The organism is Metapseudomonas resinovorans, from assembly GCF_002003485.1.
GTDB classification, from domain to species: Bacteria; Pseudomonadota; Gammaproteobacteria; order Pseudomonadales; family Pseudomonadaceae; genus Metapseudomonas; species Metapseudomonas resinovorans_D.
Map to the genome: position 1 here is coordinate 1 of NZ_BDMA01000013.1, position 55,855 is coordinate 55,855.

52 protein-coding genes and 3 riboswitches (1 of these 55 cut by a window edge) are annotated in these 55,855 nt (G+C 65.3%); of the genes, 32 read left to right on the top strand and 20 right to left on the bottom strand.

The window, feature by feature from the left end; genetic code table 11:
• Positions 1 to 103: 103 nt before the first annotated feature.
• Positions 104 to 2,938, bottom strand: coding sequence for an excinuclease ABC subunit UvrA (gene uvrA, locus MnOB_RS03510; RefSeq protein WP_077522077.1), 2,835 nt, complete (start codon positions 2,936 to 2,938; stop codon positions 104 to 106).
• A 183-nt stretch (positions 2,939 to 3,121) separates the two neighbouring features.
• On the opposite strand from uvrA, the gene MnOB_RS03515 reads away from it, so the two are divergent.
• From MnOB_RS03515 to MnOB_RS03560, 10 genes are all read left to right on the top strand, one after another.
• Complete coding sequence (locus tag MnOB_RS03515) at positions 3,122 to 4,516, top strand: MFS transporter (RefSeq protein ID WP_077522079.1); 1,395 nt, start codon at positions 3,122 to 3,124, stop codon at positions 4,514 to 4,516.
• Between the two features lie 9 nt (positions 4,517 to 4,525).
• Positions 4,526 to 5,011, top strand: coding sequence for a single-stranded DNA-binding protein (locus MnOB_RS03520; protein ID WP_077522081.1), 486 nt, complete (start codon positions 4,526 to 4,528; stop codon positions 5,009 to 5,011).
• Positions 5,012 to 5,156: 145 nt separating this feature from the next.
• Positions 5,157 to 5,906 (top strand): FadR/GntR family transcriptional regulator, encoded by a 750-nt coding sequence (locus MnOB_RS03525; RefSeq protein WP_077522083.1) that lies wholly within the window; start codon positions 5,157 to 5,159, stop codon positions 5,904 to 5,906.
• Between the two features lie 523 nt (positions 5,907 to 6,429).
• The gene (kdgD, locus tag MnOB_RS03530) at positions 6,430 to 7,341 is read left to right on the top strand and encodes a 5-dehydro-4-deoxyglucarate dehydratase (protein WP_077522085.1); all 912 of its coding nucleotides are present in this window, start codon (positions 6,430 to 6,432) and stop codon (positions 7,339 to 7,341) included.
• 21 nt (positions 7,342 to 7,362) lie between these two features.
• On the top strand, positions 7,363 to 8,805 hold the full coding sequence (locus MnOB_RS03535; RefSeq protein ID WP_077522087.1) for an aldehyde dehydrogenase family protein: 1,443 nt from the start codon (positions 7,363 to 7,365) through the stop codon (positions 8,803 to 8,805).
• Positions 8,806 to 8,895: 90 nt separating this feature from the next.
• Entirely contained in the window at positions 8,896 to 10,167 is a 1,272-nt protein-coding gene (locus MnOB_RS03540) for a glucarate dehydratase family protein (RefSeq protein ID WP_077522089.1), read from the top strand.
• A gap of 89 nt (positions 10,168 to 10,256) precedes the next feature.
• Positions 10,257 to 11,633 carry an MFS transporter gene (locus MnOB_RS03545; protein ID WP_077522091.1) on the top strand — a complete coding sequence of 459 codons (1,377 nt, stop codon included), beginning with the start codon at positions 10,257 to 10,259 and terminating at the stop codon, positions 11,631 to 11,633.
• Positions 11,634 to 11,652: 19 nt separating this feature from the next.
• Positions 11,653 to 12,999: a glucarate dehydratase gene (gene gudD / locus MnOB_RS03550; RefSeq protein ID WP_077522093.1), complete on the top strand. Its 1,347-nt coding sequence runs from the start codon at positions 11,653 to 11,655 to the stop codon at positions 12,997 to 12,999.
• Between the two features lie 211 nt (positions 13,000 to 13,210).
• Positions 13,211 to 14,767, top strand: coding sequence for a galactarate dehydratase (garD, locus tag MnOB_RS03555; protein WP_077522095.1), 1,557 nt, complete (start codon positions 13,211 to 13,213; stop codon positions 14,765 to 14,767).
• 27 nt (positions 14,768 to 14,794) lie between these two features.
• A complete protein-coding gene (locus MnOB_RS03560) occupies positions 14,795 to 15,733 on the top strand; it encodes a 2-hydroxyacid dehydrogenase (RefSeq protein ID WP_077522097.1) in 939 nt (312 codons plus the stop codon).
• Positions 15,734 to 15,966: 233 nt separating this feature from the next.
• Here MnOB_RS03560 and MnOB_RS03565 read toward each other — a convergent pair whose 3' ends face one another.
• From MnOB_RS03565 to cobG, 7 genes are all read right to left on the bottom strand, one after another.
• Positions 15,967 to 18,381 (bottom strand): TonB-dependent siderophore receptor, encoded by a 2,415-nt coding sequence (locus tag MnOB_RS03565; protein ID WP_077522099.1) that lies wholly within the window; start codon positions 18,379 to 18,381, stop codon positions 15,967 to 15,969.
• Between the two features lie 237 nt (positions 18,382 to 18,618).
• Complete coding sequence (locus MnOB_RS03570) at positions 18,619 to 19,575, bottom strand: FecR domain-containing protein (protein WP_077522101.1); 957 nt, start codon at positions 19,573 to 19,575, stop codon at positions 18,619 to 18,621.
• Positions 19,572 to 20,072, bottom strand: coding sequence for a sigma-70 family RNA polymerase sigma factor (locus MnOB_RS03575; protein WP_077522103.1), 501 nt, complete (start codon positions 20,070 to 20,072; stop codon positions 19,572 to 19,574). Before MnOB_RS03575 ends, MnOB_RS03570 begins: the two co-directional genes overlap by 4 nt.
• A 199-nt stretch (positions 20,073 to 20,271) precedes the next feature.
• Positions 20,272 to 21,921: a precorrin-3B C(17)-methyltransferase gene (gene cobJ, locus MnOB_RS03580; protein ID WP_077522105.1), complete on the bottom strand. Its 1,650-nt coding sequence runs from the start codon at positions 21,919 to 21,921 to the stop codon at positions 20,272 to 20,274.
• A gap of 90 nt (positions 21,922 to 22,011) precedes the next feature.
• Entirely contained in the window at positions 22,012 to 22,758 is a 747-nt protein-coding gene (locus tag MnOB_RS03585) for a precorrin-2 C(20)-methyltransferase (RefSeq protein WP_077522107.1), read from the bottom strand.
• Entirely contained in the window at positions 22,758 to 23,384 is a 627-nt protein-coding gene (locus tag MnOB_RS03590) for a precorrin-8X methylmutase (protein ID WP_077522109.1), read from the bottom strand. The genes MnOB_RS03585 and MnOB_RS03590 overlap by 1 nt, the downstream gene beginning before the upstream one ends.
• A complete protein-coding gene (gene cobG, locus MnOB_RS03595) occupies positions 23,381 to 24,697 on the bottom strand; it encodes a precorrin-3B synthase (protein WP_077522111.1) in 1,317 nt (438 codons plus the stop codon). Before cobG ends, MnOB_RS03590 begins: the two co-directional genes overlap by 4 nt.
• Before the next feature lie 87 nt (positions 24,698 to 24,784).
• A riboswitch (cobalamin riboswitch) is annotated at positions 24,785 to 24,977 on the bottom strand.
• Positions 24,978 to 25,058: 81 nt separating this feature from the next.
• Between cobG and cbiE the strand changes: the two genes are divergently transcribed.
• From cbiE to MnOB_RS03615, 4 genes are read left to right on the top strand one after another with little or no spacing between them, the layout of a single operon-like run.
• Positions 25,059 to 26,282: a precorrin-6y C5,15-methyltransferase (decarboxylating) subunit CbiE gene (gene cbiE / locus MnOB_RS03600; protein ID WP_077522113.1), complete on the top strand. Its 1,224-nt coding sequence runs from the start codon at positions 25,059 to 25,061 to the stop codon at positions 26,280 to 26,282.
• Complete coding sequence (locus MnOB_RS03605; protein ID WP_077522115.1) at positions 26,279 to 27,010, top strand: cobalt-precorrin-6A reductase; 732 nt, start codon at positions 26,279 to 26,281, stop codon at positions 27,008 to 27,010. Before cbiE ends, MnOB_RS03605 begins: the two co-directional genes overlap by 4 nt.
• Entirely contained in the window at positions 27,007 to 27,729 is a 723-nt protein-coding gene (locus tag MnOB_RS03610) for a (2Fe-2S) ferredoxin domain-containing protein (RefSeq protein ID WP_077522117.1), read from the top strand. The genes MnOB_RS03605 and MnOB_RS03610 overlap by 4 nt, the downstream gene beginning before the upstream one ends.
• On the top strand, positions 27,726 to 27,902 hold the full coding sequence (locus tag MnOB_RS03615; RefSeq protein WP_077522119.1) for a type II toxin-antitoxin system CcdA family antitoxin: 177 nt from the start codon (positions 27,726 to 27,728) through the stop codon (positions 27,900 to 27,902). Before MnOB_RS03610 ends, MnOB_RS03615 begins: the two co-directional genes overlap by 4 nt.
• A 91-nt stretch (positions 27,903 to 27,993) precedes the next feature.
• Here the strand turns inward: MnOB_RS03615 and MnOB_RS03620 are convergent, their stop codons facing one another.
• Both MnOB_RS03620 and MnOB_RS03625 read right to left on the bottom strand, forming a co-directional pair.
• Complete coding sequence (locus MnOB_RS03620; RefSeq protein WP_077522199.1) at positions 27,994 to 28,668, bottom strand: vWA domain-containing protein; 675 nt, start codon at positions 28,666 to 28,668, stop codon at positions 27,994 to 27,996.
• Positions 28,650 to 29,651, bottom strand: a complete 1,002-nt coding sequence (locus MnOB_RS03625; RefSeq protein ID WP_077522121.1) for a magnesium chelatase ATPase subunit I — start codon at positions 29,649 to 29,651, stop codon at positions 28,650 to 28,652. The genes MnOB_RS03620 and MnOB_RS03625 overlap by 19 nt, the downstream gene beginning before the upstream one ends.
• A gap of 516 nt (positions 29,652 to 30,167) precedes the next feature.
• Here MnOB_RS03625 and MnOB_RS03630 point away from each other — a divergent pair.
• Positions 30,168 to 31,259: a 3-deoxy-7-phosphoheptulonate synthase gene (locus MnOB_RS03630; protein WP_077522123.1), complete on the top strand. Its 1,092-nt coding sequence runs from the start codon at positions 30,168 to 30,170 to the stop codon at positions 31,257 to 31,259.
• A 293-nt stretch (positions 31,260 to 31,552) separates the two neighbouring features.
• Here the strand turns inward: MnOB_RS03630 and cobN are convergent, their stop codons facing one another.
• Together cobN and cobW are read right to left on the bottom strand one after the other, a co-directional pair.
• Positions 31,553 to 35,287 (bottom strand): cobaltochelatase subunit CobN, encoded by a 3,735-nt coding sequence (cobN, locus tag MnOB_RS03635; protein ID WP_077522125.1) that lies wholly within the window; start codon positions 35,285 to 35,287, stop codon positions 31,553 to 31,555.
• A 115-nt stretch (positions 35,288 to 35,402) separates the two neighbouring features.
• On the bottom strand, positions 35,403 to 36,455 hold the full coding sequence (gene cobW / locus MnOB_RS03640) for a cobalamin biosynthesis protein CobW (protein WP_077522127.1): 1,053 nt from the start codon (positions 36,453 to 36,455) through the stop codon (positions 35,403 to 35,405).
• Positions 36,456 to 36,547: 92 nt separating this feature from the next.
• Positions 36,548 to 36,742, bottom strand: a riboswitch (cobalamin riboswitch).
• Positions 36,743 to 36,800: 58 nt separating this feature from the next.
• A riboswitch (cobalamin riboswitch) is annotated at positions 36,801 to 37,018 on the top strand.
• 103 nt (positions 37,019 to 37,121) lie between these two features.
• Between cobW and MnOB_RS03645 the strand changes: the two genes are divergently transcribed.
• The 6 genes from MnOB_RS03645 (at position 37,122) to MnOB_RS03670 (ending at position 41,175) form a co-directional block, all read left to right on the top strand.
• The gene (locus MnOB_RS03645; protein WP_077522129.1) at positions 37,122 to 37,307 is read left to right on the top strand and encodes a CbtB domain-containing protein; all 186 of its coding nucleotides are present in this window, start codon (positions 37,122 to 37,124) and stop codon (positions 37,305 to 37,307) included.
• Between the two features lie 11 nt (positions 37,308 to 37,318).
• Entirely contained in the window at positions 37,319 to 38,023 is a 705-nt protein-coding gene (locus MnOB_RS03650) for a CbtA family protein (RefSeq protein ID WP_077522131.1), read from the top strand.
• A 64-nt stretch (positions 38,024 to 38,087) separates the two neighbouring features.
• Positions 38,088 to 38,507: a cobalamin biosynthesis protein gene (locus MnOB_RS03655; protein ID WP_352230852.1), complete on the top strand. Its 420-nt coding sequence runs from the start codon at positions 38,088 to 38,090 to the stop codon at positions 38,505 to 38,507.
• Entirely contained in the window at positions 38,504 to 39,274 is a 771-nt protein-coding gene (cobM, locus tag MnOB_RS03660; RefSeq protein ID WP_077522133.1) for a precorrin-4 C(11)-methyltransferase, read from the top strand. Before MnOB_RS03655 ends, cobM begins: the two co-directional genes overlap by 4 nt.
• Positions 39,275 to 39,368: 94 nt before the next feature.
• Positions 39,369 to 40,253 carry a sugar nucleotide-binding protein gene (locus MnOB_RS03665; protein ID WP_077522135.1) on the top strand — a complete coding sequence of 295 codons (885 nt, stop codon included), beginning with the start codon at positions 39,369 to 39,371 and terminating at the stop codon, positions 40,251 to 40,253.
• The gene (locus tag MnOB_RS03670) at positions 40,246 to 41,175 is read left to right on the top strand and encodes an NAD-dependent epimerase/dehydratase family protein (protein WP_077522137.1); all 930 of its coding nucleotides are present in this window, start codon (positions 40,246 to 40,248) and stop codon (positions 41,173 to 41,175) included. Before MnOB_RS03665 ends, MnOB_RS03670 begins: the two co-directional genes overlap by 8 nt.
• Before the next feature lie 198 nt (positions 41,176 to 41,373).
• Here MnOB_RS03670 and MnOB_RS03675 read toward each other — a convergent pair whose 3' ends face one another.
• The 5 genes from MnOB_RS03675 to MnOB_RS03695 form a co-directional block, all read right to left on the bottom strand.
• Positions 41,374 to 42,066, bottom strand: a complete 693-nt coding sequence (locus MnOB_RS03675) for an OmpW/AlkL family protein (RefSeq protein WP_077522139.1) — start codon at positions 42,064 to 42,066, stop codon at positions 41,374 to 41,376.
• Positions 42,067 to 42,207: 141 nt separating this feature from the next.
• Positions 42,208 to 42,726, bottom strand: coding sequence for a DUF3299 domain-containing protein (locus tag MnOB_RS03680; protein ID WP_077522141.1), 519 nt, complete (start codon positions 42,724 to 42,726; stop codon positions 42,208 to 42,210).
• Positions 42,727 to 42,733: 7 nt separating this feature from the next.
• Complete coding sequence (locus tag MnOB_RS03685) at positions 42,734 to 43,996, bottom strand: ABC transporter permease (RefSeq protein ID WP_077522143.1); 1,263 nt, start codon at positions 43,994 to 43,996, stop codon at positions 42,734 to 42,736.
• 1 nt (position 43,997) lies between these two features.
• Entirely contained in the window at positions 43,998 to 44,705 is a 708-nt protein-coding gene (locus MnOB_RS03690; RefSeq protein WP_077522145.1) for an ABC transporter ATP-binding protein, read from the bottom strand.
• Positions 44,706 to 44,745: 40 nt separating this feature from the next.
• Positions 44,746 to 45,312 (bottom strand): DUF2796 domain-containing protein, encoded by a 567-nt coding sequence (locus MnOB_RS03695; RefSeq protein WP_077522147.1) that lies wholly within the window; start codon positions 45,310 to 45,312, stop codon positions 44,746 to 44,748.
• 106 nt (positions 45,313 to 45,418) lie between these two features.
• Here MnOB_RS03695 and MnOB_RS03700 point away from each other — a divergent pair, with 106 nt between their 5' ends.
• On the top strand, positions 45,419 to 45,766 hold the full coding sequence (locus MnOB_RS03700; RefSeq protein ID WP_077522149.1) for a hypothetical protein: 348 nt from the start codon (positions 45,419 to 45,421) through the stop codon (positions 45,764 to 45,766).
• Positions 45,767 to 45,823: 57 nt separating this feature from the next.
• Here the strand turns inward: MnOB_RS03700 and trxA are convergent, their stop codons facing one another.
• From trxA to MnOB_RS03715, 3 genes are all read right to left on the bottom strand, one after another.
• Positions 45,824 to 46,693: a thioredoxin gene (trxA, locus tag MnOB_RS03705; protein ID WP_077522151.1), complete on the bottom strand. Its 870-nt coding sequence runs from the start codon at positions 46,691 to 46,693 to the stop codon at positions 45,824 to 45,826.
• Between the two features lie 252 nt (positions 46,694 to 46,945).
• The gene (locus MnOB_RS03710; RefSeq protein ID WP_077522153.1) at positions 46,946 to 47,599 is read right to left on the bottom strand and encodes a class I SAM-dependent methyltransferase; all 654 of its coding nucleotides are present in this window, start codon (positions 47,597 to 47,599) and stop codon (positions 46,946 to 46,948) included.
• Positions 47,596 to 48,021, bottom strand: a complete 426-nt coding sequence (locus MnOB_RS03715; RefSeq protein ID WP_077522155.1) for a YbaY family lipoprotein — start codon at positions 48,019 to 48,021, stop codon at positions 47,596 to 47,598. Before MnOB_RS03715 ends, MnOB_RS03710 begins: the two co-directional genes overlap by 4 nt.
• 112 nt (positions 48,022 to 48,133) lie before the next feature.
• Here MnOB_RS03715 and nrdR point away from each other — a divergent pair, with 112 nt between their 5' ends.
• The 10 genes from nrdR to MnOB_RS03765 all read left to right on the top strand — a co-directional run.
• The gene (nrdR, locus tag MnOB_RS03720; RefSeq protein ID WP_069082018.1) at positions 48,134 to 48,598 is read left to right on the top strand and encodes a transcriptional regulator NrdR; all 465 of its coding nucleotides are present in this window, start codon (positions 48,134 to 48,136) and stop codon (positions 48,596 to 48,598) included.
• On the top strand, positions 48,598 to 49,707 hold the full coding sequence (gene ribD, locus MnOB_RS03725; protein WP_077522157.1) for a bifunctional diaminohydroxyphosphoribosylaminopyrimidine deaminase/5-amino-6-(5-phosphoribosylamino)uracil reductase RibD: 1,110 nt from the start codon (positions 48,598 to 48,600) through the stop codon (positions 49,705 to 49,707). The genes nrdR and ribD overlap by 1 nt, the downstream gene beginning before the upstream one ends.
• Before the next feature lie 590 nt (positions 49,708 to 50,297).
• Positions 50,298 to 50,960: a riboflavin synthase gene (locus MnOB_RS03730; protein WP_077522159.1), complete on the top strand. Its 663-nt coding sequence runs from the start codon at positions 50,298 to 50,300 to the stop codon at positions 50,958 to 50,960.
• Between the two features lie 17 nt (positions 50,961 to 50,977).
• On the top strand, positions 50,978 to 52,072 hold the full coding sequence (ribBA, locus tag MnOB_RS03735; RefSeq protein WP_077522161.1) for a bifunctional 3,4-dihydroxy-2-butanone-4-phosphate synthase/GTP cyclohydrolase II: 1,095 nt from the start codon (positions 50,978 to 50,980) through the stop codon (positions 52,070 to 52,072).
• Between the two features lie 62 nt (positions 52,073 to 52,134).
• Positions 52,135 to 52,611 carry a 6,7-dimethyl-8-ribityllumazine synthase gene (ribH, locus tag MnOB_RS03740; RefSeq protein WP_016490611.1) on the top strand — a complete coding sequence of 159 codons (477 nt, stop codon included), beginning with the start codon at positions 52,135 to 52,137 and terminating at the stop codon, positions 52,609 to 52,611.
• Entirely contained in the window at positions 52,608 to 53,081 is a 474-nt protein-coding gene (gene nusB, locus MnOB_RS03745) for a transcription antitermination factor NusB (protein WP_077522163.1), read from the top strand. The genes ribH and nusB overlap by 4 nt, the downstream gene beginning before the upstream one ends.
• A gap of 13 nt (positions 53,082 to 53,094) precedes the next feature.
• The gene (gene thiL / locus MnOB_RS03750) at positions 53,095 to 54,063 is read left to right on the top strand and encodes a thiamine-phosphate kinase (protein WP_077522165.1); all 969 of its coding nucleotides are present in this window, start codon (positions 53,095 to 53,097) and stop codon (positions 54,061 to 54,063) included.
• Positions 54,056 to 54,556: a phosphatidylglycerophosphatase A family protein gene (locus tag MnOB_RS03755; protein ID WP_077522167.1), complete on the top strand. Its 501-nt coding sequence runs from the start codon at positions 54,056 to 54,058 to the stop codon at positions 54,554 to 54,556. The genes thiL and MnOB_RS03755 overlap by 8 nt, the downstream gene beginning before the upstream one ends.
• A 45-nt stretch (positions 54,557 to 54,601) precedes the next feature.
• The gene (locus MnOB_RS03760; protein ID WP_077522169.1) at positions 54,602 to 55,357 is read left to right on the top strand and encodes a substrate-binding periplasmic protein; all 756 of its coding nucleotides are present in this window, start codon (positions 54,602 to 54,604) and stop codon (positions 55,355 to 55,357) included.
• Positions 55,344 to 55,855, top strand: the 5' portion of a protein-coding gene (locus MnOB_RS03765; protein WP_077522171.1) for a retropepsin-like aspartic protease family protein. The gene runs 163 nt beyond the window's last position; 512 of the gene's 675 nt are visible here — the first part of the coding sequence; it begins with the start codon at positions 55,344 to 55,346; the stop codon falls past the right edge of the window. The genes MnOB_RS03760 and MnOB_RS03765 overlap by 14 nt, the downstream gene beginning before the upstream one ends.

The following is a 55,855-nucleotide window of genomic DNA, read 5'->3' on the forward strand; positions in this document are numbered from 1 at the left end:
CCTGAAATACAAAACGCCCGATGCGGTGCATCGGGCGTTTTGAGGTCTGGAGGTTAGCCTGAAAGGTGTAAACCTATTTCAGGACTAGACAGTGCCTACGAAATCAGGCGCGATCGCGTTCCAGCAACGGCTTGAGGAACCGCCCGGTATGGGATTGGGTCATGTCGGCGACCTCCTCCGGGGTACCGGTCGCGATGATCTGGCCACCTTTGGAGCCGCCTTCGGGACCGAGGTCCACCAGCCAGTCGGCCGTCTTGATCACATCGAGGTTGTGCTCGATCACAACCACCGTATTGCCGTGGTCGCGCAGGCGGTGCAGGACGTCCAGCAGTTGCTGGATATCGGCAAAGTGCAGGCCGGTCGTAGGTTCATCGAGGATGTAGAGCGTCTTCCCTGTGTCGCGCTTGGAGAGCTCGCGCGACAGCTTCACCCGCTGTGCTTCACCGCCGGAAAGGGTTGTGGCGGACTGACCCAGGCGGATGTACGACAGACCGACATCCATCAGGGTCTGGAGCTTGCGGGCAATGGCCGGTACCGCGTCGAAGAACTCTCGAGCCTCTTCGATGGTCATCTCCAGCACTTCGTGGATGCTCTTGCCCTTGTAGCGGATCTCCAGGGTCTCGCGGTTGTAGCGTTTGCCCTTGCAGACGTCACAGGGCACGTAGATGTCCGGCAGGAAATGCATTTCCACCTTGATCACGCCATCGCCCTGGCAGGCCTCGCAGCGGCCACCTTTCACGTTAAAGGAGAAACGCCCCGGGCCGTAGCCACGGGAGCGGGACTCCGGCACGCCGGAAAACAGTTCGCGGATGGGCGTGAACAGGCCGGTGTAGGTTGCCGGATTGGAGCGGGGTGTGCGTCCAATCGGGCTTTGATCGATGTCCACCACCTTGTCCAGGTGCTGGAGGCCGTCGAAGCTCTCGTGCGCGGATGCTTCCAGCGAAGTGGCACCGTTGAGTGCGGTGGCGGTGATCGGGAACAGCGTGTTGTTGATCAGGGTTGATTTGCCCGAGCCGGACACGCCAGTGACGCACGTCAGCAAGCCCACCGGAATTTCCAGATTCACCTGCTGGAGGTTGTTGCCGCTGGCGCCCTTGAGCTTGAGGGACTTCTTCTTGTCGCGCGGGGTGCGTTCGGCCGGTACTTCGATCTTCACGCGGCCGGACAGGTACTTGCCGGTGAGCGAGTTCGGATGAGCCATGACCTCGTCCGGCGTACCTTCTGCGACGATCTGGCCGCCGTGCACGCCGGCGCCGGGCCCGATGTCCACGACATAGTCGGCAAGACGGATGGCGTCCTCGTCATGCTCGACCACTATCACCGTATTACCCAGGTTGCGCAGATGGGTGAGCGTCGCCAGCAGGCGTTCATTGTCGCGTTGGTGCAGGCCGATGGAGGGCTCGTCGAGGATGTACATCACCCCCACCAGGCCGGCGCCGATCTGGCTGGCCAGGCGGATGCGCTGGGCTTCGCCACCGGACAAGGTATCGGCGCTGCGGTCCAGGGTCAGGTAGTCGAGGCCGACGTTGACCAGGAACTGCAGGCGCTCGCGGATTTCCTTGAGGATTTTCTCGGCGATTTCGCCGCGCCGACCGGTCAGGCTGAGCCCGCCGAAGTAATCCGCTGCGTCGCCCACCGGGAGACCGGTCACTGCGGGCAGGGTCTTGTCGCCGACCCATACATGGCGCGCTTCACGGCGCAGTCGGGTGCCGCGACAGTCGGGGCAGGGCTGGGTGCTGAGAAACTTCGCCAGTTCCTCGCGCACGGTGGCCGATTCGGTTTCGCGGTAGCGGCGCTCCAGGTTGGGGATGATCCCTTCGAACGGATGCGAACGCTTGACGATGTCCCCGCGGTCGTTGAGGTAGCGGAAGTCCACATCCTCGCGGCCACTGCCAAACAGGATCGCCTTCTGGTGCTCGGCAGACAGGTCGTCGAACGGTTTTTCCAGGCTGAAGCCATAGTGCGAGGCCAGCGACCCGAGCATCTGGAAGTAATAGACGTTGCGCCGGTCCCATCCGCGTATTGCACCTTCGGCCAGGGTCAGCTCGCCATTCACCAGGCGCTTGGCGTCGAAGAACTGCTTGACCCCCAGGCCGTCGCAGGTCGGGCAGGCGCCTGCCGGATTGTTGAAGGAAAACAGCTTGGGTTCTAGCTCGCTGATGGAGTGGCCGCAATGGGGGCAGGCGAAGCGCGCAGAGAAGATGATCTCCTCGCCTTCTTCGTCATCCATGGGCGCAATCAGAGCGATGCCGTCGGCGAGGTTGATTGCTGTCTCGAACGACTCGGCAAGACGTTGCTGCAGGTCGCCGCGGACCTTGAAACGGTCCACCACCACGTCGACGGAGTGCTTCTTCTGCTTGTCCAGCTTGGGAAGTTCATCCAGTTCGTAGAGCCTGCCGTCCACCCGGGCACGAACGAAACCTTGGGCGCGCAGTTCCTCGAACACCGCCAGGTGCTCACCCTTGCGCTCGCGGATCACCGGCGCCAGGAGCATCAGCTTGCGGCCTTCGGGCAGGGCCAGCACCTGGTCGACCATCTGGCTGACGGTCTGGGCTTCCAGCGGTACATCGTGATCCGGGCAACGCGGCATGCCTACACGGGCGTAGAGCAGGCGCAGGTAATCGTAGATCTCGGTGATGGTGCCGACGGTGGAGCGCGGGTTGTGGGACGTGGACTTCTGCTCGATGGAAATCGCCGGCGAAAGGCCCTCGATGGTGTCCACATCGGGCTTTTCCATCATCGACAGGAATTGCCGGGCGTAGGCCGACAGGGACTCCACATAACGGCGCTGGCCTTCAGCGTAGAGCGTGTCGAAAGCCAGCGACGACTTGCCGGAGCCGGACAGGCCGGTAATCACGATCAGCTTGTCGCGGGGGAGGGTGAGGTCGACGTTCTTCAGGTTGTGGGTACGCGCCCCACGGATCAGGATCTTGTCCACAACGGCCTCACTTGGCGGTCGGAAACCGCCGATTATACGGCCCGCCACGGCTGAGCGGCAAAGCGTCACGACTGTCACGGAAACGGGCGGGACTGCTAGAATGCGCGTCATTTTTCGGGCTCCGGTCGCGGCCGGGCAAGGGGCGCATGACGCAGGCCCCGATCGTTCTCCCTTGAGGCACCTATGCACGATTCCCACTCTGAACGCATGAGCGGCAGCGAGACGCGCGCGGCCAGCGGCCTGGCCCTGGTGTTCGCCTTCCGCATGCTCGGCATGTTCATGGTATTGCCAGTGCTGGCCACCTACGGCCAGGACCTCCCCGGTGCGACCCCGGCCCTCATTGGCCTGGCCATTGGCGCCTACGGTCTGACCCAGGCCCTTCTGCAGATTCCCTTCGGCGTCGTCTCCGACCGTATCGGCCGTCTTCCGGTGATCTACATCGGCCTGCTGATCTTTGCCGCCGGCGCCGTCCTGGCAGCCAACGCGGACTCCATCTGGGGCGTTATTGCCGGTCGGGTGCTGCAGGGCGCTGGGGCCATCTCTGCAGCTGTCATGGCCTTGCTCTCCGACCTCACCCGCGAGCAGCACCGCACCAAGGCGATGGCCATGATCGGCATGAGCATCGGCGTGTCCTTCGCCGTCGCCATGGTGGTCGGCCCGCTGCTGACCCGCGCATTCGGACTTTCCGGCCTGTTCTGGGCGACCGCCATCATGGCGCTGTTCGGGATCGTGATCGTCGCCACCATGGTGCCGCGTGCCGCCCATCCGCTGCAGCATCGTGAATCAGGCGTGGCGCGCCAGGCGCTGCTACCGACCTTGAAACATCCCGACCTGCTGCGCCTGGACTTCGGCATCCTCGCCCTGCACGCCGTCCTCATGGCCAGCTTCGTCGCGCTGCCACTGGCATTGGTGGAGAAAGCCGGCCTGCCCAAGGAAGAGCACTGGTGGGTTTACCTCACCGCGCTCCTGGTAGGCTTCTTCGGCATGGTCCCCTTCATCATCTACGGCGAGAAAAAGCGCCAGATGAAACGTGTGCTGGTCGGTGCGGTCGCGGTGCTTTGTGCTTGCGAGCTGTTCTTCTGGCAGTTCGGCGAGAGCCTTCGTGCGCTGGTTTTCGGCACCATCATTTTCTTCACCGCATTCAACCTCCTAGAAGCCTCGCTGCCTTCGCTGATCAGCAAGGTCGCTCCGGCAGGCGGGAAGGGCACGGCGATGGGGGTTTACTCCACCAGTCAGTTCCTCGGCGCGGCCGTAGGCGGCATTCTCGGCGGCTGGCTGTTCCAGCATGGCGGCCTGTCTACCGTGTTCGTCGGTTGTGCGGTGGTCTGTGCGATTTGGCTGGCCATTGCTGTTACTATGCGTGAACCTCCGTACGTAACCAGCCTGCGCCTGCCGCTCAGTGCAGCGGCCGTGGCCGATACCGGGCTGGTTGCGCGTTTGCTGGCTCTGCCCGGAGTGGCAGATGCCGTCGTGGTGGCCGAAGAGGCGGCCATCTACATCAAAGTGGATTCTGAAAAACTGGACCGCACGTCCCTGGAGCGCCTGATCGAGTCGGCCCCGGAACGTGCTGAAGCCTAGGAGAACGTCATGGCCCGTGGGGTTAACAAAGTCATTCTGGTTGGTAACGTCGGTGGTGATCCGGAAACCCGCTACCTGCCCAACGGCAACGCGGTGACCAACGTCACCCTGGCCACCAGCGAGTCCTGGAAGGACAAGCAGACCGGCCAGCAGCAGGAACGTACCGAATGGCACCGCGTGGTGTTCTTCGGCCGTCTCGCCGAAATCGCCGGCGAATACCTGCGCAAGGGCTCGCAAGTCTACGTCGAAGGCGCCCTGCGCACCCGCGAATGGGAAAAAGACGGTGTGAAGCGTTACACCACCGAGATCGTGGTCGACATCAACGGCCAGATGCAACTGCTCGGCGGCCGTCCTGGCAGCGAAGGCGACGCCCCGCGTGCTCCGCGCCCGCAGCGCGAACCGCAGCAGTCCGCCCCGCAACAGCGCCCGGCTCCGCAGCCCGCCGCCCAGCCGGCTCCGGACTACGACAGCTTCGACGACGATATCCCGTTCTGAGTCGAATCGCGTAAGCGGAATGACAAAGGCGCAGCCCTCGGGCTGCGCCTTTTTCGTTTCTGGCCCTGCGAACGGCAGATGAGTGTCATCGTACAACTCGCTGGGCTATGATGGGCCCTCAGTTTTCACCGGACCAACCTTCGCAATGGACAACCCAAGCACCTTGCCACGTCCGCGCCGCAAGCACCGTAGCCTGGCGCAGGAGTTGGTGAACGAGCTCTCCCAACAGATCCAGAATGGCGTGATCAAGCGGGGCGAAAAGCTGCCCACCGAGTCCGCCATCATGGAAGCCCAGGGAGTCAGCCGCACCGTGGTGCGCGAGGCTATTTCGCGACTGCAGGCGTCGGGGCTGGTGGAGACCCGTCACGGCATCGGCACCTTCGTGCTGGATACGCCCAGCCCCATGGGGTTCCGCATCGACCCGGCGACCATCGTCACCCTGCGCGATGTCATGGCTATCCTCGAACTGCGCATCAGCCTGGAAGTGGAATCCGCCGGACTGGCCGCCCAGCGCCGTACTCCGGAGCAGTTGGTGGCGATGCGCGAAGCACTGGACACCTTCCTCAAGGCCGCCCACGGCACTGACGCGGTGGCCTCGGACTTCCAGTTCCACCTGCAGATCGCCCTGGCCACGGGGAATCGCTATTTCACCGACATCATGACCCACCTGGGCACCAGCATCATTCCGCGGACGCGGCTCAATTCGGCGCGTATCGCCCATGATGACCGGGAGCACTATCTCGCTCGCCTGAGTCGCGAGCACGAGGACATCTACGAAGCTATCGCCCGGCAGGACAGCGACGCGGCCCGAGCGGCCATGCGCTTGCACCTGACCAATAGCCGCGAGCGCCTCCGCCAGGCCCATGAAGAAGCGGAAAGGGCCCGGCAGGGCTGAGGACATCCCGCGCAGAGCAAGGGCCGCATCGAGCGGCCTTTTTTGTGGGCACGAGCAACTCCCGCTGCCTGCTAGGCCCAAGTAGGGTGCGCCGCGCGCAATTGGTTGGACGGTTCGCGGCGCTGATCCATCGGTTGGTGCGCACAGCGCACCCTACAGTCAGTCGAGTCTCCGGGAGAGTGGGGCAACTTTTTCCGCTCGGGGGAGTTGTCCTACAAGATTTGATGTTATATGTTGTCGTACAACTGATTCGGACAGCCGCAGAGTCGAATGGCTTGGCCACGGGATGGTCGTCTGTGCAGTCACTGGTTCATCCAAATCCATCTGGCTCAAGGTCAATCGCACTGATTTAGAGCGGTTACGTGGCATGGAAAGCGGGTAGGGCGCCTCATGCCGCGATAGCGGGCGATGAGCGCACAGGAGGATGAACGGCGATTGGCAGTATCTTTAGTTGTACGATAACGTATCTCTCAGGCCGGTTTACCCCGGTCTTACTCAAACCGCTTCGCAGGGTGCTCGAATAATGAATCCACAAGAACTCAAGTCCATCCTCTCCTCCGGGCTGCTGTCCTTCCCCGTCACCGACTTCGACGCTGCCGGCGACTTCAACGCCCCGAGCTACGTCCGTCGCCTGGAATGGCTGGCTCCCTACGGCGCCTCGGCGCTCTTCGCCGCGGGCGGTACCGGTGAATTCTTCTCCCTGGCGCCGGACGAGTACTCCTCCGTCATCAAGACCGCCGTCGACACCTGCGCCGGTAGCGTACCGATCCTTGCCGGCGTCGGTGGCCCCACCCGCCTCGCCATCCAGTACGCCCAGGAAGCCGAGCGCCTTGGCGCCAAGGGCCTGCTGCTGCTGCCCCATTACCTGACCGAAGCCAGCCAGGAAGGTGTAGCCGCCCATGTCGAGCAGGTCTGCAAATCGGTGAACATCGGCGTGGTGGTCTACAACCGCAACGTCTGCCGCCTGACCCCGGCCCTGCTGGAGCAACTGGCCGAGCGCTGCTCGAACCTGATCGGCTACAAGGACGGCCTGGGCGATATCGAGCTGATGGTTTCCATCCGCCGCCGCCTCGGTGATCGCTTCAGCTACCTGGGTGGTCTGCCTACTGCCGAGGTTTATGCCGCGGCCTACAAAGCGCTGGGCGTGCCGGTGTACTCCTCCGCCGTCTTCAACTTCATTCCGAAGACCGCGATGGATTTCTACAACGCCGTCGCCCGTGACGACCACGAAACCGTGGGCAAGCTGATCGACGACTTCTTCCTGCCCTACCTGGACATCCGCAACCGCCGCGCTGGCTATGCCGTCAGCATCGTCAAGGCCGGTGCGCGCATTGCTGGTTATGACGCCGGTCCGGTCCGCGCTCCGCTGACCGACCTGCTGCCCGATGAGTACGAGCGCCTCGCCGCGCTGATCGATGCCCAGGGCGCGCAGTGACCTGCAGCCAGGAGAAGACTCGTGACTGAGAAACGCTTCGACAATTACATAGGCGGGGAGTGGGTGGCCGGCAGCGGCTACTCGCGCAACATCAACCCCTCCGATCTGACCGACTGCCTGGGCGAGTACGCCCAGGCCGACGCCGCCCAGGTGGCCCAAGCCATCGAAGCGGCCCGGGTGGCCTTCCCATCCTGGTCGGTCTCCGGCATCCAGGCTCGCCACGATGCCCTCGACAAGGTCGGCAGCGAAATCCTCGCCCGTCGCGAGGAACTGGGGACCCTGCTGGCGCGGGAAGAGGGCAAGACCCTGCCCGAGGCCATCGGCGAGGTGACTCGCGCCGGCAATATATTCAAGTTCTTCGCTGGCGAATGCCTACGCTTGGCCGGGGAAGTCGTCCCCTCGGTGCGCCCCGGCGTTTCGGTGGAGGTCACCCGCGAGCCCCTGGGCGTGATCGGTTTGATCACCCCGTGGAACTTCCCCATTGCCATCCCGGCCTGGAAGATTGCGCCAGCGCTGGCCTACGGCAACTGCGTGGTGTTCAAACCGGCCGACCTGGTGCCAGGCAGCGCCTGGGCCCTGGCCGAGATCATTTCCCGCGCCGGCTTCCCCGCCGGGGTATTCAATCTGGTGATGGGCAGCGGCCGCGTGGTCGGCGAGGCCATGGTCAACGATAAGCGCGTCGATGGCATCAGCTTCACCGGCTCGGTGGGTGTGGGTCGCAGCATCGCCGCGGCCTGCGTTGCACGTGGCGCCAAGGTGCAGCTGGAGATGGGCGGCAAGAACCCGCAGGTAATCCTCGACGACGCCGACCTCAAGCTCGCCGTCGAACTCGCCGTGCAGAGCGCCTTCTACTCCACCGGCCAGCGCTGCACCGCCAGCAGCCGGCTGATCGTCACCGCCGGCATCCACGACCGCTTCGTCGAGGCGATGGCCGAACGCATGCGTGCCATTCGTGTGGGGCATGCCCTGCAGACCGGCATCGACGTCGGCCCGGTGGTGTCCCAGGCGCAACTGGAGCAGGACCTGAGCTACATCGACATCGGTCGTGCCGAAGGTGCGCGCCTGGTGGCCGGCGGCGAACGGGTGCGCTGCGAGACCGAGGGCTACTTCATGGCGCCGGCACTGTTCGCCGACAGCGAAGCGGGCATGCGTATCAGCCGCGAGGAGATCTTCGGCCCGGTGGCCAACGTCATCCGCGTGGCCAGCTACGAAGAGGCGCTGGCGCTGGCCAACGACACCGAGTTCGGCTTGTCCGCCGGCATCGCCACCACGTCGCTCAAGTACGCCAATCACTTCAAGCGCCACGCCCAGGCCGGCATGGTCATGGTCAACCTGCCCACTGCCGGGGTGGATTACCACGTGCCATTCGGTGGCCGCAAAGGCTCGTCCTACGGCCCGCGCGAGCAGGGTCGCTACGCCCAGGAGTTCTACACCACGGTGAAGACCACCTACATCGGGGGCTGATCCGACGCGTCAGATACACGCGGGGCAGGGCCTGCCCCGCGCTTGAACAGGGACTACCGGTACAACAACAAGCACAGGTAGGAAAAGCTCGTGAAGATCAAACGAGTCAGAGTTACCCCCATCGCCTTCCGCGATGCGCCACTGCTCAATGCCAGCGGCATCCATGAACCTTTCGCGCTGCGCTCGATCATCGAAGTCGAGAGCGACAACGGCTATGTCGGCCTGGGCGAAAGCTACGGCGACGCGCCAGTCCTGGCGGTGCTGCAGGCCATGCAGGACAGTCTGGTCGGGCTGGATGCGTTCGACCTCAACGGTCTGCGTGCGCGCGTCATTCAGACCGTGGCTCGCCTCGGACCGGCCGAAACCGGCGCCGAACTGGCTCCCGGCTCCCATCCCAGCAAGCAGGTGGCCAATGCCTATTCCGCTTTCGAGGTCGCTTTCCTCGATCTGCAGGCCCGCTCGCTGAACATGCCCCTGGTGGACCTGCTGGGCGGCGCCATTCGCACTGAAGTTCCCTTCAGCGCCTACCTCTTCTTCAAGTACGCCAAGCACATCGATGCGCCTTACGCGCCGGACTCCTGGGGCGAAGCCCTCAGCGAGGAGCAGATCGTTGCCCAGGCTGCACGGATGATCGAGGCCCACGGCTTCCAGAGCATCAAGCTGAAGGCCGGCGCCTTGCAGCCGGAGCACGAAGTGGCCTGCATCAAGGCGCTGAAGAAGGCCTTCCCCGACCACCCGCTGCGCATCGATCCCAATGGCAACTGGTCGCTGGAAACGGCGCTGCGCATGGCCGAGCTGCTGGGCGATGACCTGCAGTACTACGAAGACCCGACCCCCGGCCTCGATGGCATGGCCGAACTGCACGAGCGCACCGGCATGCAGCTGGCCACCAACATGGTGGTCACCGACTTCGATGAGTTCCGGCGCAGCGTCGCCCTGAACAGCGTGCAGATCGTCCTCGCCGACCACCACTACTGGGGCGGCCTGCGCGATACCCAGGTGCTGGCGCGGATGTGCGACACCTTTGGCCTCGGCCTGTCGATGCACTCCAACTCGCACCTCGGCATCAGCCTGATGGCCATGACCCACGTGGCGGCATCCGTGCCCAATCTCACCTACGCCTGCGATACGCATTACCCGTGGCAGGAGGAGGACGAGGAGGTCATCAAGGGCGGCAAGCTGCCGATCCAGGACGGTTGCGTGCGCATCACCCGTGCACCAGGCCTGGGCGTGGAACTGGACCAGGATCAGCTGGCCAAACTCCATGAGCAGTACCTCTCCATCGACATCCGAAGTCGCGACGACGCGCGGCAGATGCGCAAATACGACCCGGCCTGGAAAATCAGGAAGCCGAGGTTCTGACCCCGTCCGCTGCCTGCGGAATGCAACATGACACTCGCGCGGCAAGCCCGCGCGGGCTCTTCGACAAGAACAATTCAGAGAGAAGAACCATGGGCGAAGTACTGAAACAAACCCGTGTGCGTTACCTGATCCTGCTCATGCTGTTCCTGGTGACCACGATCAACTACGCCGACCGCGCGACCATCTCCATCGCCGGTTCCACCATGCAGAAAGAGCTCGGCATCGACGCCGTCATGCTCGGCTACATCTTCTCCGCATTCGGCTGGGCCTACGTGCTGGGGCAGATCCCGGGCGGCTGGCTGCTCGACCGCTTCGGCTCCAAACGCGTCTACGCCGTGAGCATCTTCACCTGGTCGCTGTTCACCTTGATGCAGGGTTTCGTGGACACCCTGCCGGTGGCCTGGACCGTCGTCACGCTGTTCATGTTGCGCTTCCTGGTGGGCTTCGCCGAAGCGCCGTCCTTCCCCGGCAACGCGCGCATCGTCGCGGCCTGGTTCCCCACTGCTGAACGCGGCACCGCGTCTGCCGTATTCAACTCCGCGCAGTACTTCGCCACGGTGCTCTTCGCTCCGCTGATGGGCTGGATCGTCCACAGCTTCGGCTGGGAACACGTGTTCATCGTCATGGGCGTGATCGGCATCCTGTTCTCCGCGGTGTGGCTGAAGTTCATCTTCAACCCGAAGGAACACCCGCTGGCCAACAAGGCCGAGATCGACCACATCGCCGCCAACGGCGCACTCGTGGACATGGACCAGAACCGCAAGCTGCCTGGCAACGGCCCGAAGTGGGAGCACATCAAGCAACTGGTGGGCAGCCGCATGATGGCCGGTATCTACCTGGGCCAGTTCTGCATCAACGCCATCACCTACTTCTTCCTCACCTGGTTCCCGGTGTACCTGGTGCAGGAACGCGGCATGACCATTCTCAAGGCCGGCATCATCGCCTCCTTGCCGGCCATCTGCGGCTTCATCGGCGGCGTGCTGGGTGGCGTGCTGTCCGACTGGATGCTGCGCCGCGGCCATTCCCTCAGCGTGGCGCGCAAGACGCCGATCGTCTGCGGCATGCTGCTGTCGATGAGCATGATCCTCTGCAACTACGTGGATGCTGACTGGATGGTGGTGGGCTTCATGGCCCTGGCCTTCTTCGGCAAAGGCATCGGCGCCCTCGGCTGGGCGGTGATGTCGGACACGTCGCCCAAGCAGATCGCCGGCCTCTCCGGTGGCATCTTCAACACCTGCGGCAACCTGTCTTCGATCACCACGCCCATCGTCATCGGCTACATCATCGCCGCCACCGGCTCCTTCAAGTGGGCCCTGGTGTTCGTCGGCGTCAACGCCTTCATGGCGGCGTTCAGCTACCTGTTCATCGTCGGCGAGATCAAGCGCGTAGAGCTCAAGGGTGCAAAGACTGACGCCGAGGCTCCGGCAGCCGCTTCCGAAGCGCCTGCCGCGACTCCGGCACGTTAATTCGCAGAAGGACAAGGCAATGACTCAACAGAATCTTCACCAGGGCGCACCGCGCATCACCGAACTGCAGGTGGTGCCGGTGGCCGGCCAGGACAGCATGCTGCTCAACCTCAGCGGCGCCCACGGCCCGTACTTCACCCGCAACGTGGTGATCCTCAAGGACAACGCCGGCCACGTCGGCGTTGGCGAGGTTCCCGGCGGCGAAGCCATTCGCCAGACCCTGGAGGACGCCCGCGCCTTGCTCGTGGGGCAGTCCATCGGCAACTACCAGAGCCTGCTCAACCAGGTGCGCCAGGCGTTCGCCGACCGCGACTCCGGCGGCCGCGGCCTGCAGACCTTCGACCTGCGCATCGCCATCCATGCGGTCACCGCACTGGAGTCCGCACTGCTCGACCTGCTCGGCCAGCACCTGGAAGTGCCGGTGGCGGCCTTGCTCGGTGAAGGCCAGCAGCGCGACGAAGTAGAGATGCTCGGCTACCTGTTCTACGTCGGCGACCGCAACAAGACCGACCTCGACTACCGCAGCGAAGCCGATGCCGACGACGCCTGGTTCCGCCTGCGCAACGAAGAAGCGCTGACCCCGGAGACCGTGGTGCGCCTGGCCGAGGCCGCCCATGCCCGCTATGGCTTCAACGACTTCAAACTCAAGGGCGGCGTCTTGCGCGGCGAAGAGGAAATCGAAGCGGTCACCGCGTTGGCCGAACGCTTCCCCGATGCCCGTATTACCCTCGATCCGAACGGCGCCTGGTCGCTGAAGCAGGCCATTGCCCTGTGCCGCGACCAGCACCACGTGCTGGCTTACGCCGAGGACCCGTGCGGCGCCGAGAACGGCTACTCCGGCCGCGAGGTGATGGCCGAGTTCCGCCGTGCCACCGGCCTCCCCACTGCCACCAACATGATCGCCACCGATTGGCGGCAGATGGGCCATGCCATCTCGCTGCAGTCTGTGGATATCCCCCTGGCCGACCCGCACTTCTGGACCATGCAGGGTTCGGTGCGGGTGGCGCAGATGTGCAACGACTGGGGCCTGACCTGGGGCTCGCATTCCAACAACCACTTCGACATCTCCCTGGCGATGTTCACCCATGTCGCCGCTGCGGCGCCGGGCAAAGTCACCGCCATCGACACCCACTGGATCTGGCAGGACGGCCAGCGCCTGACCAGGGAGCCCCTGCGCATCAAGGGCGGCAAGGTCGCGGTGCCACAAAAGCCGGGCCTGGGTGTCGAACTGGATATGGACGAACTGGCCAAGGCCCACGCGCTGTACAAGGCCAAAGGCCTGGGCGCGCGGGACGACGCCATTGCCATGCAGTACCTGGTGCCGAACTGGACCTTCGACAACAAGCGTCCCTGCCTGGTGCGCTAGCCGGGTTGTGGGAGCGATTTCAATCGCGAATGAATTCGCTCCCAAAAATGTAGGGTGGATATCGCTCTTCATATCCACCATCGCCGCCGATCCCACCTCCGATGGTGGATCGGTGAAGCGTGATCCACCCTACGCAGCGCCTTGGATCCAACCGTAGGGTGGACATCGCTTTTCATGTCCACCGAGCCACAGAACAACAACGGAGTCAGCCATGCAGTTGATCCAACACCAGGACTCTCCCCGCCATGTGCGCCTGCACCCGGATGACAACGTCGCCATCGTCATCAACGAGCAGGGCGTGGCCGAAGGCGGTCAGTTCCCCGATGGCCTGGTCACCCGTGAAGCCATTCCCCAGAGCCACAAGGTCACCCTGGTGGACATCCCAGCCGGCGGCGCCGTGCTGCGTTATGGCACCGTGATCGGCCATGCCTTGAAGGCCATTCCTCGTGGCAGCTGGGTACGCGAGGAACTGCTGAGCATTCCCGAAGCACCGGGGCTGGACAACCTGCCCATGGCCACCGCTGTACCGCCGCCCATGGCTGAGCTTCCCGGCTACACATTCGAAGGTTTCCGCAATCCGGACGGCAGTGTCGGCACCCGTAACATCCTCGGTGTGACGACCACTGTGCAGTGCGTCACCGGTGTGCTCGACCATTGCGTCGAGCGCGTGCGCAAGGAGCTCCTGCCGAAGTACCCGAATGTCGATGACGTGGTTGCCCTGACCCACAGTTACGGCTGCGGTGTGGCAATCAATGCACCGGATGCGGTGATCCCGATTCGCACTCTGCACAACATCGCCCGCAACCCGAACCTGGGTGGCCAGGCACTGGTGATCGGCCTTGGCTGCGAGAAGTTGCAGGCCGAACAACTCATGCCCGGCGATGAACTCACCGCCGGGCAGGATGAGGAAGCCTGGCTGTTCCGCCTGCAGGATTCCGCCAGCGGCTTTGCCGGCATGGTCGAGCAGATCATGGGAATGATCGAAGACCGCCTGAAGATTCTCGACCAGCGCCGCCGGGAAACCTGCCCGGCCTCGGAGCTGGTTCTGGGCATGCAGTGCGGCGGCAGCGATGCCTTCTCCGGTGTCACCGCCAACCCCGCTCTGGGCGTCGCTTCTGACCTGCTGGTGCGTGCCGGGGCCACCGTGATGTTTTCTGAGAACACGGAGGTACGTGATGGCATCCACCTTCTTACCCCACGTGCGGCGACTCCCGAAGTGGCCCAGGCGCTGGTGCGCGAGATGGAGTGGTACGACCGTTACCTCGCCCGCGGCATGGCTGATCGCAGCGCCAACACCACACCCGGCAACAAGAAGGGCGGCCTGAACAACATCGTCGAAAAGGCCATGGGCTCCATCGCCAAGTCCGGCAACAGCGCCATCGCCGGCGTCGTCGCGCCGGGTGAGCGCGTGCGTGGCAAGGGCCTGCAGTATTGCGCGACCCCGGCCAGCGATTTCGTCTGCGGCACCCTGCAACTGGCAGCGGGCATGAACCTGCATGTGTTCACCACGGGTCGCGGCACGCCTTATGGCCTGTCCATGGTGCCGGTGATCAAGGTCTCGACCCGTTCCCAACTGGCCGAACGCTGGCCCGACCTGATCGACGTCGATGCCGGGCGCATCACCTCCGGGCGCGTGACCCTGGAAGAAATGGGGTGGGAACTGTTCCGCTATTACCTGGATGTGGCCAGCGGCAAGGAGCACACCTGGGCGGAGAAGCATCGGCTGCACAACGATCTGACGCTGTTCAATCCAGCTCCGGTAACGTGATCAGCCGAATCGATTGAGAGACCCAGAATGGAACCCAAGATCCTCCACGTGGGCCCGCTGACCGAGCGCTTCAACCAGCGCCTGGCCGGCGAGCATGCTGTAACCCAGCTCTGGCAGCAGGGTGATGCGCTGACCTTCCTCGATGAGCACGGAGCCGGGTTCGACATCGTGGTCACCTCGGCCCGCTTCGGTTGTTCGGCCGCCATGCTCGAGCGTCTGCCCAACGTGCGTGCCATCTGCAGCTTCGGGGTCGGCTACGACGCCATCGCGGTCGACGTGGCGCGTCGCCGAGGCATTCAGGTCAGCTACACGCCGGACGTGCTCAACGATTGCGTCGCCGACCTGGCCATGGGGTTGCTCATCGATTGTTCGCGGCGCATCAGCGCATCGGATCGCTTCGTTCGCGCCGGAAGCTGGCCGGCCGGCAACTTCCCGCTGGCACGCAAGGTCAGCGGCAAGCGCCTGGGTATCGTCGGCCTCGGCCGCATCGGCAAGGATGTGGCGCGCCGCGCCGGCGGATTTGACATGCAGGTGCGCTACCACAACCGTCGGCAGGGAGCCGACAGCGCCTACGGCTTCGAACCGGACCTGCTGGCGCTGGCACGCTGGGCGGACTTCCTGGTGCTGACCTGTCCCGGTGGCGCGGCAACCCATCACCTGATCTCGGCGCCAGTGCTCGACGCGCTGGGGCCGGACGGTATTCTCATCAACGTCGCCCGTGGTTCGGTGGTGGATGAGCAGGCGCTGGTGGCAGCCCTAACTGAAGGCCGACTGGGCGGCGCCGGGTTGGATGTATTCGAGGCCGAGCCGCGTGTACCCGATGCCCTGTTCACCCTGGACAACGTGGTGCTGGCGCCGCACATCGGCAGCGGCACCGCAGAGACTCGTCTGCAGATGGAAGAGCAGGTGTTCGCCAATCTGCAGGCATTCCTCGACAAGGGCGAGGTGCTGACCCCGGTGGTCTGACACGCCCGATCCAATAGCGGTGGTCGCGTCGGCCGGCCCCACTATGCGAGGCATCGCCACAAGCGGTGCTTCGTTTCCTCCCCACGAATTTGAGCTGCGGAATGGCAGTGACGGCGCACCACGAGTGCGCCTTTTTTTGTGGGCGGGAATTCTGGTGCGCGCGGCGCACCCTACGCGGAGATCGTGCCGGGTAGGGTGCGCTGTGCGCACCGGGTATCGCGCGGGATTGGCCGTCAGAACTGATAACTCAGCGTCGCCGTGACGTTGCGCTTCTCGCCGAAGTAGCAGAAGTCGAGGCTGTAGCAGGACGCCACATAATCCTCGTCCAGCAGGTTGTTGGCGTTCAGGCTGAGGTCCAGCCCCTGCATGCCCAGCTTGCCGAGGTCGTAGCCGATGAGGGCATCGACCAGGGTGTAGGAGGGCACGTGCAGGGTGTTCTCCTTGTCCGCCCAGGTCTTGCCGACGTAGCGCACGCCGAGGCCGGTGCGCAGGCCATCCAGGGCGCCCGCATTGAAGTTGTAGTCACCCCAGATGGAGGCCATGTGCTTGGGCGCCTGGTTCGGGGTGTTGCCCTGGTTGCCGTCCAGTGCCTTGGCGTAGGTGATGTCGGTGTAGGTGTAGCTGGCCAGCACTTTGAAGTTCTCGGTGACCTGGGTGTGGGCCTCCAGCTCGACGCCTTTGGAGCGCACCTTGCCGACCGACGTGAAGAAGTTGTCCTGGGGCAGCTTGGAGGCAACGTTCTCCTGGGTGATATGGAACACCGAGGCGGTGTACATGCTGTTGCTGCCTTCGGGCTGGAACTTCAGGCCGGCTTCCCACTGCTTGCCCTCGGTAGGCTCCAGGGCCTTGCCGGATGCGTCGGAGTAGGCGTTCGGGTTGAACGACTCGGAGTAGCTGATGTAGGGCGCGATGCCGTTCTCGAAGAGGTAGAGCACGCCGGCGCGGCCGGTGAACTTGCTCCATTGCTCGTCGCTCTTGGTCTGCGTAGTGCGGTTTTCGTCGGAGACGTCCACCCAGTCCTGGCGCATGCCGAGGGAGATGCGCCACTGGTTCACATCGATCAGGTCCTGCATGTACAGGCCGGTCTGCTCCAGGCGGCGGGTGTGGTTGTCTTCGGAGAGGAAGCTCAGGCTCTCGTCGCCATAGATCGGATCGAAGGCGTTGAGCGGCGTGGAAACGCCGGAAGTCCAGTCCACATGGGTCTTGCGGCGCTGGTAGTCGAGGCCGGTGAGCAGGGTATGGCGGGTGCTGCCCCAGTCGAATTCAGCCTGCATCATGTTGTCGATGATGTAGGCCTCGAGCTCCTCGCTGGCGCCGCTGAAGTAGCGGTTCAGTTCGTTGCTGTCGGGGGCGGTCCACTGGTAGCCGTAGACCTGCGACAGGTCGACGTCCGAGCTCAGGTAGCGGAAGTTCTGCCGGGCGGTCCACACATCGTTGAAGCGGTGCTCCAACTGATAGCCGAACATGCGCTGGGTGCGGTCGAAGTCGTCCAGGCCCGGTTCGCCATCGAAGAACTCGCGGCTGATGCGATTGCCGTTGTGCTGGAACAGGCTGCCGTCGGCCGGCACGCCGCTGTGGTAACCGCCATTGGGGTCGTGCTGCAGGTAGCCTTGCAGGGTCAGGGTGGTGTCTTCGCTGAAGTCGATGGCGAGTGTCGGAGCGATGGCGTAGCGCTCCTCCTTGGTGTGGTCGAACTGGGTATCGCCACCCTTGCCCAGGCCCACCAGGCGGTAAGCGATGCGTTTCTCTTCATCCAGCGGACCGCTGAAGTCGAAGCCCACGCCTTTCTGGTTCATGTTGCCCACCGTGGCCTGCACCTGGTGGTAATCCTCGTACAGCGGTTTCTTGCTGGTCAGCGCCACCAGGCCGCCCGGCAGGCTACGACCGTAGAGCACGGAGGACGGGCCCTTGAGCACATCGATGCGCTCGAGGAAGTACGGGTCCACCTGCATCGAGCTGAAGGTACCGCTGTCGCCCATGGTCTTCAGTCCGTCGAGGTAGACGTTGTCGACGCTGTTGTCGGCGAAGCCGCGCATCACGATGTAGTCATAGCGGTTCGAAGCACCCACCTGGCCGGTGAAGATGCCGGGGGTGTAGCGCATGGATTGCTGGACGGTCTTGGAGCCCTGGTCGTCAATCTGCTCGCGGGTGATCACCGACACGCTCTGCGAAGTTTCCATCAGCGACTTGCTGGTCTTGGTGGCGATCTGGCTGTGGGTGGCCAGGTAGCCGTCCTCGCTGCCCAGGGCGTTACCCAGCGCGAACACCTGGGTGCTGGGCACTTCCAGCGCGCTACCGGCCGGAATCTCACGCAGTACGAAGCTGCCGCCACCGAGGTTTTCGGCCTGCAACGAGGTGCCTTCGAGCAGCCGCGCCAGACCGGCTTGCACCGACCAGGTGCCCGCCAGGCCGCTGGTTTTCAGGCCACGGGTCTGTTCCGGCGTGGCGGAGAGGTTGATGCCCGCCTCGCGGGCGAAGCGGTTCAGCGCCTCATCGAGGGCCCCGGCGGGAATCGCATAGCTGCGGCTAGCAACGGCGACGGCCTCGTCGGCGATGGCTGCGCAGGGCAACAGCGGGGCGGCCAGGGCGGCGGACAGCAGGGCGCCACGAATGGCGAGGGCAAGGTGGGAAGCGCGAGGTGCGGTCATGAAAACTTCCGTGGGGATCGTCAAAGGTTAATGGGATTCATTCCCTTTGCCGGGGCGGGCGGAAAAACCCGCCAAAAAAATCGAATTCGTTCGAAGGTGAGGGCGAGGCAAACCTGTAGGGGCGATTTCAATCGCCAAGGGCAGCGAAGCTGCCCCCAAAGGAACTCGACAGGGCAGGCCTTCGGCCTGCTTGGCGAATGAATTCGCCCCTACAACAGCCGTTCTTCGCCAGAACGATTAAACCCTCGCCTCCACCGTCACCCACCACCGCGTGCGGTAGTGCAGCTCCACCGGCAGCGTGCGCGGCAGCAACGTCAGCAGCCTGTCGGTGTCTTCCAGGCGGAACACGCCGGACAGGCGCAGGTCGGCGATCGCCTCGGTGCAGGCCAGGCGGCCAGGGCGATAGCGACCCACTTCCGCGAGGAAGTCCGCCAGGCGCATGTCGCGGGTGACAATCAGGCCGTCGACCCACGCACCCGCTTCCATGTCCAGTTGCTGGACCGGACGGATGACTTCGTGGGTGACGTCGAAGCTCTGGCCGGCTTCGATGACCTGCTTCGATAGCCCGCGGGATGGGGTCAGTGCCACGCTGCCCTGCAACACGCTGAGTCGCGAAGCCGTCTTGCCCTGGCGCAGCACGAAACGCGCGGCGTCGGTTTCCACCTCGGCATGGGCGGTGCGGACGCGCATCGGTGTGGGCTGGATAGCGCTGCTGAGGAGGATCTCGCCCCGGCGCAGCTCGATCAGCCGCTGCCGGGAGTCGAATCGGATATCCACAGCCGAATCGGTATTCAGTTGCAGCTGGCTGCCATCGTTGAGCGCCAGGCCGCGCCGTTCACCGGTCGCGGTGGTCAGGTCGGCGGTCAGGCGCTCCCAGGGGGTGATGTCGCGGGTCAGCCACAGGGCGGCGCCACCGACTGCTGCGCCGGACAGCAGCTTGAGTGCCTGGCGCCGGCGCAAACCGGCGCGGGCGTTGTCCAGCAGCAGGCCGGTTCCGGGCATGGCCATGCCGAGCTCATGGTCGAGTTGCTGCACCCGTTGCCAGGCGAGTTCGTGGTCAGCGTCCTGCCCGCGCCAGTGCTCGCAGGCTTTTTGCAATTCAGCATCGCCATTGCCGCGTAGTCGCATCATCCAGTGGATGGCCTGGCGCACGACCTGTTCGTTGAGACCGGCGGGCCGGCTCTGGGCGCTCATTCCTCGAACCTCAGCAGGTAGCAGTGGTACAGGGCATCAGCCACGTAGCGCTCCACCGAGCGCAGGGAAATGCCCATCTGCGCGGCGACTTCCTTGTGGGTGAGGCCTTCGCATTGCGCCAGCAGGAAAGCGGTGCGTGCCTTGGGTTTGAGACGGTCGAGCATCAGCGCGATGCGTTCCAGCAGTTCGAGGATCAGTTCGCGATCCTCGGGGGAGGGCGCCTTGGCCTCGGGCAGTTGCGCCAGCGCTTCCAGGTAGGCGCGCTCCAGTTCTTCGCGGCGCCAGTGGTCGATCACCAGCCCGCGCGCCACGGTACGTAGAAATGCGCGCGGGGTACGCAATTCGAAGCTCTCGCCCTTGCCCAGCAGGCGCAGGAAGGTGTCCTGGGCCAGGTCCGCGGCATCGGCGGCATTGCCCAGCTTGCTGCGCAGCCAGTTCTTCAGCCAGCCGTGATGCTCGCTGTACAGCGCCTGGAGGGTGATGTGGGGAGACGACATGAAGGGCACCGCGATATGCGATAACAAATGAAAATTAATCGCATTTTCATGATGCGCCTCGGGTTTTGCAACAGCGGTCGTAGGTCTTGCCTGATGCAGCCGTCGGAATCATTCAGCGGTGGAGGGGGGGCGGTAGGGTGTGCCATGCGCACCAGGGAGCGAGCGCAGGGAATCGGTGCGCGCGGCGCACCCTACGGTATCAGCGATACCAGCGCGGTGTGTACACCCAATCCTCGCCGTTGCCCTTCGGCACGCGGCGGGTCAGCGACGAGCCGATGATCACCAGGGTGCGCATGTCCACCTGCTCCGGCGTCAGCTCGCCGAGGCTGGTGAGGGTGAGCTTCTCCGCCGGGCGGCCGACATCGCGGCCGAGCACTACCACCGTTTCCGGGCGGCGATGGCGAGCGACGATTTCCAGCGCGCGGCCGAGCTGCCAGGGACGCGCGCGGGAAATGGGGTTGTAGAAGGCCATGGCCAGGTCGGCGGCGGCGGCGTGATCGAGACGGTCCTCGATCACCTCCCAGGGCTTGAGGTTGTCCGACAGGGAGATCAGGCAGAAGTCATGTCCCAGCGGCGCGCCAGCCTTGGCGGCGGTGGCCAGTGCGGCAGAAACGCCAGGGAACACCTGCAACTCGACGTGCAGCCACTCGGGATCGCGGGACTCATCCAGCGCCTCCAGCACGGCCGCGGCCATGGCGAAGACGCCGGGATCGCCGGACGACACCACCACCACGCGGCGACCGCTCGCCGCCAGCTCGAAGGCATGGCGGGCGCGCTGGAGCTCTTCGCGGTTGTCGGTGCAGTGCGCCACTTGGTCGGCGCGCAGTGGGCCGGCCATGCGGATGTAGGTTTCGTAGCCGAGCAGGTCCTCGGCTTCGTCCAGTGCCTGGCGCACGGCAGGCACCATGAAATCGGCGGCACCGGGGCCGAGGCCGACCACCGTGAGGCGGCCACGAGGCTGGCCGATCAGCGCTGGGTCCACAGGCTCGGCCGCGAGGTAGAGGCGGTTGCCATGCGCTTGCTGGCGCAAGGGAGGCAGCCCGGTTTCATCGCTGATGAAGCGCAGGGGCACGCGGAGTGTTGCGGCCGCCGTGGCCAGGTCGGTATCGATCATCCGTGAGCGGTCAGCCACCAGGCACGCCAGGGACAGCTCCGCCAACCCGGCATCGGCGAGCAGCAGGCGAACAGCCTCCGCGTCTGCCGTGCCGTCGATGCGGGCGATTGCCGTGCGAGGGTGGATCAACAATTCATGACGTTCGGCCGGGCGCGCCTCGGCGGTGACGTGAATGACCCGTTGCGCCTCATCTGCGAGGGGCAGGCGAACCTCCTCCAGCCAGGGCGCCGTGCCCTCTACGCGCACCGCTTCACCGCCCAGCAAGTCGGAAACGAAGCGCTTGCCCTGCTCGATATCGGCCAGCGCATAACCCGTTGGCGGGTCCAGCAGGCAGGTCCCGAAGCGCAGTTCGCCGCTGGTGGTGATGGCTGGTGCCACGTCCAGCGCCGTGGCGATTTCCCGCGCCATGCGATTCACGCCGCCCAGGCCGCCGAGCAGGGGAACCACGGCGCTGCCGTCCTCGGCTACTGCCAGTACCGGCGGCTCGGCGCCCTTGTTCGCCAGCAGTGGCGCCAGGGTGCGGATGACGATGCCGGCAGCGCAGAGGGCGATGATCGGTGTGTCGGTGCGGTAGAGCTCGCGCAGGGTGTCGCCGAACTCCGCGTAGGCGTCGTCGGCACCCTCGACACGCCCGGTCAGACCGAGGATGCGCGCCTGTGGATAAAGCGCCTGGATGCGTCTCGCGACGGGCAGGCCGCCATTGCCGAGGAGGACGATGGCCGGTGGGTTATGCATTGCAGAGTTCCACAGGTAGGGTGCGCCGTGCGCACCGGAAGTCATTGGTGTGCACGGCGCACCCTACGGGCACGGATATTTCGCGCGGCATTATCCCCTCCACTTCTGGCCGGGGATGACGATCATCGAGAAGTAGGGCGAGGCCATCGGGTCCACTTCATCCAGCGGCACGATGCGTTGGTTGGCCATGGTCGCGCGCTCCACGTAATGGGCGCGGCTGGCGATGCCGAGGTCCTGCAGCACCCGGCGCACCTTGTCGAAGTTGCGCCCGAGTTTCATCACCACGGCCGCTTCGGCGTCCTCCAGCCGTGCCTTGAGTTCGTCCTCCGGCAACACGCCGGAAAGCACGGAAAGACTCTGGTTGCGGTACACCAGCGGCACGCCGAGCACTGCTGCGCTGCCCAGCATGGAGCAGACGCCGGGCACCACTTCCACTTCGTAGCGATCGGCCAGGCGGTCGTGCAGGTACATGTAGGAACCGTAGAAGAAGGGATCGCCTTCGCAGATCACCGCGACGTCACGACCGGCTTCCAGGTGCTGGGCGACCTGTTCGGCAGCGGTGTCGTAGAAGTCGCTGATCACGGTCTCGTAGGACAGCGGCGGCTCCAGCTTTTCGGTGGTCACCGGGTACACCAGCGGCATGCGCTGCTGGGTGTCGGCAAGGTGCTGCTCGATGATGCCGAAGGCGTTGCCACCCTGGCCCTGATTGGCTTTCGCCTTGGCCACGAAGTAGCCCACGACGGGCGCCGATTGCAGCAGGCGCAGCGCCTTGAGGGTAATCAGTTCCGGGTCGCCGGGGCCTACGCCAAGGCCGATCAGCCGTCCTTTACCGGTCATCACTCCACCTCCGTGGCCAGTGCATTGACCGCCGCTGCCGCCATGGCGCTACCGCCGCGACGGCCACGCACGATCACATAGGGCACACCGCGGCTATCGGCGGCGAGCATGTCCTTGGACTCCGCCGCACCGACGAAGCCCACCGGGAAGCCGAGGATCAGCGCGGGCTTCGGTGCGCCTGCGTCGAGCATTTCCAGCAGGTAGAAGAGTGCGGTGGGGGCGTTGCCGATCACTACCACGCTGCCTTCAAGGTGTTCGCGCCAGTGTTCCAGCGCCACCGCCGAGCGGGTGTTACCCAGCTCGCGGGCCAGTTCCGGCACGCCGGGGTCATTGAGGGTGCAGACGACCTTGTTGTCTGCCGGCAGGCGTGCGCGGGTAATGCCCTCGGCAACCATGCGCGCATCGCAGAGAATCGGCGCGCCAGCGGCCAGGGCAGCGCGGCCGGCGGCTCCGGCACCGGGGGAGAACCGCAGGTCTTCCACCACGTCGACCATTCCGCAGGCATGAATCACGCGTACCGCGAGTTTCTCCAGGTCGGCGGGAATGCCGGCGAGGTTGGCCTCGGCGCGAATGATGGAAAAGGAGTTGCGATAGATCTTCTGACCATCGCGGATGTACTCGATCATGGGGTGGAACTCCAGGTGTCAGGAGAGGCGGCCAGGCGTTCGCCGGCCTCTTGGATGCTGATGTCACGCGACAGCACGCGGCCGAAGCCGGCGCCGCCGCGCTGGAAGAGGTCGTAACGGCCGGGGGCGACGGCCAGCAGGGTAAAGGGCGCCACATGAGCCGAGGCGCATGAGCGCGGGCAGCCGCTGAGATGAACCATCGCATCAGCCGGCAGCAGGGGCGTCAGGGCCAGTGCATCGGACTTGGTATCCGCCAGGCCCTTGGCACAGCCGGCCGACCCGGTACAGGCAACCAGCCGCGCCAGGGGCGCGCGTGCATCGGTGGCGAGGCCGAGGTCCCGCATCGCGCGCAGCGTCGCTTCGGGATCGCGGACATTGGGCAGCAGCACCGATTGCCAGGGCGTCAGGCGCAGGCTGCTGTCGCCCTGGCTGTCGGCGAGATCGGCCAGCGCCTTGAGTTGTGTGGCATCCAGTCGACCGAGGGCGGGCGCGCCACCCACGTGGCGACTATCGCGAATGCCGAGATGGGCGAAGGGCTGCGGGGCGGGGCGGTGCCAGTCACCCGCGGGCAGCAGGGGGACGTCCAGCCGCTGTTGCAGGCGCAGCAGCAGGTCGCCTTCCGGGTACACGGCGAGCAGGTGGCGCATGCGCGTCTGATCGGGTGTCGCCAGTTCGAGGAAAAGGTCCAGCAGGGCTTCCACCAGGGCGGGTACCTGTTCGCGCGTTACTGCGGCCAGGGCCGCGACGTCATCCTTCGATTGTGGCGGGCAGCCCCCCAGGCCGAAGGCGAATGGTGCGTGCTCGCCGGACCCCATCGCCGAGAGCCAGAGATCGTGGGGGTGCTCAAGCATCGCCATCGACTCGCCGCCATCCAGCAGCAGGGCGAACTTCGGCGACAGGGCATGGAAGTGCGGCTTGTCCTGCAGCAGCGCAAGAATCCGCTCGGCCAGGGGCGAGATATCCACAAGGGCGGATGGATCGAGGCCGGCGAGCGGACTGACCATCAGGTTGCGCACGTCGTCGGCACCGGGGGAATCGGCACCCAGGCGCGCAGCGAGCAAGACATCGATCAACGCCTGCTCGGCACCGGCCTTCACACCACGAATCTGCAGGTTGGCGCGATTGGTGGCCTCGATCACGCCGCCGGCATGCTGGCTTGCAGCGGTCGCCACCGCACGGACCTGCTCGGAATCCAGGCGGCCGCAAGGCAGTTTGATCCGGCAGATGCCGCCGTCCTTCGCCTGGACGATGCGCAGCAACCCCGGGCATGCCGAGGGACGGACGGATGGCGCTGTGGGCTGGGCGTGTTTCACTCAGGTCACCATGGTTGGCGTCGCGGCGACCCGGTTCCCTGATTCAGGGACAACGTTGCATCGATACACCCCGCTCGATGCGTACACACGCGACTGGTTTCACCGGCAGGTCTCCTGGCTGGCAGGTCGTCATCCACTGCGGCCTTCCCGGGTTTCCCCAGTGACCTCGATTGCATGGACTCGCTGCTTACAGTTGCGGGGGCAGCCACGGTTTGTCCGTGTTCCCTTTAAGCCGGAGCGACTGTGCGCCGCGCCGGCAACCGATGAAGGGCGCTATTATGCCCGCTTTGCCCGGACCTATGAAAAGGCTGCCTGTCGGGAGCCGAATGTCTGTGGCGTTTTTCGGAATCGAGGACAGCGAATGCAGCCCTGGCTGACAGTGGTGGGGATAGGTGAAGACGGCTACGCAGGCCTGGGCAAGGCTGCGCGCCATGCCTTGCTGGGGGCCGTTGAAGTGGTCGGCGGTCCGCGCCAACTCGACCTGCTGCCGCGTTGCATTCGCGCCCGCCGCAGTCCCTGGCCAAGCCCTTTCTCCCTGGCACCCGTCCTGGAAAAACGCGGCACGCCGATCTGCGTGCTGGCCAGCGGCGACCCCATGCTGTTCGGTGTCGGCGCCAGCCTGGCGCGGCAGCTCGCGGTGGAAGAAATGCAGGTGATTCCGGCGCCTTCGTCCTACTCCCTGGCGGCTGCCCGGCTGGGCTGGCCGTTGCAGGACGTGACCCTGCTTTCCGTCGTCGCCCGTCCACTGGCGGCGCTCAATGCCCATCTGCACGAGGGTGCCCGCCTGCTGGTGCTGAGCAACGATGGCCGTAGCCCGGCAGCCATTGCCAGCCTGTTGGTCGAGGCGGGCTACGGCCCCAGTCGCCTTGTGGTACTGGAGCATCTTGGTGGTGAACGGGAGCGTCGCATCGACGGCATCGCAGGCAACTGGTCCCTCGACGAGGCAGCCGCCCTCAACCTAGTCGCCATCGAGATTCAACCCGACCAAGGCACTCGCTCGCTGCCGCTGACCACCGGTTTACCGGACGACGCCTATCGCCACGACGGACAGCTCACCAAACGCGATGTCCGTGCCATCACCCTGGCGCGTCTGGCGCCACGCCCCGGTGAGCTGCTCTGGGACGTGGGCGCCGGTTGCGGCTCCATCGGCATCGAATGGATGCGCGCGCACCCGAGCTGCCGGGCGATCGCCATCGAAGCCAACGAAGGGCGTCAGGATCACATCCGCCACAACCGCGACGCCCTCGGCGTACCCGGCTTGCAATTGGTGGCGGGCCAGGCCCCGCTGGCGCTGGATGGGCTGCCGGTGCCAGATGCCATCTTCATTGGCGGTGGCGTCACTGAACCCGGCGTGCTCGACACCTGCTGGAACCAGCTCAAACCCGGTGGCCGCCTAGTTGCCAACGCCGTGACCCTGCAGAGCGAAGCCACGCTGGTCGCCTTCCGTGAAAACCACGGTGGCGAGCTCACCCGCATCGCCATTGCCCAGGCCCAGCCGCTGGGCGGCTTCGATACCTGGCGTTCAGCGCTGCCGATCACGCTGCTGGAGGTGGTGAAGCCTGGCGGTGACGTGGCACAACGATGAAACGCATCCTCCTGCTGGGCGGCGTCACCGAAGCGCTGGCCGTGGCGCGCCGCCTCGGCCCTGAGCATGTCTACAGCCTCGCTGGCCTCGGCAAGGTGCCGGATGACCTCGCCTGCCAGGTGCGTGTGGGTGGTTATGGTGGCGTGGATGGGCTGGCCCGCTACATCGCGGAAGAGGGCATCGATCTGCTGATCGATGCCACCCATCCCTACGCCGCGCAGATCAGCCGGAACGGCGCGGCCGCCGCCGAAACAGCCGGAGTTGCCTGTTGGGCGCTGCGGCGTCCAGGCTGGCAGGCAGGCCCTGAAGATGACTGGTGCGAAGTCGCCGACTGGGCCGGGCTGATCGATGCCCTGAAGGATTTTCGTCGCCCGTTCTTCACCCTCGGCCGCGAGCCGCTGGAACACCTGCACGAGATTCCAGCGCAGCAGCACTGGACCGTGCGCTGCCTGCAAGGGCAGCCGGCTGGACCGCGTTACGAGGTGATAGGCGCGCGCGGTCCGTTCAGCCTCGAAGGCGAGCGCGAGTTGTTCGCGCGGCTGCAAAGCGATGTGCTGATCAGCAAGAACAGCGGCAGCCAGTCCACCGAACCCAAGTTGCAGGTGGCCCGCGAGCTGGGGCTGCCGGTACTGATCCTCAAGCGCCCCGACCTGCCCGTCGTGGCCCGTGAGTTCGATTCCATCGAGGGTCTCTGGCAGGCCCTCGCCACCTACCTGGAAACACCATGACCGCAACACCCTACGCCCGCGTGCTGTTCGCCGGGCCGGACCTTGTCGAAGGTTCCTTTGCCGAACTCTTTCGCCGCCAGCTATTGGCCCTGCGTGGTGAGTCGGCACTGGCCGATATCGTCGACACCGCTTCCGGTTACGACGCCCTTTGGCAGGTGGCGCAGGAAAGCCCGCGCCCGTTGCTGGTGATCGACCTCGAACCGCAATCCTCGGCCCAGCACCTGGATTGGCTGCGCAGCGAGCTGGCCGCTCTGGAGGCGCCCGATCAACTCTTCGTCGCCAGCCTGCTCGGCCAGTTCGACAGCGACCCGGCCGGCGCCGCCTGTGCGCTGATCGAGCGCCGTGAACTGCATCTGGATTGCGTGGACGTGCCGGCGCTACCGGAGAGTCATTCCTGGTCTTGCATCCCGCCCCACGCCCGCCGCCTGCTGCTGTGCAACGGCCCGCGCTGCACCCGCCGGGGTGCCTTGCCCTTGTGGAAGAAGCTGCGCGAAACCCTCAAGGCTGCCGGCAAGCTGGAGTGCGAAGGTGGCGTGCACATCACCCGCACCCAGTGCCAGTTCCCTTGCGACGAGGGCCCCTCCGCCAGCCTCTATCCGGAAGGGGAGTGGTACCGCATTCGGGATGAAGAAGAGGTACTGCGCTGGGTGCAGGAGCGGATCGTGGAAGAGCGGCCGGTGCCGGAGATGTTGATGAAAGATGGAGGCAATCATCCATGAAGGATGAAATGAAGCTTGTTCTCGAAGAGCAGGAAAGTGATTCGGAGAACTCCCGGACGAGTGAAAAGCAAGTTCGGGCTGCATGGCTATCCGAGAATGCCAAGGCGATTGCCGCTTACAACCAGCATGTCGCTGAGTTCGGCGTGTTCAGCGATCACGTTCGGATGTTCTGAGTGGATGATTCGATTGCGCCACGTATATGTCTGCGACCGCTTCAGCTGTCCCGGGCCCGTTATGTGAGAAGTGGAGAGGGGAGGGGCCAGCCTAGAGATCGGAAATTGCTCGGTACTCCGCGCCCAACTCTTCCGCCAGCTTCTTCGCCCGCCCCAGCCGGATCGGCCCGCTTTCGATATCCACCAGCAGCGTCGGGCAACCCGGTGGCTGCAATGACGACCAGTCCTTCAATCGCCCATCGGTGAGCACCAGCAAACGCTGTTCTTCAGCCGGCTTTTGCCGCTGCCGCCGCGCCAACCAATGGGCGGATTGCTGTAGCGCATCGATCAACGGAGTGCCGCCCCCGGCGCCGAGTTCGGCGAGCCAGTGATGCAGGGCGGGAGAGGCTTTCTGGCCCTGCCAGAGCCACTGGGGTTGGCGGCCGGTGGCGTGGAGCACGGCGAGGCGCACACGTTGGCGGTAGGCGGCTTCGAACACACCGGCCAGCAGTCCCTTGGCTTGAGCGAGAGCGCCGTGGCGGCGAGTGGAGGCGGAGGCGTCCACTACCACCAGCCAGAGTTGCTCGGGGCGCTGGCTACGAGGAGCTCGAACCAGATCGGCGGCTTTGCGCGGGCGGCCACGCAGCAGGGTCGGCAGCCACTGGATGACGCCATTGGTACCCGCACGGCGAGCGCCGCTGCGGCCGTTGCCGAGAGTGCCGGGTCTGGGCCGGGCACCCGCCCCTGTGACCGTGCGCGGGCGGATGCTCAGGGCTTTTTTGGCCAGCGCGGCAGGTCGCGCCGCTCTCCCATGGGCATCGCCTGGGCAGGCAGTTCGCCCCACTGGCCTTCGCCGGTGGAAGACTCGGGCTGCGAGCCGGAGGACTGGGACTGCGGCGGCTGCTCGGCGGCTGGCGGCGTGTGGGTACGACGATGGGCCAGGGCGAAGTGTTCGACGGCGTCGATGTCTACTGCATCGATCTGATCAGCGCCGCGCCAGGCGGCATGGGCACGCGCGGCGCGCAGCCAGACCAGGTCGGCGCGCAGGCCGTCGACGCCTGCGGCGAAACAGCGCCGGGCGATTTCGTCGAGGGCGGTGTCGTCCAGCGGAATGCCGGGCAGGCGAGTGCGGGCATCCTTGCAGCGCTGGGCCAAGGCCTGTTGCTCGTTGCCCCAGCGGGTAATGAAGGCTTGCGGATCGGCATCGAAGGCCAGGCGACGACGGACGATTTCGGCGCGTTCGGCAGGCTGCGGCTGGCCGTTCTGCAGCACCTTGAGGCCGAAACGGTCCAGCAGTTGCGGGCGCAGCTCGCCTTCTTCGGGGTTCATGGTGCCGATCAGCACGAAGCGGGCGGGGTGACGGTGGGAAATGCCGTCACGCTCGATCTGGTTCACGCCGCTGGCGGCCACATCCAGCAGCAGGTCCACCAGGTGGTCGGGCAGCAGGTTCACTTCATCCACATAGAGCACGCCGCCGTGGGCTTTGGCCAGCACGCCGGGAGCGAAGCGCGCGCGGCCTTCGCCGAGGGCGGCGTCCAGGTCCAGGGTGCCGACGATGCGCTCCTCGCTGGCGCCCAGGGGCAGGGTGACGAAGTCGGCGTCCGGCAGCAGGTCGGCGATGCCCCGGGCCAGGGTGGACTTGGCCATGCCACGCGGGCCTTCGATCAGCACACCGCCAATGGCGGGGTCGATGGCGGCCAGGTAAAGCGCCAGCTTCAGTTCGTCGGAACCGACGACGGCGCTCAAGGGGAAGTGGGGGATCTCGGTCATGGCTGTGTCCTGCGGTGCCTGGCGGGCATGGTAGCGAAAGCCCGAACGCCCCGATAGAAATCAGTGATTGAACGGCACGCGGCGATGCAGTAGGTTAGCCAGCATTCGCTTTGGAGATTGTCATGCCGCACCTTGCTTCCACTTCGCTCATCGCTTGCCCGGCCAAGGCCCAGGCGCGTGTGCGTGTGGCCGCTGCGGTCAGCTATTTCTATGGGTATTGGTTTAGCCACGGGCTGGCCTGATACCCAATCAGGCGGCCCACTCCAGCAGGGTCGCCACCAAAGCTCCACGAAACCCCCGGTCGGCAACCCGACCGGGGGTTTTTGTTTTCCGGCCCACAAGGCCAAACACATGAAATTCGAGGATCGCACCATGATCAGCTATCGCACCTACCAGACCTATTACCGCAACTCCGACTGGCGATTTAGCCGCGCAGGCTCCGCACAGACACCGTTGAATCGAACACCCAGATAGCGCCGCGCGCGGATCGAGCCGCGCCGGCTGAGGACGCCAGTCATGAACTCTTCCGTTTCCGTTCTGCCCACCGCTGTACAGCCGCTCCATGCCATCGCGCTGGAAGCTGCGCTTCCCCCATCGCGCAGCACCCGACCGCTGCCCACCCCCGCCGAGTTGCGCCAGCGCCTGCCGCTGAGTCCAGCCATCGCCCGTCAGATCAACGCCCAGCGTGAGGCCGTGCGCGCCGTGCTGGATGGCGAGGATTCGCGTCTGTTGGTGGTGGTCGGCCCCTGTTCCATCCACGATCCGGAATCCGCCCTCGACTACGCCCGGCGTCTCGCCGCCCTGGCGCCTGAAGTCAGTGACCAGCTGCTGCTGGTGATGCGCGCCTACGTCGAGAAGCCGCGCACCACCGTGGGCTGGAAGGGCCTGGTCTACGATCCGCATCTGGACGGCAGTGGCGACATGGCGGAAGGGTTGGCGCTAAGCCGTCGGCTGATGCTGGAAATGGCCGAGCTGGGCCTTCCGGTCGCGACCGAGTTGCTGCAACCGCTGGTAGCCGGCTACCTGGACGATCTGCTGAGCTGGGCTGCCATCGGTGCGCGCACCAGCGAGTCGCAGATCCACCGCGAGATGGTCAGCGGCCTGGACCTGCCGGTTGGCTTCAAGAACGGAACCGATGGCAGCCTCGGCATCGCCACCGATGCCATGCGCTCGGCGGCCCACGCCCACCAGCATTTCGGCATCGACGCCGAGGGCCGTCCGGCGCTGGTGCAGACCGCTGGCAACGCAGATACCCATCTGGTACTGCGCGGCGGCCACAAGGGCCCCAACCATGACGCGGCCAGCGTGCAGGCGGCTCGCGAAGGGCTTGAGAAGCTCGGCATCGCGCCGCGCATCCTGGTCGATTGCAGCCACGCCAACAGTGGCAAGGACCCGCTGCGCCAGCCGGCAGTACTGGAAGACGTGATCGACCAGCGCCTGGCCGGACAGAACGCCCTGCGTGGGGTGATGATCGAGAGCCACCTGTTCGATGGTGCGCAGTCGTTGTCCTGCGACCTGCGCTACGGCGTGTCGATCACCGACGGCTGCCTGGGCTGGGCGGGGACCGAAGCGATCCTGCGGGAGGCGGCGCGTCGGTTGCGGGGGTGAATCGTGGGTCGCGTGGCGGAATGCTCTTGTAGGTTGGGTAGAGCTCGCGAAACCCAACATGCCGGCTCAACCCCGAAACGTTGGGCTTCGCTGCGCTCTGCACCAACCTACGCTGTGCACTGGGCGCGCAGAGATAGGTCGGGTGGATGTCGCTTTTCACATCCACCAACGAGGTCAGTCCAACCGACGATGGTGGATCGATGAAGCGTGATCCACCCTACGGACTGTGGGGCTGCTGCGCGGACCATCGCGATTGAAATCGCTCCCACAGGTTGCCTGGGCCCCAGTGCGAATCATTGCTCCTCAATATCCAGCATCAGATTCTCGATCGCCTCGCGGTATTCCCCGGGGTTCTCCCACAACCCGCGCTGCTGGGCTTCCACCAGTCGCTCAGCAATGTCGCGCAGGGCTTCGGGGTTGTGCTGGCGGATGAACTCGCGGGTGTCGTCGTCCAGCAGGTAGGCATCGGCCAGTAGCTGGTACTGGTGGTCGTCCACCAGTTCGCTGGTGGCGTCGAAGGCGAAGAGGTAGTCCACCGTCGCCGCCAGCTCGAAGGCGCCCTTGTAGCCGTGGCGCTTCATGCCCGCGATCCACTTCGGATTGGCCGCGCGGGAGCGGACCACGCGGCCCAGTTCTTCCTTGAGGGAGCGGATGCGCGGCAGGTCCGGCTGGCTGTGGTCGCCGTGGTAGCTGGCGACTTTCTCGCCGCGCAGGGTTTCGGCGGCGGCGAGCATGCCGCCCTGGAACTGGTAGTAGTCGTTCGAGTCGAGGATGTCGTGCTCGCGGTTGTCCTGGTTCTGCAGCACGGCTTGCAGTCCTTGCAGCCGCTGGGCGAAGCGTTCTCGCGCCGGCGTGCCGGCATCCTGGGCGCCGTAGGCGTAGCCGCCCCAGTTGAGGTAGACCTCGGCCAGTTCGGTGCGGTCCTGCCACTGGCGTTCCTCGATGGCGCCCTGCACCCCTGCACCGTAGGCGCCGGGCTGGGCACCGAACACTCGCCAGCCGGCTTGCAGGCGAGCGCTTTCGGGGCTGATGCCTTCGGCCGCGAGACGCGCGCTTTCCAGTTTCACGCGGGCGGCGAGGGGGTTCATGTCGTCGGGCTCGTCCAGTTCGGCCACCGCCTGCACCGCGGCGTCGAACAGGCGAATAAGGTTGGCGAAGGCATCGCGGAAGAAGCCGGACACACGCAGCGTCACATCCACCCGTGGGCGGTCGAGGAGGGACAGCGGCAGGATTTCGAAGTCTTCCACGCGTTGGCTGCCGGCCTGCCATACCGGGCGCACGCCCATCAGTGCCAGGGCCTGGGCGATGTCGTCGCCGCCGGTGCGCATGGTGGCGGTGCCCCAGACGGAAATACCGAGCTGGCGCAGGTAGTCGCCGTGGTCCTGCAGGTGGCGTTCCAGCAGCAGGTTGGCGGACTGGAAACCCAGGCGCCAGGCCGTGGGTGTGGGCAGGTTGCGGACGTCCACGGTGAAGAAGTTACGTCCCGTGGGCAGCACGTCGAGACGTCCGCGACTGGGTGCGCCGCTGGGACCGGGCGGAACGAAACGGCCTTCCAGGGCAGACAGCACACCGCCGATTTCGGCACTGCCGCAGGCATCCAGGCTGGGGGCGATCACTGCGCGCAGGTTGTGGATAACCGCATCGCTGGCGGGGCCGATGGAGCCGAAGTCCGTGGTTTCGATCAGGCCCAGCGCCAGCATTTCCAGGCGTTCGCGGGTGTCGCCGTTGCTGCGCCAGGGCTCATTGCTGACGGCCTCAAGCACCGCCGGACGCGGGCCATCCCAGGGCTCCGCCCAGTTGAGGTCGAGCGGGTCGCGACCCAGTTGCAGGTCGCTGGCCAGGGCGCGCAGCAGGCTGGCGTTGGCACCCTTGCCATCGCCGCGTGGAATGCGCACCAGGGACAGCAGGGTGTCGTCGCGCAGGCGTCCGGTTGGGGATTCGCCGAACACATGGAGGCCGTCGCGGATCTGCGATTCCTTGAGGTCGCAGAGGTAGGCATCCAGTTGCGGCAGCCAGCTTTCCGGGTCGTCGTTGATGACCAGGTTCAGCTCGCGATCCAGGGCGGTGGCCTTCACCAATTCGAGGATTTCCCCACGCAGCTGCACGGCGCGGCGCGGGTCCAGCAGGGAGGCGTCGTAGTACTCGTCGGCCAGGCGCTCCAGGTCGCGCAGGGGGCCGTAGTTCTCGGCGCGGGTCAACGGCGGCATCAGGTGGTCGATGATCACCGCCTGCGCGCGGCGCTTGGCCTGCGCACCTTCGCCGGGGTCGTTGACGATGAAGGGGTAGATGTTCGGCAGCGGGCCCATTACCGCGTCCGGCCAGCATTCAGCGGACAGGCCGACACCTTTGCCCGGCAGCCATTCCAGGTTGCCGTGCTTGCCGACGTGGATCAGTGCGTCGGCGGCGAACACCTCGCGCAACCAGAAGTAGAAGGCGAGATAACCGTGGGGCGGCACCAGGTCGGCGTCGTGGTAAATGGCGGCCGGGTCGAGCTGGTAACCGCGCGCCGGCTGGATGCCGACGAAGGCGAGGCCGAAGCGCAGACCGGCGACCATCATGCGGCCGCTGCGGAACATCGGGTCCTGCTGCGGCTCACCCCAGCGTTCGCGCACGGCACGCTGATTGGCTTCGGGCAGTCGGGCGAAACAGTCGAGGTAGTCGGGGAGGGCCAGGCTCTGGGCGCAGGGGCGCAGGTCGAGACTGTCCAGGTCGTTGCTGACGCCGCCCAGCAGGCTGTGGATAAGCGCGGTGCCATTCTCCGGCAGGCCGGTCAGCGGATAGCCTTCGGCTTCCAGCGCGCGAAGGATGTTCAATGCGGCAGCCGGGGTATCCAGCCCCACGCCATTGCCGACGCGGCCATCACGTGTGGGGTAGTTGGCGAGGATCAGCGCCACGCGCTTGTCGGCATTGGCTTTGCGCGAAAGTGCACACCAACGTCTACCCAGTTCGGCGACGAAGTCCATGCGCTCGGTATGCGGCAGATAGCAGACCACGTCGCTCTGGCTGCGCTCGCTGCGCCAGGCCATCCCCTTGAAGCTGATGGGCCGGGTGATGATGCGGCCGTCCAGTTCCGGCAGCGCGATGTGCATGGCCAGGTCGCGCGGGCCGAGGCCTTGCGGGTTTTCCCGCCAGAGCGGTTCGTTGTCCAGTGAGCAGATGGCCTGCAGCACCGGGATGTCACGGCGGAAGGGGCGCAGGCTGGGGGCGTCCGGATTGGACTGAGCGAACCCTGTGGTGTTGATGATCAGCCCGGCACCTGCGGCGTCCAGCCAGTTTTCCACGGCCTCCAGGCACTCGGCCTCTTTGAGGCTGGCGACGGCGATGGGCAGGGGATTCAGGCCCTGGGCGGCCAGGCGCTCGCAGAAGGCGTCGATAAAGGCGGTATTCGCCGCCTGCAGGTGGGTGCGGTAGAAGAGCAGGGCGGCCACCGGCCGGTCGCCTTGCCATTCGGCCTGCCAATCCGCCAATTGCGCCGGGCGAATGCGTGGGTGGTAGATGGCAACGCGTGGGAGGACCCTTGGTTCGGTCCAGGGATAATCCCGCTCAAGCCAACTGCTGGCCACGCAACTGAATAGTTGCCGCGCATTGTCCAGTCCGCCTTGGCGCAGGTATTGCCAAAGACGTTCGGCATCTTCGGCCGAAACCGTGCACAGGCTGGCCAGTTCCGGGTCAGGACGGTCGTCTCCGGGTACCAGAATCAACTTCGCGCCGCGCTCGGTCAGTGCCACCAGCTGCTCGATGCCGTAGCGCCAATAACCCACGCCGCCATGCACCGATATGAGGATGACCTTGGCGTGCTGCAGCACCTCGTCGACATAGAGGTCCACCGAGGCGTGATTCTGCAGCTGCATGGGGTTGGCCAGGCGCAGGCTCGGGTAGTCCGCGGGCAACTCGCGAGCGGCTTCGGCCAGCAGCGCCAGGTGCGAATCGCCGCTGCAGAGGATCACCAGCTCGGCAGGCGTCTGGGCCAGGTGGGCGATGCCGTCGTCGGGGACGAAGCCGCCGGGCTGGGTGCGTAGGAGGTGCATGGCTCTTACCCCCTCTCCCTTTGGGAGAGGGTTGGGGTGAGGGAAAGTCCCAGCGCGCGGAGGTTGCCCTCACCCCCGGCCCCTCTCCCGGAGGGAGAGGGGAGTTGAACGCGTTTCATGCCAGCGCCGTACGCAGTTCGTTGGCGATTACCGCCTGGTCCAGCTCCTGGCCGATCACCACCAGGCGGGTGCCACGGGGTTCGTCGGTCAGCCATTTGCGGTCGAAGTGCTTGTCGAAGCGCTTGCCGACGCCCTGGACCAGCAGGCGCATGGGTTTGCCGGGGATGGCGGCGAAGCCCTTGATACGCAGGACGGCATGGCGCTCCACAAGCTGGCCGAGGGCGGCGATCAGCGCGGCTTCTTCGACTTCCGGAAGGTCGACGTGGAAGGAGTCGAACTCGTCATGGTCGTGGTCTTCATGACCTTCGTGGTCGTGGTGAGTGGGGCGGCTGTCGATGTGCAATTCGGCCTCGGCGTTCAGGCCCAGCAGGACATCGAGCGGGATTTTGCCGGAGCTGGCTTCGACGATCTTCACTGCCGGCGGCAGCTCCTCGGCCACTTCTGCGCGCACGGCGGCGAGGGCTTCCGGGGTGAGCAGGTCGACCTTGTTCAGCACCACCAGGTCGGCGCTGGCGAGCTGGTCTTCGAACAGCTCATGCAGCGGGGATTCGTGGTCGAGGTTCGGGTCCTGCTTGCGCTGCTCGTCCACCTGCTCGGGGTGCGCAGCGAAGGTGCCAGCGGCCACGGCCGGACTGTCGACCACGGTGATCACGGCGTCGACGGTGCAGGCATTGCGGATTTCCGGCCACTGGAAGGCCTGGACCAGCGGCTTGGGCAGCGCCAGGCCGGAGGTTTCGATGAGGATCTGGTCGAGGTCACCACGACGCGCCACCAGCTCACGCATCACCGGGAAGAATTCTTCCTGCACGGTGCAGCAGAGGCAGCCGTTGGCCAACTCGAAGACGCGGCCCACGGCCTCTTCCTCGGTGCATCCGATGGAGCACTGCTTGAGGATTTCGCCGTCGATGCCCAGCTCGCCGAACTCGTTGACGATCACCGCGATACGGCGACCTTCCGCGTTGTCCAGCATGTGGCGCAGGAGGGTGGTCTTACCGGCGCCGAGAAAGCCGGTAACGATGGTGACGGGGAGCTTGGCCAGGGTTTTCATGCGCGCCTCTGCGTGGTCGGTCGGCGGGCATGACGAACGCAGCGGGACTCGCCCCGCGCAACGGATTCGCCACCGGATCACCCCGCCCGGTTGTCTGGAAATTCGTCGAGGCAGGTCTCCTGGCTCACAGCCTGGCGCGGTGCGCCGTCTCTCCGCCTTCCCGCCGTTGGGCAGTGGCTGTGGATAAGACTTCAGCTGTTCACAGTTGCGGGGGCAGCCGTGGCCTTGACCACGTTCGCTCTTAGCTCCGGCGCATCGACCGGAGAACCTCGAAAGGGCGAAGGCTACGCAGCAGGCGGGGGACGGTCAATCGCGGCAGTTGACGCTTGGTCGGACTCGTGATGTCCTAGCACGGTTTTTTCAGGTGCCTCGCGTCGCCGTACGCAAGGTGAAACGGGAAGTCGGTGCGTCCATTTTCGGACTAGTCCGACGCTGCCCCCGCAACGGTAAGCGATCGTAGGGTTAAGTACGCCACTGTGCCGACACGGCATGGGAAGGCATGCCCATCCAGCCTCATGGCTGGCGTCGTGAGCCCGGAGACCGGCCTGATCACGTTTTGGCAACCCGCGGTGGGCGGGCGCAAGCCGGAAATTTGGGTGCGCCTGCGCCCGCTTCCCTCGCGCGCGTTCCTCTGCCGGTATCGTTAGCAACGCAGAGGGAACCTCCATGTCCAGCCGCACCCTGTCCCATTCCGCCGCTTCCTCCTCGACCCTGGTCAAGCGCCTCGTGTTGGCCATTGGCACCAGCCTGGTTGGCGTGTCCCTGGTGTATTTCGCCGGGTTCTCGCATATCGAAGCCGTGCACAACGCCGCGCACGACACTCGCCACAGTGCCGCCTTCCCCTGCCATTGAGTGATTTCCGGATGATCAAGCGCATCGCCCAGACCGCCGGTTTCGCCGGCCTGATCGCCGCCCTGGTACTGACCCTGCTGCAGAGCCTGTGGGTAACCCCGCTGATCCTTCAGGCGGAAACCTATGAAAGCGCCGAACCTGCCGCACAGCTGGAGCACGGCCATGAGCATGGCGGCGCGGCCGTCGCGCACATCCATGAACACAGTGACGAGGCCTGGGCGCCGGAAGATGGTTGGCAGCGGACCCTGTCAACCGGTGGCAGCAACCTGGTGGTGGCCGTTGGCTTCGCCCTGATCCTCGCCGGACTGTTCAGCCTGCGCGGCCCGAGCCGTTCCTGGCAGGGCCTGCTCTGGGGCCTGGGCGGTTTCGCCACCTTCGCCCTCGCACCGTCCCTCGGCCTGCCACCGGAACTGCCCGGTACCGCAGCCGCCGATCTAGCCCAGCGCCAGACCTGGTGGATTGGCACCGCTGCCTCCACGGCCGCGGGGCTCGCCCTGATCGCCTTTGGCCGTCACTGGGCGCTGCGTGTGGTCGGCGTCGTTGTTCTGGTTATTCCGCACGTAATTGGCGCGCCACAGCCCGAAGTGCATTCCAGCCTGGCGCCTGAAGCGCTGAGCCACGAGTTCATCGCGGCTTCGCTGATCACCAATGCCGCGTTCTGGATGGTGCTCGGCTGGGCCGCTGCCTGGCTGTACCAGCGTCACTCCCAAGCATGACTTGTAGGAGCGAGCTTGCTCGCGAAGGAACTCCCGATTCGCGAGCAAGCTCGCTCCTACGATGATGCATCCCGTGAAACTGGTTGCCGGGCTGGGCTGCCGACGCGGCTGCCCCCCGGATGAGTTGCAGGTCCTGCTGATGCAGTGCCTTGCCGAGGCCAATGTCTCTCTCGATCAGTTGATCGCCCTGGCCACCCGCGAAGCTAAAGTCGCAGAGCCGGGGCTGGTTGGCCTGGCCGAGCGGCTGGGGCTGCCTCTGTATGGCCTGCCCGTGGATGTGCTTGCTTCCTTCGAGGACCGGCTGAGCCAGCCGTCCGAGCAGGTTCGCGAGGCCGTCGGCAGCGCGGGCGTGGCCGAGGCCGCTGCGCTGGCCCAGGCAGAGGCCCTCTTCGGTACTCGCGCCACCCTCCTCATCGACAAACGCCGCAGCGCCAGCGCCACTTGCGCGCTGGCCTGCATTCATCAGGAGGCCCAACGGCCATGACTGTCTACTTCATCGGCGCCGGCCCCGGCGATCCGGAACTCATCACAGTCAAGGGCCAGCGCCTGATTCGCACCTGTCCGGTGATTCTCTACGCGGGGTCGCTGGTGCCCGAAGCGGTGCTGGCGGGGCACAGCGCCGAGCTGGTGGTGAACACCGCCGAACTGCATCTGGATGAGATCGTCGCCCTGCTGACGCAAGCCCATGACAAGGGCCAGGATGTGGCGCGTGTGCATTCCGGCGATCCCTCGTTGTACGGGGCCATTGGCGAACAGATTCGTCACCTGCGTGAACGGGGCATTCCCTACGAAGTGGTGCCGGGGGTGACCGCCACTGCCGCCTGCGCCGCGCTGCTGGGGTGTGAGCTGACCTTGCCGGAGGTTTCCCAGACGCTGATTCTCACCCGCTACGCGAGCAAGACGCGGATGCCCAAGGGCGAAGAGCTGGGCGACTTGGCGCGGCACCGCGCGACCATGGCCATCCATCTCGGCGTGAGCCAGTTGGCGAAGATCGTCGAAGAACTGCTGCCGCACTATGGCGCCGACTGCCCGATCGCGGTGATCCATCGCGCCAGCTGGCCGGATCAGGAGCAGGTCACCGGCACCCTGGGAGATATCCTGCCCAAGGTGGCGGCGCGGGATTTCCGCCGCACCGCGTTGATCCTGGTAGGAGAGGTGCTGGCTGCCGAAGGCTTCGCCGACTCGTCCCTGTACCGGGCAGACCACGTCCATCTCTACCGGCCGGGCAAGGCGCAACCGCCACGCGGCTAGTGACGTACGCCGGTGAAACCCGCAGAATGCGGCTCTTATGCGGCGGGTCTGCCCGCCCACTCCCTATAACCGGCTTTAAGCGACCTCTTTCTCTATGCGAATGCGCTTGATGCTGTTGGGTGGCGGCAATTCACTCGGACAGGCGCTGATTCGCCTGGGGGCCGAGGAAGACATAGGTTTTCTCGCTCCGCGTCCGCCCGAACAGGGCTGGGATGCCGCCAGCCTGACCCAGTTGCTCGATGACACCCGGCCCGACGCCGTGATCAACCTCGCCTACTACTTCGACTGGTTCCAGGCCGATGAAGTCAGCGATGTGCGCCTGGCAGCCCAGGAACGTGGCGTGGAGCGGCTTGCCGAACTCTGCCAGCATCACGGGATGATTCTGCTGCAGCCCTCCAGCTATCGGGTGTTCGACGGTTCCCGTGCCACTGCTTACAGCGAAAAGGACGAAACCGTCCCGCTCAGCGAACGTGGCCAGGCCATCTGGCGGATGGAGCAGAGCGTCCGTGCCGCCTGTCCCAAGCATGTGCTGCTGCGCTTTGGCTGGTTGCTGGATGACAGCCGCGATGGCTCACTGGGGCGCTTCCTCAGTCGCGCCGAACAGGCCGATGAGATTTGCCTGGCTGACGACCGTCGCGGCAACCCGACCCCCGTTGACGACGCCGCCCGTGTGCTGCTGGCGGTGATCAAGCAATTGGATTGCCAGGCGCCGCTATGGGGCACCTATCACTACGGCGGCCACGAAGCCACCACGCCCCTGGCGCTCGGGCAGGCACTGCTCAGCGAGGCTCGCAGCCTGCATCAGTTGAAAGTGCAGGACATCACGCCGCAGGCCCACGCCGCTCGCCCGGACGCAGTGGACGAGCCGCAGAACGCGGTGCTGGCCTGCAAGAAAATCCTCCATACCTTTGGCATCAAGCCGCGCGCCTGGCGTGCTGCCCTGCCGACCCTACTGGACCGTTACTACCGTCATGGCTGACTCTCCCATCCTCATCACCGGCGGGGCCGGCTTCATCGGCTCCCATCTCGCAGATGTGCTGCTCGCCCGGGGCCATGCCGTGCGCGTGCTGGACAATCTATCCACCGGCAAGCGTGCCAACCTGCCGTTAAACAACTCGCACCTGGAACTGATCGAAGGCGATGTTGCCGACGCTGCGCTGGTAGCGCGGGCGATGGCCGGGTGCAAGGCGGTCGCCCACCTGGCGGCGGTCGCTTCGGTCCAGGCCTCGGTGGATGATCCGGTGGCGACGCATCAGAGCAATCTGATCGGCACCCTGAATGTCTGCGAAGCCATGCGGGCAGAGGGCGTGAAGCGGGTGATCTTTGCCTCCAGTGCGGCGGTGTACGGCCAGAACGGCGAAGGAACGGCCATCGATGAAGACACGCCAAAATCGCCGCTGACCCCCTATGCGGCAGACAAGCTGGCCAGCGAACATTACCTGGACTTCTACCGCCGCCAGCATGGGCTGGAGCCGGCGGTATTTCGCTTCTTCAATATCTTCGGTCCACGCCAGGACCCGTCTTCGCCCTACTCGGGGGTGATCAGCATCTTCACCGAGCGCGCCGTGGCCGGCTTGCCGATCACCGTGTTCGGTGACGGCGAGCAGACCCGTGACTTCGTCTATGTCGGCGACCTGGTGCAGGTGCTGGTGCAGGCGCTGGAAGCGGAGTGGCTGGAGGTCGGCCCGGTGAACGTGGGCCTGAACCGGGCGACCAGCCTCAAGGAGTTGCTCGCCGCCATCGGCGAAGTGCTGGGCGATCTACCGCCGGTGACCTATGCCGAAGCTCGCGCTGGGGATATCCGTCATTCCCGGGCCAGCAATGCCCGCCTGCTGCTGCGCTACGACTTCCCGCAGCCCACCCCGCTCAAGCAGGGCGTCGCACGCCTGCTGGGACGCTGAGCCCCGACTTCGGGACCCTGTAGGAGTCCGTGTACACCTGTGCTCTGCACTAATCCGGGAGCTAGGATCGGTGCGCGCGGCGCACCCTACGCTCGGCCCCAATGACGGAATCGGCCCTCGTTTTCTCATGAATTTTCAGGCACAAAAAAGGCGCCCGAAGGCGCCTTTGGCGGGAGTGTTCCCCCAGGATTATCCCGCTCAGAACTTATAACCGAGGCCGACCATGTAGACCCACGGGTCGACGTCCACATCCACCTTCGCTCGGACGTTTAGGAGGGTGTTGTCCACGTAGCCGCGGGTGTCGATGTCGATGTAGCGAACCTGGGCGTTGACCATCACGTTGTCGGTCAACATGTAGTCGGCGCCTACCTGCCAGGCCAGGCCCCAGGAGTTGTCCACGCGGAAGTTATCGAAGCCGGCAGCGGTCGCACTGCTGCCGACGTGCTCGTCAAAGATCCAGGTGTAGTTGATGCCCGCGCCGAGATAAGGCTGGAAGGCCGATTTGGGATCCAACGGATAGTACACGAGGCTGAGGGTCGGCGGCAAGTGTTTGAGGGAGCCGAGACTGCCGTTGGCAGAGTCGAGGCCGGTGCCCTTGAGTTTTACTTCATGCTCGAAAGGCGTTGCTGCGAGCAGTTCGAGGCCAATGTGATCGGTCAGCATGTAGGCGAAGTTCAGGCCTAGCTGAGTGTCGCTGTCCATGGTCGCCTTTCCACCGAGATCGGTACCGGCGAGGGCGCCACGATCTATCTTAACGCTAGAGCTGTCGGCTTCCGGGTTGACGGTGATAGCGCCGGCACGAACCAGGATGTCTCCAGCCTGGTGAGCCTGGGCCAGGGGGGCGGCAATGGCCAGGGCTAGCAGAGAAGCGGTGAGAAGATGCTTGCGCATGAAAGGCTCCAGTCAGTTCTAAATGTGTTGGGCTGGCGCCAGTGTCAGTAATTAGGAAGCTTTGTATCTTGATCCAGAGCAATGCCGCTGAACGCGCTAACAAAAAGGCCCGGTGAAAACCGGGCCTTGGTGCATCCAGGGTCAATTGGATGGGGATTCGTAGGGATAGATCTTGCTCGCATCCATCTGGTAACCCGCCTCGGCCAGCTCGCTGCTGCTGGCCTTTACCTGCAGCGGCCCTTCGATCCAGAAGGGCTGGTAGAGGGCATCCCTCAGTACGCCGAGCTCGCTCTTCACATGGACGATCTGGTTCGACGGCGGCGGCGGGACGTGGATGCAGGCGCCGAAGTAGGGCACCAGGAGGAACTCGGTCACGCGGCCTTCTTCCGTCACGTCCAGCGGCACGATGTAGCCCGGCAACTTCACGTCCTGGCCATCCAGCGCCTGGACCACCGGAGCGGCTGGCGATTGCTGCGAGGCCGCCGGGCCGGCTTCGGCCTGGAGCGCATCCGACAGCTGCGACAAATCGTGGATTGGGGCCGGCGGCGCAGGTGGCGGCGCACCTTCCGGAATCATTTCGGCCCAGGTGAGTTCGCGTACCTCGCTGGCCCAGAGCGGGGAGGAAAGCGTCAACAACAGGGCCAGCAGGATGCGCGTCATGGAAATCTCACAGGCGAATGGACAGACCGTCGGCCAGCGACTGCCGATAGGCACGCCATGCGGGCACTACACCCATCAGCAGGGCGGCGGCCAGAATAGCGCCGAGCAGCGTCCACTCATAGGGGCTGGGCAGGGCCAGTGGCAGATAGAGGCCATAGTTGGCCTGCACGTAGCCCTGGCTGAGCGCAATCCCCAGATAGAGAAGACCCAGTCCCAGCACTGCGCCTGCCAGGGCCAGGGCGAAGGCTTCCAGCACCAGCAGGCTGCCGATATGCCAAGGTCGTGCGCCGACCGAGCGGAGGATGGCCATCTCCCGGCGGCGCTCGTTGAGGCTGGTGAGGATGGCCGTGAGCATGCCGATCAGCCCGGTGAGCACGACGAACAATGACACCACGAAGAGCGCCTTCTCCGCCGTGCCCATCAGGCTCCAGAGCTCCTGCAGGGCGACGCCCGGGAGAATTGCCAGCAAGGGTTCGCCCCGGAACTCGTTGATCTGTCGTTGCATGGCGAACGTGGCGATCTTGCTGTTGAGGCCGAGGAGGAAGGCCGTTATGGCCTTGGGCTGCAGGTCCATGGCGCGTGCCTGATCGGCGCTGACCTTGCCCGCGCCCCGGGCGGGCACGCCGTTCTGCCAGTCGACGTGCAAGGCCTCCATGCCGGCCAGGGAAATGTGCAGGGTGCGGTCCACCGGAGTGCCCGTTCGCGCAAGGATGCCGACCACCGAGAAGGGCTTGTCGTCGTGCTGCACCAGGCTGACGGTGCTGACGCCATGGGCCAGCACCAGCTTGTCCCCCAGCTTGTAGTGCAGGGCCTCGGCCACTTCGGCGCCGAGCACCACCTCGAACATATCGGCGAATGGCTTGCCCTCGGCCGGTTGCAAGGGTTGGCCGCGGCCGTAGCGATAGTGTTCGAAATAGGCGGCGCTGGTGCCCATCACGCGGTAGCCGCGATGGGAATCGCCGAGGGAAATGGGAATGGCCCACTTCACCCGCTTGTCCTGGCTGATCGCTTCGAAACTGTCCCAGCGGATGTTGTTGGTGGCGTTGCCGATACGGAATACGGAATAGAGCAGCAGGTTCACCGAGCCGGAGCGGGCACCGACGATCAGATCGGTGCTGCTGATGGTGCTGGCGAAGCTGGCGCGGGCTTCGGTCCGAACGCGCTCGACCGCCAGCAGCAGGCAGACCGACAGGGCAATGGCGAAGACCGTGAGCAGCGCAGTGAAGCGGCGGTTGGCGAGGCTGGCCAGGGCCAGGCGCAGCAGATACATCTCAATCCTCCTCGATGCGCGCGGCTCGATTCAGTTCCGCCAGCGACAGGCTGTGGTCGAACAGCGGGGCCAGGCTCTGGTCATGGCTGACGAACAGCAGGCTGGAGCCGGCCTCACGGCATTCGGCGAACAGCAGTTGCAGGAAGGCTTCGCGGGCGTCGGCATCCAGGGCCGAGGTTGGTTCGTCGGCGATCACCAGTTCCGGCTGGCCGATCAGTGCGCGAGCGGCGGCTACGCGTTGTTGTTGGCCGATGGATAGCGCGTCGGCGCGGCGTTGCAGCAGTTCCTCCTTCAGGCCGAGATGGCGCAGGAGGGTCGCTGCCGCCCCATCGACGCTGCCGTGGCGCTGGCGCGCACGTTCGGCACGCAGGCGTGAGAAACGACAGGGAAGCTCGACGTTCTCCCGTACTGACAGGAACGGCAGCAGGTTGAATTGCTGGAAGATGTAGCCGGTGTGGTCCACGCGGAAGTGGTCGCGAGCGCTGGCCGATAGCGAGGCGAGGTCCTGGCCGAGCAGGCGAATGCTGCCACGGCCGGGCTTCTGCACGCCGCCGAGCAAGCCCAGCAAGGTGGTCTTGCCGCTGCCGCTGGGGCCTTTGAGGAAGAGACTTTCACCGCGTTGCAGGCGGAATTCGGGGATATCCAGCAGTTCCGGATGGCCGGGCCAGGCAAAGCCCAGTCCCTGGAGGTCAATCAGTGTCTGGCTCATGGGATTCCAGCCGGGTTGCCCCGGCTGTGTCTGCAAAAGGTTAGAAGCTCAGGCTGGCGTTGCTGGCGCTGAGTTCCGCGCCTTGCTGGCCGTTGGGGCCGATCAGTTGTACCTGAATTTTCAGGGTGGCGGGGAAGCGCTGGAACAGCCCGGCAAGATCCAGGGTTTTCAAGGCGCTGGGGTTCGCGCACTCGAACTGGTAATGGGCGTGGATTTCACTGTGATCGTGGTCATGACCTTTGGCATGTTCGTCATGCTGCTCGTCGGTGCCGAAGAGCGGGCTCGCCAGTTCCTGGGATGTGACCTTGCAGCCCGCCGTCCCGGGGAGGTCGAAGAGCGCCAGGGGCTTTTCCAGTTCTGCACGGACAGCCGCTACCTTGGCCTTGTCGGCATCGCTCCTGGCGTCGTGCTCGAAACCCACCAGGTTCATGGCCGGGCTTTCCAGCTCCAACTCCAGGGTCTTGCCGTCCAGTACGGCATTCAACTGCGCCACACCGTGCTCATGGGCACCGAGGCTGCCTTGTTCGTGATCATGGTCGTGCTCGTGGGCCTGGGCGACGGCCGGGGTCAGCAGGGCGAAGGGCAGGGCAAGCAGCAGGCGGCGCATGACGGGGCTCCGGGAGATTGGTAAATTTGCGTTACGTTATAACAAATGTAGGCAGCCCGCCAACACCATGGGAGCATTGCGCATTCGTTTCCTGGAGGAGTGGGACATGCTGCGAATTCGCGGACAGATCGGCGACTGGCCGGTAGACCTGACGGTTGAAATGGATGCCGAGGACTGGGACCGGTTGGCCAGCCGCCTGACGCCCGAGCTGGCGGCCAAGGCTCAGGCGGTGCCGAAGGCTCCGAGCGCGCCGCGCAGCGATGCGCTTTGGGAAACCGCCCAGCAGCTGTTGCGCGAGGCCGGGCAAATGGAAGGTCCTCGCCTGCTGGCGGAACTGGAAGGTCTGGCCGGTGGCATTGCAGCGGGCAAGCGCCTGCTGGTGCGTCTGCGCCACAGTGAGCAGGTGCATGTCGAAGTGCGGGAGGATGCGCCCCTTTATATCTGGAGGGGCTGAACCGCTGTGGGAGCGATTTCAATCGCGAATGAATTCGCTCCCACAGGCAGAGCCGGATCAGTAGATCGCGTTGTACAGCTTGCGGCGGTAGGTGGCGACCAGCGGATGGTCGTTACCCAGCAGGTCGAACACTTGCAGCAAGGTCTTGTGGGGCAGGCCGCTCTCATAGCCACGGTTGCGCACGAACAACTTGAGCAGGCTGTCCAGCGCCGGCTCGTACTGCTGACGGGAGAGTTGCTGGATCGCCAGCTGATAAACCGCTTCGTCGTCGCCGGCGTCCTGTGCAAGTCGGGACTTGAGGTCAGCCACTTCCGGCAGGCTGGCGGCCTGGCGGAGGAACGTCAGCTGGGCACGGGCGCCAGCCAGGGCCTGCTTGTGTTCGTCACTCTTTACCGCGTTGAGCACTGTTTCCGCTTCGCCCAGTTCACCGCGTTCGGCCAGGCAGCGGGCATAGAGGATCAGGCCGGCAGCGTTGGTGTTGTCTTCGGTGAGCAGTTGCTTGAGCAGGTTCTCGGCTTCGCTGATGCGGCCTTCGCTGAAGGCGGCCTGGGCAGCGTCCAGCAGGTTGCCCTGAGGCGTGGCGGGCATCTGTACATGGGGCTCGAGCATGGTGCGGATAGCCGACTCCGGCTGCGCGCCGGCAAAGCCGTCCACGGGTTGGCCGTCCTTGAACAGCACGACGGTGGGCAGGCTGCGGATGCCGAAGCGCATCACGATGTCCTGCTCGATATCGCAGTTCACCTTGGCCAGCAGGAGTTCGCCCTGGTAGGACTCGGTGATCTGCGCCAGCAGCGGCATCAACGCTTTGCAGGGCGCGCACCAGTCAGCCCAGAAATCCACCAGAACGGGCTTCTGGAAGGAATTCTGGATCACCGCCTGGTCGAAGTCGGCACCGGTGGTATCGAAGATGTAGGGAATGTCGCTCATCTGGGCACTCGAAGGCACGAAGGAATGGGCGAATCATACGGCCGGCGAACGGGGATGAATATGCCTGCACGAGCGCCGGGCTTCCCCGCCACTCGGTCTGCACTACCCGTAGGGGCGAATTCATTCGCCAAGCGCCCCCGCAGGGGCGCCCCAACGCCGAGCTGTACCGGGACGATTCCTTACCTGAGTGGAGCATCAAAAAGAGGGACCGCTGCGCGCTCCTTGGCGAATGAATTCGCCCCTACAAGATCCTCACCGAATCGCGTGATACAGGCTCACATGGCGAAACTCGGCCGGCTCTGCCAGGTCTGGCCAGGTGCAGGCGTCCAGCACGGCGAGGCGGGTATAGAGCGCGTGCTGGAAATCGCGTACCCGCGAGTCGGCCACCAGGGCCTGGCGGCCGCGAGTGAGGAAGTGGTCGAGCAGCGGCAGGTTGGCGCGGTCGTAGAGCACATCGGCGACGATGATCAGGTCGAAGCGGTCTTCTTCCTGGAAAAAGTCGGCCGAATAGCTCAGCTCCACACCGTTGAGTTCAGCATTGGCGCGGCAGGCCTCCAGTGCTAGTGGATCAAGGTCGCAGGCCACCACCTCGGCGGCACCGGCCTTGGCTGCGGCAATGGCGGCAACGCCTGAACCCGCGCCGAAGTCGAGCACGCGTTTGCCAGCGACCCACTCCGGCCTCTCGGCCAGCCAGCGGGCCAGTGCCAGGCCGCTGGCCCAGCAGAAGCACCAGTAGGGCGGCTCTTCGAGGATGCGCCGGGTTTCTTCGGGGCTGAATGCGCGGTCCATGTTGTTGGCATCGATCAGCCAGAGCTTGAGGTCAGTGTCCGGCAGGGTTTCCGCGCTGAGGCTGGCGTCGCCCAGCAATTGGACCAGTGCTTGTTGCAGGGCTGCAGGGGCGTTCATGGTGCCGGAACCATCAGCAGCGGGCCGAGGACCTGGTTCTCAGGCTGCAGGATCAGGCGCGGTTGCAGCTTCAGGATCAGCTGTCCCGACAAGCTCGCGCGCCCACGCAGCTCCACGCGCTCGCCGCGGGGGAACGATTCCGGGTTGAACAGCAGGCGGAAGGGCAGTGGGCCACCGTTACCGTTCAGCAACAGGCTGCCGAGCAGGCGCTGCGGGCGGTCGCGGGAATCGATCGACATCAGCGCCAGTTCGACCTCGCTGCCGGAAGGTGGCGCATTCAGCACGCCGCTCAGCTCGCGCATATGGGCGGGCGTGGCTTCCACCTTGACCTGCGGTGCCGGAGTCGGCAGTTCCGGGGCGGGTTCTTCGCTGGCGCAAGCTGCAAGCAGCGCGGTGAGGAACAGGGGAATGAGTGGGCGCATCTGGGCTTCCTGATACTGGTGCGCGGGGCTTATAGCGCAAAGCCGTCGGCTTGTCTTGCCCCGGGGATGCGCTACCATGGACCCCCTTTTCTGCAGATGCCCCTCGAACGCCATGCATTGTCCATTCTGCGGCGCCCACGACACCAAGGTCATCGATTCGCGGCTGGTCGCCGAGGGCGACCAGGTGCGCCGCCGCCGGGAATGCCTGGCCTGCGAAGAGCGCTTCACCACCTTCGAAACCGCCGAACTGGTCATGCCCCGGCTGATCAAGCAGGACGGCAGTCGCCAGCCCTTCGACGAGGACAAGTTGCGCGCCGGCATGCAACGCGCGCTGGAGAAGCGTCCCGTAAGCGTAGAGCGTCTGGAGGCAGCCATTGCCCATATCAAGCACAAGCTGCGCGCCACCGGTGAGCGCGAGGTGAAGTCGCGGGTGCTGGGTGAACTGGTGATGCTCGAACTGCAGAAGCTCGACGAAGTCGCCTATATCCGTTTCGCGTCGGTCTATCGCCGCTTCCAGGACCTCAACGAATTCCGCGAGGAAATCGAACGCCTGGCCCGCGAGCCCTCGAAAGACTGATGGCCGCCAGCGATCAGGCCTACATGGCCCGCGCCCTGGAACTGGCGCGCAAGGGTATCTACTCCACCCATCCCAATCCCCGCGTCGGTTGCGTCATCGTGCGTGATGGCCAGGTCGTTGGCGAAGGCTGGCACGTGCGCGCTGGTGAACCCCATGCGGAAGTCCATGCCCTGCGCCAGGCCGGCGAACTGGCCCGCGGTGCCACCGCCTACGTCACCCTCGAACCGTGCAGCCACCATGGCCGCACGCCGCCCTGTGCGGATGCGCTGGTGGCCGCCGGGGTCGGGCGCGTGGTTGCAGCCATGCAGGATCCCAATCCCCAGGTCGCCGGCCGTGGCCTGCTGCGCCTGGCCGATGCTGGCATCGCGGTGGAGAGCAGCGTGCTGGAGGCCGAGGCCCGTGCACTGAATGTCGGCTTCATCAAACGCATGGAACAGGGCTTGCCCTTCGTGCGGGTCAAGCTGGCCATGAGCCTCGATGGCCGCACGGCCATGGCCAGTGGCGAAAGCCAATGGATTACCGGCCCGGCGGCCCGCTCGGCGGTGCAGCGCCTGCGTGCTCGCGCCAGCGTCGTGCTGACCGGCGCCGACACCGTGCTTGCCGATGCCGCACGCCTGACCGTGCGCGCCGACGAGTTGGGGCTCGATTCCGAACTCACTGCGCTGGCGATCAGTCGCCCGCCGCTGCGGGTGCTGGTGGACGGGCGCCTGCGAGTGCCGTTGTCGGCACCGTTCTTCCAGGCGGGCCCGACGCTGGTGGCCACCGCCAACACGGCAGCACAGGTGGCCTATCCAGGCCACGAGCTGCTGGCGCTGCCGGCAGCAGATGGCCGCGTCGACCTGCACAAGCTGTTGCAAGAACTGGCCACTCGTGGCGTCAACGAGGTCCTGGTGGAAGCCGGCCCGAGCCTCGCCGGGGCCTTTGCCCGTGCCGGGCTGGTGGATGAGTACCAGATTTTCATCGCCGCCAAGTTCCTGGGCTCCAGTGCCCGCCCGCTGCTCGACTGGCCGCTGGCACGGATGGCCGAGGCCCAGGAATTGAAGATCCTGGAGATGCGCGCCGTGGGCGACGACTGGCGGGTCATCGCGGTGCCTCGCTCTACTGCCTGATTTTCCCGCTGCCAACATGGCCGAACAGGCCGATGCAAGTTCGCCACGACTGTGATAAAACGCCTGCCAGCCAGCTCAACGCTGGCTGGAACGTTCTCAGGGCGGGGTGCAAGTCCCCACCGGCGGTAATTGCACTGCTTGTGCATAGCCCGCGAGCGCTTACTGGAAATAGTCTGTTCAGGATTGAGCGAGCTAGAGCGAGGCAAGGCAAAAACAGCCGAGGAAGCGGAGTTTACGACTGTAAATGAGCATTCCGAGGCGGTTTTTAACGCCGTATCGCCGACGCGCAGCCAATCCATCCCAGTAAGGTCAGCAGACCTGGTGAGATTCCAGGGCCGACGGTAACAGTCCGGATGAAGAGAGAACGGGATTGCCTGCCTGTGCCAGGGTACGTCCGTGCCTGCCGCCTGCCAGATCCCATTCGATCCGATACGCCCTGTTTTTCACGAAACAGGAGTTACATCGATGTCACTAGCAACAGCCCAGATCCTTCCGGCGCCGGCGGCTTGCCTGCGCGCGGGCGAGGGGTGGGCGCCTATAATGCGTCTTTCGCCGGCTTCGGCCGGTGCGCTGCAAGCTCTGGAGGTCCCATGTTCACCGGCATAATCGAAGCCATCGGCACCATCCGTGCGATCACCCCCAAGGGTGGCGACGTTCGCGTCCTGGTGGAAACCGGCAAGCTGGATCTCGGTGACGTCAAACTGGGCGACAGCATTGCGGTCAATGGCGTCTGCCTCACCGCGGTGGAGCTGCCCGGCAATGGCTTCTGGGCCGACGTCAGCCGCGAAACCCTGGCGCGTACCGCCTTCGACGACCTCAAGCCCGGTAGCCCGGTGAACCTGGAAAAGGCCCTGACGCCCACCAGCCGCCTTGGCGGCCACCTGGTCAGCGGCCATGTCGACGGCATCGGCGAAGTCATCGCACGGGAAGACAATGCCCGCGCCGTGCAATTCAGGATTCGCTCACCGCGTGAACTGGCCAAATACATTGCCTTGAAGGGCTCGATCACCGTCGACGGCACCAGCCTGACGGTGAACTCGGTGAATGGCGCCGAGTTCGAGTTGACCATCGTCCCGCATACCCTGGCCGAGACCATCATGGTCGACTACCACCCGGGTCGCCGCGTGAACCTCGAGGTCGACCTGCTGGCCCGCTACCTGGAGCGCCTGCTGCTGGGCGACAAGGCGGCCGAGCCCCAGTCCTCTGGCCTGACCGAAAGCTTCCTCGCCGAACACGGCTACCTCAAACACTGAATTCAGAAGGAGGGCCCATGGCTCTCAACAGCATCGACGAACTGATCGAAGACATCCGCCAGGGCAAGATGGTCATCCTCATGGATGACGAAGATCGCGAGAACGAAGGCGACCTGATCATGGCCTCCGAATGCGTGCAGGCCGAGCACATCAACTTCATGGCCCGCTTCGCCCGCGGCCTGATCTGCATGCCCATGACCCGCGAGCGCTGCGAGCTGCTGAAGCTGCCGCTGATGGCCCCGCGCAACGGTTCCGGCTTCGGCACCAAGTTCACCGTCTCCATCGAGGCGGCCGAAGGCGTGACCACCGGCATTTCCGCTGCCGACCGCGCGCGCACCGTGCAGGTGGCTGCGGCCAAGGGTGCCAAGGCCGAAGACATCGTCAGCCCCGGCCACATCTTCCCGCTGATGGCCCAACCGGGCGGCGTGCTGGCCCGTGCCGGCCACACCGAGGCGGCCTGCGACCTGGCGCGCATGGCCGGCTTCGAGGCCAGCGGCGTGATCTGCGAGATCATGAACGACGACGGCACCATGTCCCGTCGCCCCGAGCTCGAGGCCTTTGCCGCCGAGCACGGAATCAAGATCGGCACCATCGCCGACCTCATCCACTACCGCCTGATTCACGAGCGCACCGTCGAGCGCATCGCCGAGCAGCCGCTGGACAGCGAACTGGGCCACTTCAACCTGGTGACCTACCGCGACGCCGTGGAAGGCGATGTGCACATGGCGCTGACCCTGGGCAAGATCTGCCCGGAAGAGCCCACCCTGGTGCGGGTGCACAACATGGACCCGCTGCGTGACCTGTTCATGGTCAACCAGGCCGGCCGCTGGAGCCTGCGCGCCGCCATGAAGGAAGTGGCCGCCGCCGGCAGCGGTGTGGTGCTGCTGCTCGGCACCCCGCTTACCGGTCCGCAGCTGCTGGCGCACCTGGAGCGCCAGTTGGGGGCCGAGACCCGGGTCACCAACCCGACGACCTACAGCACCGTCGGTGCCGGATCGCAGATTCTTCGCGACCTCGGAGTGCGCAAGATGCGCCTGATGAGCTCGCCGATGAAGTTCAACGCGATATCCGGTTTCGACCTGGAAGTTGTAGAATACCTGCCCGCTGAATGATCCCGCAGGGCTCCGACCGTCAAGGCCGGGGCCCTCGCTCTTTAATTGACGAGAACTCGCCCATGTCCCTGAAGACCATCGAAGGTACCTTCATCGCCCCCAAAGGCCGCTATGCCCTGGTGGTCGGCCGTTTCAACAGCTTCGTCGTGGAAAGCCTGGTGAGCGGCGCCGTAGACGCCCTGGTCCGCCACGGTGTCAGCGAAAGCGACATCACCCTCATCCGCGCTCCCGGTGCCTTTGAAATCCCGCTGGTAGCCCAGAAGGTCGCCCAGCAAGGCGAGTACTCCGCCATCATCGCCCTCGGCGCGGTCATTCGTGGCGGCACCCCGCACTTCGAATACGTTGCCGGCGAGTGCACCAAAGGCCTGGCCCAGGTTTCCATGGAATTCGGCGTTCCGGTTGCCTTCGGCGTGCTGACCGTCGATTCCATCGAGCAGGCCATCGAGCGTTCCGGCACCAAAGCCGGTAACAAAGGTGCCGAAGCTGCCCTGTCCGCCCTGGAGATGGTGAGCCTGCTGGCTGCCCTGGAGGCCAAGTGAGCAACGCAGACGGTTCGGCGCCCAAGGCACCGAAAGGCAAGATCGCAGCCCGTCGCCAGGCCCGCAGCCTGGCGATGCAGGCGCTCTACTCCTGGCACATCGCCGGTCAGCCGCTCAACGAAATCGAGGCGCAGTTCCGCGTCGACAACGATTTCAGCAGCGTCGATGGCGCCTACTTCCACGAGATCCTGCACGGCGTACCGCGCCAGAAGACCGAGATCGATGCGGCCTTCCTGCCTTGCCTGGACCGTGCCCTCGAAGAAGTGGACCCGGTAGAGCTGGCGATCCTGCGGCTGTCGACCTTCGAACTGATGAACCGCCAGGACGTGCCGTACCGCGTGGTCATCAACGAAGGCATCGAGCTGGCCAAAGTGTTTGGCGCCACCGACGGGCACAAGTTCGTCAACGGCGTGCTGGACAAGCTGGCGCCGCGCCTGCGTGCTGCGGAAGTCCGCGGCGGCAAGCGCTGATTGCAGCTAGCGCGTGGGAGAGTTCGAGCTGATCCGCCGTTTCTTCGCCTCCGCCGCCTGTGCGGCAGGAGGCGAGGGCATTGCCCTTGGCATTGGCGACGACTGCGCCCTGCTGCAACTGCCGGCTGGCGAGCAGCTGGCGATCTCCACCGACACCCTGGTGGCTGGCGTGCATTTTCCGGATGACGCCGATCCCTTCCTCCTTGGCCAGCGTGCCTTGGCCGTTTCCGCCAGCGACCTGGCGGCCATGGGCGCCAAGCCCGTCGCTTTCACCCTTGCCCTGACCCTGCCCGCCGCACGCGCCGACTGGCTCGACGGCTTCGCCCGTGGCCTCTGCGCCATGGCGAGCGGCTGCGGAATCGGCCTGGTTGGTGGCGATACCACTCGCGGGCCGCTGAGCCTTACCCTCACCGTCTTCGGTCGTGTGCCTGCCGGCCAGGCGCTGACCCGCGCCGGTGCGCGTCCGGGAGACCTGCTTTGCGTGGGTGGCAGCCTGGGCGATGGCGGCGGCGCGTTGCCGCTGGTGCTGGGCGAGCTGAAGCACAACGGGCCGGAAGCGGATTACCTGCTGCAACGCTACTGGGCGCCGCAGCCTCAACTGGCCCTCGGCCAGGCGCTGCGCGGACGCGCCACCGCCGCGCTGGACATATCCGACGGCCTGCTCGCGGACTGCGGGCACATCGCCGCCGCGTCGGGCGTCGCACTGTGGGTGGAAGCGGACAAGCTGCCGCTGTCTGCTGCCCTCGAAGGACTCTTTTCCAGGGAATTCGCGCGCAATTGTGCGCTGTCCGGTGGCGACGACTACCGGCTGGCCTTTACCCTGCCCGCCAGTGAGCTGGCCGCCATCCTGGCGGATTGGCCGGAAGTGGCAGTGATCGGTCGCGTGGAAGTCGGGCAGGGCGTGCACCTGCTGGACGCCGCCGGTATCGAATTGCAGCCGCCGGCCCTGGGCTATCAACATTTCGGGAGTCAAGGTGACTGATCGCGAATCGGCCACGCCGCAACCCATTCCCCACTCGGTGTGGAGCAATCCCTGGCATTTCATCGCCTTCGGCTTTGGCTCGGGTACCTTGCCCAAAGCGCCGGGCACCTGGGGTTCGCTGGTGGCGCTGCCTTTCATTCCGCTCTGGCAGCTGCTGCCGGATTGGGGCTACTGGCTGATGCTGGGGCTGACCATGCTGTTCGGCTTCTGGCTGTGCGGCAAGGTCGCCGATGACCTGCGTGTACACGACCATGAAGGGATCGTGTGGGACGAAATGGTCGGCATGTGGATCACCCTCTGGCTGGTGCCAGAAGGCTGGCACTGGCTTTTGTTGGGTTTCCTGGTGTTCCGCGTGATGGACATCCTCAAGCCCTGGCCGATCCGCTGGATCGACCGGCACGTCCACGGCGGCGTGGGCATCATGCTCGACGATGTGCTGGCCGGCGTCTTCGCCTGGCTGGCCATGCAGCTCATTGTCTGGGGTGTGGCCTAGTCTTGTAAGGACCCGTGGTCACGATGAGCTGGTAGAGGACGAGTCATGCGGAGTTGGTTCCTGGCGCTTCTGATCGGTTGCCTGCTGCTCCCCGCAGCGCGAGCCGACGAGCTCCCGTCCAACGAAATCCACCTCGCCAGCGAGGTCTGGCCCGAGCACACAGAAGCGGACGGCAAGGGGCTTGGGTGGGACATCCTGCGCAAGGTCTATGAGCCCGAGGGCATCCAGCTCAAGATTCACTCCGTACCCTATACCCGCTCCATTGGCCTGGTGGAGCGCGGCGAGGCTGACGCCTGGATGGGCTCCTACCGCGATGAAGTGCAGAGCGCCTATTACCCGCGCTGGCACTACGATGCCGACCAGGTCACTGCACTCTCGCTGCGTTCCACCCCGGTGCCTACCCTCGCTACCCTCGGCCAGTACCGCCTGGCCTGGATTCGTGGTTACGACTACCAGGACTACCTGCCCGACCTGAAGCACTTCAAGGAAATCCAGCGGCGCAGCGGCATCCTCTCGATGCTCGAACTCGGACACGTGGATTTCTACATCGATGCCCGCACCGAAGTCGACGATGTGCTGGAGGGTTCCGCCGAGCCCGACAAGTACCGCATCACGCCGCTGATGCGCCTGCCGCTTTACCTGGGCTTCGCCGACACGCCGCGTGGTCGCCGGCTGGCGGACATGTTCGACCGCCGTATGGACGCACTGGTTGCCAGTGGCGAGCTTCGCCCGCTGTTCGTGCGCTGGAAGCAACCCTATGCCTTCGACAAGGAACTGGAGAAACCCCATGTCGCGCCCTGAGTTGTGTATCGCCGCCGTCGTGCTGGCGCTCGCCCCGCTGCTTGCCGACGCTACCCAGGTGCAGGTGGTCGGGCTGTTTCCCGGCGCCGCAGTGCTCAACGTCGATGGCCAGCGCAAGCTGGTGAAAGTCGGGCAGACCGGCCCGGGCGGCGTCCAGGTGATCAGCGCCGACAGCAAGGGCGCGGTGTTGCGGGTCGATGGGGTCGAGCGCAGCTATGGCCTCTCACGCGAATACAATCCGTCCGGCGCTGGCTCCGCAGGTTCCGGCAGCCCGCCGGCACCGCAGAAAGCCCAGCTGAGCATTGCTCGCGGCAATAACGGTCACTACCAGGTGGCCGGCTCCATCGAGGGGCATCCGGTGCAGTTCCTGGTGGACACCGGCGCCACCAGTGTTGCCATGAACGAAAACCAGGCGCGCCGCCTGGGCGTCGACTACCGGGTCAAGGGCCTGCCGATGAAGGCCAGCACCGCCGGTGGCACGGTCAACGCCTGGCGAGT

What these genes read in the sequence shown, in the direction of transcription:
- MnOB_RS03515 (WP_077522079.1), top strand. Translation starts at nt 3,122, where the DNA reads ATGCACGATTCCCACTCTGAACGCATGAGCGGCAGCGAGACGCGCGCG.
- MnOB_RS03565 (WP_077522099.1), bottom strand. Translation starts at nt 18,381, where the DNA reads ATGACCGCACCTCGCGCTTCCCACCTTGCCCTCGCCATTCGTGGCGCC.
- MnOB_RS03610 (WP_077522117.1), top strand. Translation starts at nt 27,007, where the DNA reads ATGACCGCAACACCCTACGCCCGCGTGCTGTTCGCCGGGCCGGACCTT.
- MnOB_RS03525 (WP_077522083.1), top strand. Translation starts at nt 5,157, where the DNA reads ATGGACAACCCAAGCACCTTGCCACGTCCGCGCCGCAAGCACCGTAGC.
- MnOB_RS03650 (WP_077522131.1), top strand. Translation starts at nt 37,319, where the DNA reads ATGATCAAGCGCATCGCCCAGACCGCCGGTTTCGCCGGCCTGATCGCC.
- MnOB_RS03545 (WP_077522091.1), top strand. Translation starts at nt 10,257, where the DNA reads ATGGGCGAAGTACTGAAACAAACCCGTGTGCGTTACCTGATCCTGCTC.
- MnOB_RS03700 (WP_077522149.1), top strand. Translation starts at nt 45,419, where the DNA reads ATGCTGCGAATTCGCGGACAGATCGGCGACTGGCCGGTAGACCTGACG.
- MnOB_RS03570 (WP_077522101.1), bottom strand. Translation starts at nt 19,575, where the DNA reads ATGAGCGCCCAGAGCCGGCCCGCCGGTCTCAACGAACAGGTCGTGCGC.
- MnOB_RS03560 (WP_077522097.1), top strand. Translation starts at nt 14,795, where the DNA reads ATGGAACCCAAGATCCTCCACGTGGGCCCGCTGACCGAGCGCTTCAAC.
- MnOB_RS03575 (WP_077522103.1), bottom strand. Translation starts at nt 20,072, where the DNA reads ATGTCGTCTCCCCACATCACCCTCCAGGCGCTGTACAGCGAGCATCAC.
- cbiE (WP_077522113.1), top strand. Translation starts at nt 25,059, where the DNA reads ATGCAGCCCTGGCTGACAGTGGTGGGGATAGGTGAAGACGGCTACGCA.
- trxA (WP_077522151.1), bottom strand. Translation starts at nt 46,693, where the DNA reads ATGAGCGACATTCCCTACATCTTCGATACCACCGGTGCCGACTTCGAC.
- cobN (WP_077522125.1), bottom strand. Translation starts at nt 35,287, where the DNA reads ATGCACCTCCTACGCACCCAGCCCGGCGGCTTCGTCCCCGACGACGGC.
- MnOB_RS03730 (WP_077522159.1), top strand. Translation starts at nt 50,298, where the DNA reads ATGTTCACCGGCATAATCGAAGCCATCGGCACCATCCGTGCGATCACC.
- MnOB_RS03590 (WP_077522109.1), bottom strand. Translation starts at nt 23,384, where the DNA reads ATGATCGAGTACATCCGCGATGGTCAGAAGATCTATCGCAACTCCTTT.
- MnOB_RS03710 (WP_077522153.1), bottom strand. Translation starts at nt 47,599, where the DNA reads ATGAACGCCCCTGCAGCCCTGCAACAAGCACTGGTCCAATTGCTGGGC.
- ribH (WP_016490611.1), top strand. Translation starts at nt 52,135, where the DNA reads ATGTCCCTGAAGACCATCGAAGGTACCTTCATCGCCCCCAAAGGCCGC.
- MnOB_RS03685 (WP_077522143.1), bottom strand. Translation starts at nt 43,996, where the DNA reads ATGTATCTGCTGCGCCTGGCCCTGGCCAGCCTCGCCAACCGCCGCTTC.
- MnOB_RS03760 (WP_077522169.1), top strand. Translation starts at nt 54,602, where the DNA reads ATGCGGAGTTGGTTCCTGGCGCTTCTGATCGGTTGCCTGCTGCTCCCC.
- gudD (WP_077522093.1), top strand. Translation starts at nt 11,653, where the DNA reads ATGACTCAACAGAATCTTCACCAGGGCGCACCGCGCATCACCGAACTG.
- nrdR (WP_069082018.1), top strand. Translation starts at nt 48,134, where the DNA reads ATGCATTGTCCATTCTGCGGCGCCCACGACACCAAGGTCATCGATTCG.
- MnOB_RS03665 (WP_077522135.1), top strand. Translation starts at nt 39,369, where the DNA reads ATGCGAATGCGCTTGATGCTGTTGGGTGGCGGCAATTCACTCGGACAG.
- MnOB_RS03630 (WP_077522123.1), top strand. Translation starts at nt 30,168, where the DNA reads ATGAACTCTTCCGTTTCCGTTCTGCCCACCGCTGTACAGCCGCTCCAT.
- cobM (WP_077522133.1), top strand. Translation starts at nt 38,504, where the DNA reads ATGACTGTCTACTTCATCGGCGCCGGCCCCGGCGATCCGGAACTCATC.
- cobW (WP_077522127.1), bottom strand. Translation starts at nt 36,455, where the DNA reads ATGAAAACCCTGGCCAAGCTCCCCGTCACCATCGTTACCGGCTTTCTC.
- kdgD (WP_077522085.1), top strand. Translation starts at nt 6,430, where the DNA reads ATGAATCCACAAGAACTCAAGTCCATCCTCTCCTCCGGGCTGCTGTCC.
- MnOB_RS03625 (WP_077522121.1), bottom strand. Translation starts at nt 29,651, where the DNA reads ATGACCGAGATCCCCCACTTCCCCTTGAGCGCCGTCGTCGGTTCCGAC.
- MnOB_RS03585 (WP_077522107.1), bottom strand. Translation starts at nt 22,758, where the DNA reads ATGACCGGTAAAGGACGGCTGATCGGCCTTGGCGTAGGCCCCGGCGAC.
- MnOB_RS03615 (WP_077522119.1), top strand. Translation starts at nt 27,726, where the DNA reads ATGAAGGATGAAATGAAGCTTGTTCTCGAAGAGCAGGAAAGTGATTCG.
- MnOB_RS03675 (WP_077522139.1), bottom strand. Translation starts at nt 42,066, where the DNA reads ATGCGCAAGCATCTTCTCACCGCTTCTCTGCTAGCCCTGGCCATTGCC.
- MnOB_RS03520 (WP_077522081.1), top strand. Translation starts at nt 4,526, where the DNA reads ATGGCCCGTGGGGTTAACAAAGTCATTCTGGTTGGTAACGTCGGTGGT.
- MnOB_RS03715 (WP_077522155.1), bottom strand. Translation starts at nt 48,021, where the DNA reads ATGCGCCCACTCATTCCCCTGTTCCTCACCGCGCTGCTTGCAGCTTGC.
- ribD (WP_077522157.1), top strand. Translation starts at nt 48,598, where the DNA reads ATGGCCGCCAGCGATCAGGCCTACATGGCCCGCGCCCTGGAACTGGCG.
- MnOB_RS03690 (WP_077522145.1), bottom strand. Translation starts at nt 44,705, where the DNA reads ATGAGCCAGACACTGATTGACCTCCAGGGACTGGGCTTTGCCTGGCCC.
- MnOB_RS03695 (WP_077522147.1), bottom strand. Translation starts at nt 45,312, where the DNA reads ATGCGCCGCCTGCTGCTTGCCCTGCCCTTCGCCCTGCTGACCCCGGCC.
- garD (WP_077522095.1), top strand. Translation starts at nt 13,211, where the DNA reads ATGCAGTTGATCCAACACCAGGACTCTCCCCGCCATGTGCGCCTGCAC.
- MnOB_RS03680 (WP_077522141.1), bottom strand. Translation starts at nt 42,726, where the DNA reads ATGACGCGCATCCTGCTGGCCCTGTTGTTGACGCTTTCCTCCCCGCTC.
- cobJ (WP_077522105.1), bottom strand. Translation starts at nt 21,921, where the DNA reads ATGCATAACCCACCGGCCATCGTCCTCCTCGGCAATGGCGGCCTGCCC.
- ribBA (WP_077522161.1), top strand. Translation starts at nt 50,978, where the DNA reads ATGGCTCTCAACAGCATCGACGAACTGATCGAAGACATCCGCCAGGGC.
- MnOB_RS03645 (WP_077522129.1), top strand. Translation starts at nt 37,122, where the DNA reads ATGTCCAGCCGCACCCTGTCCCATTCCGCCGCTTCCTCCTCGACCCTG.
- MnOB_RS03670 (WP_077522137.1), top strand. Translation starts at nt 40,246, where the DNA reads ATGGCTGACTCTCCCATCCTCATCACCGGCGGGGCCGGCTTCATCGGC.
- MnOB_RS03605 (WP_077522115.1), top strand. Translation starts at nt 26,279, where the DNA reads ATGAAACGCATCCTCCTGCTGGGCGGCGTCACCGAAGCGCTGGCCGTG.
- MnOB_RS03655 (WP_352230852.1), top strand. Translation starts at nt 38,088, where the DNA reads ATGCATCCCGTGAAACTGGTTGCCGGGCTGGGCTGCCGACGCGGCTGC.